This window comes from Cryobacterium sp. TMB1-7 (genome assembly GCF_004402435.1).
In the GTDB taxonomy this organism is placed as follows: Bacteria; Actinomycetota; Actinomycetes; order Actinomycetales; family Microbacteriaceae; genus Cryobacterium; species Cryobacterium zongtaii.
On sequence record NZ_SOFZ01000012.1, the window covers coordinates 1 to 46,119 of the forward strand.

37 protein-coding genes and 2 pseudogenes are annotated in these 46,119 nt (G+C 69.3%); 16 read left to right on the forward strand and 23 right to left on the reverse strand.

What is annotated here, in order from left to right; genetic code table 11:
• The 3 genes from E3O60_RS04320 to nusA form a co-directional block, all read right to left on the reverse strand.
• Positions 1–868, reverse strand: an 868-nt coding sequence (locus tag E3O60_RS04320; RefSeq protein WP_174845048.1) for a translation initiation factor IF-2 N-terminal domain-containing protein, incomplete at its 3' end; no start/stop codon positions are given.
• Positions 869–944: 76 nt separating this feature from the next.
• Positions 945–1,202, reverse strand: a complete 258-nt coding sequence (locus E3O60_RS04325) for a YlxR family protein (protein WP_088455501.1) — start codon at positions 1,200–1,202, stop codon at positions 945–947.
• A gap of 8 nt (positions 1,203–1,210) precedes the next feature.
• Entirely contained in the window at positions 1,211–2,221 is a 1,011-nt protein-coding gene (gene nusA, locus E3O60_RS04330) for a transcription termination factor NusA (RefSeq protein WP_088455500.1), read from the reverse strand.
• 164 nt (positions 2,222–2,385) lie between these two features.
• On the opposite strand from nusA, the gene E3O60_RS04335 reads away from it, so the two are divergent.
• A complete protein-coding gene (locus tag E3O60_RS04335) occupies positions 2,386–3,219 on the forward strand; it encodes a DUF1206 domain-containing protein (RefSeq protein ID WP_088455499.1) in 834 nt (277 codons plus the stop codon).
• 80 nt (positions 3,220–3,299) lie between these two features.
• On the opposite strand, the gene E3O60_RS04340 is transcribed toward E3O60_RS04335, so the two are convergent.
• The 3 genes from E3O60_RS04340 to E3O60_RS04350 all read right to left on the reverse strand — a co-directional run bounded on the left by E3O60_RS04340 (position 3,300) and on the right by E3O60_RS04350 (position 7,845).
• A complete protein-coding gene (locus E3O60_RS04340) occupies positions 3,300–5,069 on the reverse strand; it encodes a proline--tRNA ligase (RefSeq protein WP_134497264.1) in 1,770 nt (589 codons plus the stop codon).
• A 166-nt stretch (positions 5,070–5,235) separates the two neighbouring features.
• Positions 5,236–6,396 (reverse strand): flavodoxin-dependent (E)-4-hydroxy-3-methylbut-2-enyl-diphosphate synthase, encoded by a 1,161-nt coding sequence (gene ispG, locus E3O60_RS04345; RefSeq protein WP_088455497.1) that lies wholly within the window; start codon positions 6,394–6,396, stop codon positions 5,236–5,238.
• Between the two features lie 72 nt (positions 6,397–6,468).
• Positions 6,469–7,845 (reverse strand): RIP metalloprotease, encoded by a 1,377-nt coding sequence (locus E3O60_RS04350; protein ID WP_198414985.1) that lies wholly within the window; start codon positions 7,843–7,845, stop codon positions 6,469–6,471.
• A 69-nt stretch (positions 7,846–7,914) separates the two neighbouring features.
• Here E3O60_RS04350 and E3O60_RS04355 point away from each other — a divergent pair, with 69 nt between their 5' ends.
• From E3O60_RS04355 to E3O60_RS04375, 5 genes are all read left to right on the forward strand, one after another.
• A complete protein-coding gene (locus E3O60_RS04355) occupies positions 7,915–9,312 on the forward strand; it encodes a serine/threonine-protein kinase (RefSeq protein WP_241993202.1) in 1,398 nt (465 codons plus the stop codon).
• A complete protein-coding gene (locus tag E3O60_RS04360; protein WP_134497249.1) occupies positions 9,309–9,875 on the forward strand; it encodes a hypothetical protein in 567 nt (188 codons plus the stop codon). The genes E3O60_RS04355 and E3O60_RS04360 overlap by 4 nt, the downstream gene beginning before the upstream one ends.
• A 118-nt stretch (positions 9,876–9,993) precedes the next feature.
• Positions 9,994–11,193, forward strand: a complete 1,200-nt coding sequence (locus tag E3O60_RS04365; RefSeq protein WP_255416775.1) for a serine/threonine-protein kinase — start codon at positions 9,994–9,996, stop codon at positions 11,191–11,193.
• Positions 11,190–11,810, forward strand: a complete 621-nt coding sequence (locus E3O60_RS04370) for a hypothetical protein (RefSeq protein WP_134497251.1) — start codon at positions 11,190–11,192, stop codon at positions 11,808–11,810. The genes E3O60_RS04365 and E3O60_RS04370 overlap by 4 nt, the downstream gene beginning before the upstream one ends.
• A gap of 62 nt (positions 11,811–11,872) precedes the next feature.
• Positions 11,873–12,787: an NAD-dependent epimerase/dehydratase family protein gene (locus E3O60_RS04375; protein ID WP_088455492.1), complete on the forward strand. Its 915-nt coding sequence runs from the start codon at positions 11,873–11,875 to the stop codon at positions 12,785–12,787.
• A 7-nt stretch (positions 12,788–12,794) separates the two neighbouring features.
• On the opposite strand, the gene E3O60_RS04380 is transcribed toward E3O60_RS04375, so the two are convergent.
• Positions 12,795–13,883, reverse strand: a complete 1,089-nt coding sequence (locus E3O60_RS04380; protein ID WP_134497253.1) for a 1-deoxy-D-xylulose-5-phosphate reductoisomerase — start codon at positions 13,881–13,883, stop codon at positions 12,795–12,797.
• A 160-nt stretch (positions 13,884–14,043) separates the two neighbouring features.
• Between E3O60_RS04380 and E3O60_RS04385 the strand changes: the two genes are divergently transcribed.
• From E3O60_RS04385 to E3O60_RS04395, 3 genes are all read left to right on the forward strand, one after another.
• Positions 14,044–14,781, forward strand: a complete 738-nt coding sequence (locus tag E3O60_RS04385; RefSeq protein WP_088457900.1) for a 1-acyl-sn-glycerol-3-phosphate acyltransferase — start codon at positions 14,044–14,046, stop codon at positions 14,779–14,781.
• Positions 14,782–14,935: 154 nt separating this feature from the next.
• Complete coding sequence (locus E3O60_RS04390) at positions 14,936–15,343, forward strand: RidA family protein (RefSeq protein WP_103479712.1); 408 nt, start codon at positions 14,936–14,938, stop codon at positions 15,341–15,343.
• A 21-nt stretch (positions 15,344–15,364) separates the two neighbouring features.
• Positions 15,365–15,988: a Pr6Pr family membrane protein gene (locus E3O60_RS04395; RefSeq protein WP_241993203.1), complete on the forward strand. Its 624-nt coding sequence runs from the start codon at positions 15,365–15,367 to the stop codon at positions 15,986–15,988.
• A gap of 41 nt (positions 15,989–16,029) precedes the next feature.
• Here the strand turns inward: E3O60_RS04395 and E3O60_RS18425 are convergent, their stop codons facing one another.
• Positions 16,030–16,191, reverse strand: a complete 162-nt coding sequence (locus E3O60_RS18425; protein ID WP_166788952.1) for a hypothetical protein — start codon at positions 16,189–16,191, stop codon at positions 16,030–16,032.
• Positions 16,188–17,090, reverse strand: coding sequence for a LysR family transcriptional regulator (locus E3O60_RS04400; protein WP_134497255.1), 903 nt, complete (start codon positions 17,088–17,090; stop codon positions 16,188–16,190). The genes E3O60_RS18425 and E3O60_RS04400 overlap by 4 nt, the downstream gene beginning before the upstream one ends.
• Positions 17,091–17,162: 72 nt before the next feature.
• On the opposite strand from E3O60_RS04400, the pseudogene E3O60_RS04405 reads away from it, so the two are divergent.
• Positions 17,163–18,008: pseudogene (locus E3O60_RS04405) on the forward strand (DMT family transporter); the annotation flags it as partial.
• A 120-nt stretch (positions 18,009–18,128) separates the two neighbouring features.
• Here E3O60_RS04405 and E3O60_RS18830 read toward each other — a convergent pair.
• Positions 18,129–18,497, reverse strand: coding sequence for a VOC family protein (locus E3O60_RS18830; protein WP_088455485.1), 369 nt, complete (start codon positions 18,495–18,497; stop codon positions 18,129–18,131).
• A 68-nt stretch (positions 18,498–18,565) separates the two neighbouring features.
• Here E3O60_RS18830 and E3O60_RS04415 point away from each other — a divergent pair, with 68 nt between their 5' ends.
• Positions 18,566–19,021, forward strand: a complete 456-nt coding sequence (locus tag E3O60_RS04415) for a MarR family winged helix-turn-helix transcriptional regulator (RefSeq protein ID WP_134497256.1) — start codon at positions 18,566–18,568, stop codon at positions 19,019–19,021.
• 151 nt (positions 19,022–19,172) lie between these two features.
• Positions 19,173–20,516, forward strand: a complete 1,344-nt coding sequence (locus E3O60_RS04420; RefSeq protein ID WP_103479708.1) for an aminotransferase class III-fold pyridoxal phosphate-dependent enzyme — start codon at positions 19,173–19,175, stop codon at positions 20,514–20,516.
• Between the two features lie 88 nt (positions 20,517–20,604).
• Here the strand turns inward: E3O60_RS04420 and E3O60_RS04425 are convergent, their stop codons facing one another.
• Positions 20,605–21,093, reverse strand: coding sequence for an OsmC family protein (locus tag E3O60_RS04425; protein ID WP_088455482.1), 489 nt, complete (start codon positions 21,091–21,093; stop codon positions 20,605–20,607).
• A gap of 89 nt (positions 21,094–21,182) precedes the next feature.
• On the opposite strand from E3O60_RS04425, the gene gabT reads away from it, so the two are divergent.
• Together gabT and E3O60_RS04435 are read left to right on the forward strand one after the other, a co-directional pair.
• A complete protein-coding gene (gabT, locus tag E3O60_RS04430; RefSeq protein WP_088455481.1) occupies positions 21,183–22,565 on the forward strand; it encodes a 4-aminobutyrate--2-oxoglutarate transaminase in 1,383 nt (460 codons plus the stop codon).
• Positions 22,566–22,567: 2 nt separating this feature from the next.
• Entirely contained in the window at positions 22,568–23,608 is a 1,041-nt protein-coding gene (locus E3O60_RS04435) for an asparaginase (RefSeq protein ID WP_088455480.1), read from the forward strand.
• Here E3O60_RS04435 and E3O60_RS04440 read toward each other — a convergent pair.
• Positions 23,605–24,234, reverse strand: coding sequence for a cob(I)yrinic acid a,c-diamide adenosyltransferase (locus E3O60_RS04440; protein WP_103459611.1), 630 nt, complete (start codon positions 24,232–24,234; stop codon positions 23,605–23,607). The two genes, E3O60_RS04435 and E3O60_RS04440, sit on opposite strands and share 4 nt — an antisense overlap.
• 129 nt (positions 24,235–24,363) lie before the next feature.
• Between E3O60_RS04440 and E3O60_RS04445 the strand changes: the two genes are divergently transcribed.
• Entirely contained in the window at positions 24,364–26,067 is a 1,704-nt protein-coding gene (locus tag E3O60_RS04445) for a BCCT family transporter (protein ID WP_134408237.1), read from the forward strand.
• Here E3O60_RS04445 and E3O60_RS04450 read toward each other — a convergent pair.
• Genes E3O60_RS04450 through E3O60_RS04465 form a run of 4 tightly spaced genes read right to left on the reverse strand, consistent with a single transcriptional unit; the run spans position 26,064 to position 30,208 of the window.
• On the reverse strand, positions 26,064–26,873 hold the full coding sequence (locus E3O60_RS04450) for an ABC transporter permease (RefSeq protein ID WP_241980021.1): 810 nt from the start codon (positions 26,871–26,873) through the stop codon (positions 26,064–26,066). The genes E3O60_RS04445 and E3O60_RS04450 overlap by 4 nt on opposite strands.
• Positions 26,870–27,787: an ABC transporter permease gene (locus E3O60_RS04455; RefSeq protein ID WP_088455477.1), complete on the reverse strand. Its 918-nt coding sequence runs from the start codon at positions 27,785–27,787 to the stop codon at positions 26,870–26,872. Before E3O60_RS04455 ends, E3O60_RS04450 begins: the two co-directional genes overlap by 4 nt.
• Positions 27,788–28,990 (reverse strand): ABC transporter ATP-binding protein, encoded by a 1,203-nt coding sequence (locus tag E3O60_RS04460; protein ID WP_088455476.1) that lies wholly within the window; start codon positions 28,988–28,990, stop codon positions 27,788–27,790.
• A gap of 3 nt (positions 28,991–28,993) precedes the next feature.
• Complete coding sequence (locus tag E3O60_RS04465) at positions 28,994–30,208, reverse strand: spermidine/putrescine ABC transporter substrate-binding protein (RefSeq protein WP_103479706.1); 1,215 nt, start codon at positions 30,206–30,208, stop codon at positions 28,994–28,996.
• A 257-nt stretch (positions 30,209–30,465) separates the two neighbouring features.
• Here E3O60_RS04465 and ald point away from each other — a divergent pair, with 257 nt between their 5' ends.
• Entirely contained in the window at positions 30,466–31,581 is a 1,116-nt protein-coding gene (ald, locus tag E3O60_RS04470) for an alanine dehydrogenase (RefSeq protein WP_103459615.1), read from the forward strand.
• A 17-nt stretch (positions 31,582–31,598) separates the two neighbouring features.
• Here the strand turns inward: ald and E3O60_RS04475 are convergent, their stop codons facing one another.
• From E3O60_RS04475 to E3O60_RS18430, 7 genes and pseudogenes are all read right to left on the reverse strand, one after another.
• Positions 31,599–34,559: an FtsK/SpoIIIE domain-containing protein gene (locus tag E3O60_RS04475; protein WP_134497258.1), complete on the reverse strand. Its 2,961-nt coding sequence runs from the start codon at positions 34,557–34,559 to the stop codon at positions 31,599–31,601.
• A 97-nt stretch (positions 34,560–34,656) separates the two neighbouring features.
• On the reverse strand, positions 34,657–35,262 hold the full coding sequence (locus E3O60_RS04480) for an FHA domain-containing protein (RefSeq protein WP_088455472.1): 606 nt from the start codon (positions 35,260–35,262) through the stop codon (positions 34,657–34,659).
• Complete coding sequence (locus E3O60_RS04485; protein WP_134497260.1) at positions 35,259–37,589, reverse strand: transglutaminase domain-containing protein; 2,331 nt, start codon at positions 37,587–37,589, stop codon at positions 35,259–35,261. Before E3O60_RS04485 ends, E3O60_RS04480 begins: the two co-directional genes overlap by 4 nt.
• Positions 37,586–38,758, reverse strand: a complete 1,173-nt coding sequence (locus E3O60_RS04490) for a DUF58 domain-containing protein (protein ID WP_103459619.1) — start codon at positions 38,756–38,758, stop codon at positions 37,586–37,588. Before E3O60_RS04490 ends, E3O60_RS04485 begins: the two co-directional genes overlap by 4 nt.
• A complete protein-coding gene (locus E3O60_RS04495) occupies positions 38,748–39,728 on the reverse strand; it encodes a MoxR family ATPase (protein ID WP_134497268.1) in 981 nt (326 codons plus the stop codon). The genes E3O60_RS04490 and E3O60_RS04495 overlap by 11 nt, the downstream gene beginning before the upstream one ends.
• 59 nt (positions 39,729–39,787) lie before the next feature.
• Positions 39,788–45,703 carry an Ig-like domain-containing protein gene (locus E3O60_RS04500; protein WP_134497262.1) on the reverse strand — a complete coding sequence of 1,972 codons (5,916 nt, stop codon included), beginning with the start codon at positions 45,701–45,703 and terminating at the stop codon, positions 39,788–39,790.
• Positions 45,700–46,119, reverse strand: a pseudogene (locus E3O60_RS18430) (hypothetical protein); the annotation flags it as partial. The pseudogene E3O60_RS18430 and the gene E3O60_RS04500, both read right to left, overlap by 4 nt.

The window sequence follows — 46,119 nt, forward strand, 5'->3', positions numbered from 1 at the left end:
CGAAGCCGGGGGCACCGGCAGGTGCGCCGGGGCGGGTGAAGCCGGGGCGTGCGCCACCGGCGCCGCCCGGAGCGCCACCGGGACGCTGGAAGCCACCCGGACGCTGGCCGAAGCCGGTCGGGCGGGGTGCCTGGCCGGGTCCGCCCGGACGCGGGGCGCCGGGACGGGGTGCGGCGGGGCGGGGGATGTTGCTGGGCGAGGACGTGGACGGCGGACGCTGTCCCATGCCCTGCGCGCTCGCGAACGGGTTGTTGCCCGGACGCGGGGTGGGAGTCTTGCCCATGCCCTGGTTGCTGGCGAACGGGTTGTTGCCCGGACGGGCTCCCGGACGCGGGACGCTGCCGCCGGGCTTGGCGGTCGGAGCCGCGTCGCTGTCAGCCTTGGCGGCCGGTGTGGCTGCCTCGGTGGTCGTCTTCTCGGTCGCGGCGGTGCCGGACTCGGCGGCGGCCTTCTCGGTCGCTGCAGCCTTTTCGGCAGCGGCGGCCTTCTCGGTCGCTGCGGCCTGACGCTCCGCTACGGTGAGCGGCGCGGCGGGCATCGGCGGTGCATCCACTGCAGGAGCCTCGATGACGGGTGCGGGCACCGGTGCGGCGGGACGTGCCGGGGACGGACGTGCGCCACCGGGCTTGGCCGTGGTGGTCGACGCGGGCTTCGCGGCGGCGGCAGGGGCCGCCGGGGTGGCAGCGGCGCCGCCGGTGGCGACTCCGTCGGCCTCGAGTGCTGCACGCAGACGGCGGGCAACGGGGGGTTCAACGCTGGAAGACGGTCCCTTGACGAACTCGCCCATCTCTTTCAATTTCGCAAGGGCTACCTTGCTGTCGACACCGAGTTCAGTTGCGATCTCGTGTACGCGTGGTTTCGCAGCCACAATTCTCCTGTTCCGGGCCTGCACCCGGAAAGGGGCAGACCGTTAGTAACGGACGGTTCTCATTTCGAGCCGCTCATTAGTTATCCATTAGCCAAGTCAGCCTGTTCTCTAGTTGTTTTGCGTCCAGGGGGCTGGTCACTCGAAGAGCACGCCCGAAAGCGCGCCGCCTCACGGCCTCCTGGAAGCACGCGATAGTGGGATGAATCCACGCGCCTCGCCCAGGGAGGGTGGCGGTTTCATCAACCACCAGGTCCGAATTCTGGGCGACGATCCTCAGAAGTGAGGAGCGTGAGGCGCGGGAACGGCATCCAATGCACGTTCTAACGGGATCCATCGTACCCCCTATTCGTCGTCCTCCAGAATGCTGTCCGGCTGGATGTCGATTTTTGCGCCGGTCAGTTTGGCGGCGAGGCGGGCGTTCTGACCCTCCTTGCCGATCGCGAGCGACAGCTGGTAGTCGGGCACGAGGGCCCGAACTGCTTTGATCGACTCGTCGATGACGTAAGCGCTGGTGACCTTGGCGGGCGACAGCGCGCTGGCCACGAAGGTGGCCAGGTCCGGCGAGTAGTCGACGATGTCGATCTTCTCGTTGTTGAGCTCCGACGTCACCGCGCGCACGCGCTGGCCGAGCTCGCCGATGCAGGCACCCTTGGCGTTGACACCGGGCTCGGTGGCGCGCACGGCGATCTTGGTACGGTGGCCGGCTTCGCGGGCCAGCGACACGATCTCCACGACACCGCTGGCGATCTCGGGGACCTCCAGCGCGAACAGCCGACGCACGAGCGACGGGTGGGTGCGCGAGACGGTGATCTGCGGGCCCTTCATGCCGCGGCCGACGGCCGTGACATACACCCGGATGCGCGAACCGTGCACGTAGCTTTCGCCGGGCACCTGCTCCTCGGGGGGAAGGATCGCCTCGATGGTGCCGAGGTCGACGTGGATCATGCGGGGGTTGGGGCCCTGCTGGATCACGCCGGCGACGATCTCGCCTTCGCGGCCCTTGAATTCGCCGAGCACCGCGTCATCCGCGATGTCGCGCAGACGCTGATTGATGACCTGCTTGGCCGCGAATGCGGCAATGCGACCGAAGTCGTCGGGGTTGTCAACGGCCTCGCCGATGATGTTGCCCTCTTCGTCGTGCTCAGGAATGTAAATGTCGACGTGACCGGACTTGCGGTCGAGTACGACGCGAGCTCCGGGTTCTTCTTCTGCAGCCTGCTTCAGCGGCTCACCCTGGTGGGTGTGCTTGAGGTAGGCCGTCAGAATTGCTTGCTCGATGATCTGCACGAGTTCCTCGAAGGGAATCTCTTTCTCGCGCTCCATCAGCCGCAACACGCTGAGGTCGATGTCCATGGCCGGCCTCCTCTATTCAGATCTTGCCGCCGCGAAACCGCGCAGCGGGCTTCTCCCTACGGTACCGGAATCCCAGCGCGCCCGTCACCCGCCCGGGTGGTACCCGCAAGGACTCACCGAGGCGCTCTGGTGCGCGCAGCAGCCTGCGCGGTTACGCTATCCCGATGATTACTCGATCCAATGCAGAGTCCGCCGCCAATTCGGCCGGTCATGCCGCGCAGAGCGCCGGTAACAACCCGCACCTGAAGACCCTGGCCAAGGCCGGCTATGCGGTCAACGGCCTGCTGCATGGCCTGATCGGCGCCATCGCGATCGGGCTGGCTGTCGGTGCCGGCGGTGAGAGCGCCGATCAGTCCGGCGCCCTGGGCCAGCTCGCCCAGTCCCCCGGCGGCGTCTTCGTCATCTGGATCATCGTCGTCGGCCTGACGGCGCTGGGCCTCTGGCAGGTTCTGCAGGCTTTCCTGGTGCCGGGCACCGATCCGAAGAAGGTCTGGGCGCACCGGCTCAAGGAGATCGGCAAGGGTGTGGCGTACCTGTTCGTGGCCGGCACGGCCCTGACCGTGGCACTGACGGGGTCGGCGGACTCATCGGGGAGCACGGCGTCGGCCAGCGCATCCGTGCTCGCCCTGCCCGGCGGGCCGGTGCTGCTCATGATCGCCGGGCTCGCGATTCTGGTGATCGGCGGATACTTCGTCTACAAGGGTGTTGCGAAGAAGTTCACCGAGGACCTCGCCGTGCCCGCCGGCACCCTGGGCACTGTGACGGTGGGCCTCGGCGTGGCCGGGTACATCGCCAAGGGCATCGCCGTGGGTGTTGTGGGCATCCTGGTGATCGTGGCAGGCTTCACGGTCGACCCGAGCCAGTCGACCGGCCTGGACGGGGCGCTGCGCTCGCTCGCCGCCCTGCCGTTCGGGGTGGCCATCCTGGTGCTGGTCGGCCTGGGCCTGATCGCATACGGCATCTACTGCTTCTTCAGGGCCCGCTTCGCCCGACTCTAACCACACCGGCGCGCGAAAGCGGTCATCCGGTTGCTTCAGCGTCGCTGAGGCAACCGGATGACCGCTTTCGCGATTGCGGGTTAGGCGAAGTGGGCGGCCAGCTCCGTAACGGCCACCTGGGTGCGCTCGCCCGAGCGGCGGTCCCACAGCTCCACGATGCCGTCGGCCGCGCCGCGGCCCACGATCACGATGGTCGGGATGCCGATCAGCTCGGCATCGCCGAACTTGACCCCGGGCGACACCTTGCGGCGGTCGTCGTAGAGCACGTCGTGACCGGATGCTTCGACCATGGCGGTCACGGCCTCGCTGGTCTCGAAGACGATCTCGTCGCGGCCGGTGGCGATCACGTGCACGTCGAACGGTGCCACCGCCTCGGGCCAGATCAGGCCCTTCGCGTCGTTGTTGAGTTCGGCGATCACGGCGAGGGCGCGGGTGACGCCGATGCCGTATGAACCCATCGTGACGGTGACGAGCTTGCCGTTCTCGTCGAGCACCTTGAGCCCCAGCGACTCGGCGTACTTGCGGCCGAGCTGGAACACGTGGCCGATCTCCATGCCGCGGGCCAACTCCACCGGGCCGGAGCCGTCGGGGGCCGGGTCGCCGGCGCGCACGTCCGCGGCCTCGACGGTGCCGTCCGCGATGAAGTCACGGCCGGCGACGAGGCCGAATACGTGGCGGCCGGCCTCGTTGGCGCCGGTGATCCACTCGGTGCCGTCGACGATGCGCGGGTCGACGAGGTAGCGGATGCCGGTGGCCGATTCAGCGCCCAGCATCGCGCCGGCGGCAGTCCACGGGCCGATGTAGCCCTTGACCAGGCCGGGGCGGCCGGGGATCTTGTCGAGCTTGGCGAAGTCGCCGTCGTTGGCGGCCTCGACCTCGGCGGGGGCGAAGGCCACCTCCACGCGCTTGAGGTCGACCTCACGGTCGCCGGGCAGGCCGATGACCACGATCTCGCGGCTGCCATCGGGCTGCACGAGGGCGAGCACAACGTTCTTGAGGGTGTCCGCGGCGGTCCAGTCGCGGCCATCCGGGCGCGGCTGGTTGGCGTTGGCCGAATCGACGAGGGTCTGGATGGTGGGGGTGTCCGGGGTGTCGTGCACCTGCGCGGCGGGGAAGCCGGCGAAGTCGATCGGCTCGGGTGCCAGGGTGCGGAACGCCTCGACGTTGGCCGCGTAACCGCCGGCCGAGCGCACGAAGGTGTCTTCACCCACCGGGGTGGGGTGCAGGAACTCTTCGCTCTTGGAACCGCCCATCGCGCCGGCATCCGCCTGCACCACGACGTATTCGAGGCCGAGGCGGGTGAAGATGCGCTCGTAGGCGTCGCGCTGAGCCTGGTAGCTGGTCTCGAGGCCGGCGTCGGTGTGGTCGAAGGAGTAGGCGTCCTTCATGGTGAACTCGCGGCCGCGCAGCAGGCCACCGCGGGAGCGGGCCTCATCGCGGTACTTGTCCTGGATCTGGAAGATCGACAGGGGCAGGTCCTTGTAGCTGTTGTAGAGGTCCTTCACCATCAGGGTGAAGACCTCTTCGTGGGTGGGGGCCAGCAGCAGGTCGCTGCCCTTGCGGTCCTGCAGGCGGAACAGGCCGTCGCCGTACTCGTCCCAGCGGCCGGTGATCTCGTAGGGTTCGCGCGGCAACAGGGCCGGGAAGTGCACCTCGAAGGCCCCGGCGGCGGCCATCTCCTCGCGGATGATGGTCTCGATCTTCGCCTTGACCTTCAGGCCCAGCGGCAGCCAGGCGAAAATGCCCGGCGCCTGACGACGGATGTAGCCGGCCCGCACAAGCAGGCGGTGGCTGGTGACCTCGGCATCAGAGGGGTCTTCGCGAAGGGTTCGGAGGAAGTAGTTCGACATACGAATAGGCACGCACCTACTTTACGGCGCGAGCAGGCCACCCGTCGGCGCGGGCCGGCCTCGAAAACGGGCAACTGTTGCCCGAGCGGACAACTGCACCCGGTACGCCGGACGCAATTGTCCGCTTCGGCAACAGTTGCGGCGCGCGCGGTGGGGTCGGGTGCGGCTAGCGGGAGCCGACGGTCACCACGGGGGCGCCGAGGGAGTCTTCGCTGGGCGGCATCTCGGCGGCCATCCGGTTGGCCTCCTCGATCAGGGTCTGCACGATCTCGGACTCCGGCACGGTCTTGATGACCTCGCCGCGCACGAAGATCTGGCCCTTGCCGTTTCCGGATGCCACGCCGAGGTCGGCGTCGCGCGCCTCACCGGGGCCGTTCACGACGCAGCCCATCACGGCCACACGCAGCGGCACCGTCATACCCTCGAGGCCGTCGGTGACGTCGTTGGCGAGCTTGTAGACATCCACCTGAGCCCGACCACAGCTGGGGCAGGAGACGATCTCGAGCTTGCGTTCGCGCAGGTTCAGCGACTGCAGGATCTGCAGGCCCACCTTGATCTCCTCGGCCGGCGGGGCGCTGAGGGACACCCGGATGGTGTCGCCGATGCCCTCGCCGAGCAGGATGCCGAATGCCGTGGCGCTCTTGATGGTGCCCTGGAAGGACGGGCCGGCCTCGGTGACGCCGAGGTGCAGCGGCCAGTCGCCGCGCTCGGCGAGCAGGCGGTAGGCCTTGACCATGACCACAGGGTCGTTGTGCTTGACTGAGATCTTGAAGTCGTGGAAGTCGTGCTCCTCGAACAGGCTGGCCTCCCACACGGCGCTCTCCACGAGAGCCTCCGCGGTGGCCTTGCCGTACTTCTGCAGGATGCTGGGCTCGAGCGAGCCGGCGTTGACGCCGATGCGGATGGAGACGTCCGCGGCCTTGGCGGCGGCGGCGATCTTGGCGACCTGGTCGTCGAACTTGCGGATGTTGCCGGGGTTCACCCGCACGGCCGCGCAGCCGGCGTCGATGGCCGCGTACACGTAGCTCGGCTGGAAGTGAATGTCGGCGATCACCGGGATCTGGCTCTTCTTGGCGATGATCGGCAGCGCCTCGGCGTCGTCGCGGCTCGGCACGGCGACGCGCACGATGTCACAGCCGGAGGCGGTGAGCTCGGCGATCTGCTGCAGGGTCGCGTTGATGTTCGTCGTCGGAGTCGTGGTCATCGACTGCACGCTGACTTGCGCATCGCCGCCGACGAGGACCTTGCCGACCTTGATCTGGCGGGACTTACGTCGGGGAGCGAGAGTTACGGGGACTTTGGGCGTACCCAGGTTTATAGCGGCCACGAATGTAGCTTACGCGTGCGCGATCCCGTGAAGCTGAACCCTTCCCGAACGCCCCGATGGTGTGGCGTGGGCTCAGCCGAACAGGTTGATCGGCTTGACGATGTCGGCGTAGATGAGCAGCAGGCTCATGCCGCCGAGCACGACCACGACGGCGAAGGTCAGCGGCATCAGCTTGGCCGTGTCGACGGGGCCCGGGTCGCGGCGTTTGAACAGCTTGGCGAACCACCGGCGGATGCCTTCCCACAGGGCTCCGGCGACGTGGCCGCCGTCCAGCGGCATCAGCGGAACCAGGTTGAAGACGAACAGGGCGATGTTGAGCGAGGCGAGCAGGCCGATCAGGCTCGCGGCCTTGCTGTTGAACGGGATGGTGTCAATGCTGGCGATCTCGCCGGCGACCCGGCCGACGCCCACCACGCTGATCGGGCCGTTCGGGTCCCGCTCCCCCGGCCCGAACGCGGCGTTGGCCACGTCGATCAGACGCTGGGGCAGGTTCAGGATCATGTGGAACACACCGGAGATGTTCTCGCCGACCGCGGGCAGCACCGCCGTGATGGGCTGCTGCACGAGTTCACCGGCCGGGCCGATGCCGACGAAGCCGACATCAATGGTCTGCGGGTCGCCGTTGGCGTCGGTGACGATCTGATTGGCGTCATCCGTCACGTAGCGTTCGGTGAGTTTCGGGGTGATGACCAGGGTCTGCTCGGCACCGTCGCGGTCGACGATCACCTGCAGGGGCGTGCCCGATGACGCGCGGATGATCTCGGTGGACTGGTCCCAGCTGGTGATCGCGGTGCCGTCGATGCTCACCAGGCGGTCGCCGGGCTTGAGGCCGGCGGCGGCGCCGGGTGCGACCTCGTCGCCCTCCGCGCAGGTCTGCCGGTCGCTGGTGGCGGGCAGCACGCACGCGCTGACACTGCCGACGGTGGTGCTGGACTGGGTGGTGCCGAAGCCCATGAGCAGCACGGCGAAGAGCACCACCGCGATGAGCAGGTTCATGGTGGGCCCGCCGAGCATGATGATGATGCGCTTGAAAACCGGCAGTTTGTAGAACGCGCGGTGGTCTTCGCCCTCACCGATGGTCTCCGCGCTGGCCTGACGGGCGTCGTCGACCATGGTGCTCAAGGCGCCGGGCTTCTTGGCGGGTTCACCCTCCTGCACCAGCTGGTTGAAGAAACCGGTGCTGTTGGGTCGGGCGGCACCGTCCTTCGAGGGCGGGAACATGCCGATCATCGAGATATAACCGCCGAGGGGAAGCGCCTTGACGCCGTACTCGGTCTCGCCCTTACGCTTGGACCACAGAGTGGGCCCGAAGCCGATCATGTACTGGGTGACCTTGACCCCGAACAGCTTGGCCGGCACCAGGTGGCCGATCTCGTGCAGGCCGATGGACAGCGCAAGGCCCACGACGACCACGGCTACGCCCAAGATATATAACAGCACGGTTTCCACATCGGTAGATTAGCCTTCTCTTGCTGCAAGTCGGCTGGCCGTTGACCGGCAGCAGGCTATCCGCAAGATTTGCCACCCACCCGCCAGCATCCCGATTCACCGCCCCGGAGGCTCCCCCTGTCTGCACCGACCGAACCGCTTCGTGATCCGTCGCGGTCAGACAGCCTGATCGGGCTGGTCCTCGCCGACAGGTTTCGTCTGGTCAGGCTGATCGGCACCGGCGGCATGGCCACCGTTTACGAAGCCGCCGACCTAGCGCTGGGGCGCACTGTCGCGCTCAAGCTGTTCAGAATGGACACCGCCGACGATTCGGGCCCGCAGCGGCAGAGCGGCGAGGTCATGGTGCTCGCCAGCCTCAACCACTTCGCACTGGTGACCCTGTTCGATGCCGGCACCGAACACGTCGACGGCGTGACCCGGTCGTTCATCGTGATGGAATACGTCGATGGTTCCGACCTGCGCAGCCGCATCAGCCAGGGCGCTGTGGCCCCCGCCGAGGTGGCCCGGATGGGCGCCGACCTGGCCGAGGCGCTGCACTACGTGCACGCGAAGGGCATCATCCACCGCGACATCAAGCCCGCCAACGTGCTGCTGGCCCCGTCGGATTTTCCCGGCCGAGTTTCGCACGCCAAGCTGGCCGACTTCGGCATCGCCCGGCTTTTCGACGCCACTCACCTCACCCGAACCGGCTCGGTGCTCGGCACCGCCGGCTACCTCAGTCCGGAGCAGGCGCTGGGCCAGCCGATCGGGCCGCCCAGCGACGTGTACTCGCTCGGCCTGGTTCTGCTCGAAAGCCTCACCGCCACCCGCAGCTACCCGGGCACAGCGATCGAATCGGCCATGGCCAGGCTGCAGCGCCAGCCGGAGCTCCCCGCGGAGCTCGGCGCCGAGTGGTGCGCCGTGCTCGCCGGCATGACCGCCCGCGAGCCGGCCGACCGTCTCACCTCGGCGGATGCCGCGGTGCGCCTGCGCGAACTCGTTCCGGCCGGGTCGACTGAGTCCTCCCTCGCGGCAATCCCGGCATCGGCAGACGACTCAACCGAGCTGATGGCGGCCGGCGCTGCACCCATGAATGCGGCGCCCCTGCAGACCGCACCGCTGACCGCCACCGAGAGGCTGCCCGCGGCCACCGGCGACGAACCCACCCGGGTGCTCCCCTCCGCAGGCATGGCGGAGCACACCGCGAAGACCGAGCGTTTGAACGCGGCCGCACCGCTGGACCGCACGGCGGTGTTCCAACCGGCCGGGGCCAGCGTGCCGGCCGCCGGCCAACGGCCGACCCGTCGTCAGCCCAAGGTCGGCCGGCGACCGTTGATCATCGGGGTGCTCGTCGCGCTGGCCGCGGTGATCGCGCTGGTGTTCCTGGTGCAACCGGGCGATCCGGCACCGGAGGCACCCACGTATCCCGCGGTCGACGGCGACCTCGGCACCCACCTCCAGCAGCTGCAAGAGAGCGTGAACCCATGACCGCCACCCGGACCATCCGCACCCGGCTCGTCCTGACCGTCGCCGGCCTGGGCCTCGCCGGCAGCCTGCTCACCGGCTGCGCAGGCACCACCGCCGCGCTGGATCCCGCCGCGGCGGCCGACCTGCAGGACGGAGTCCTCAAGGTGACCTCGGCCGCTGCCGCCGGAGACTTCCTCACTGCGCAGACCGAGCTCGGCACCGTGCAGACCGCCCTGACCGCCGCGTCGGCCGAAGATGCCGTCACCGCGGCCCGGGCCGCCGAGATCCAGACTGCCATCGACCTCGTCGGGGCCGACCTTGCGGCCTCGATCGCTGCGAGCACCCCAGTGGAGGTGCCGGTGGAGACGCCGACGCCAGAGCCTGTCAGCACGCCTGACGAGGGCAACGACGACGACAAGAAGGACAGAGACAAGGACAAAAAGAACGACGAGGAGGACAGCGACGACAGCGAGGACATCGACACGCCTACGCCTTCTGTAACGCCGGCTCCGGCCACACCCGAAAAGCCCGGCACCGACAAAACCGGAACCGGAGCCTGCGAGAAGAAGGACGACTGCGAGTAGGGGCTGGACGGCCTTGACTGTCGGCGGGCATTGACAAAGAATTGCTGCCAACAGACATCAGGAGGCCCGCCTGACTACTTCAACCGAGCCGATTCGCGAACCGACGCGAACCGATACTGTGCTCGGACTCACGCTCGCGAATCGATACCGCCTCGACACATTGATCGGGTCGGGTGGGATGGCCGTGGTCTACCAGGCCTCTGATCTGGCCCTGGGCCGCTCCGTCGCCGTGAAGCTGATGCGATTCGATGCCGCCGGCGTTGCCGGATCCGCGCGGCACCGCGACGAGGTGGCGGTGCTGGCCCACCTCAATCATTTCGCCCTCGTCACGCTGTATGACGCTGGAGTCGAAGTGATCGACGGCGCCCCGCGGTCGTTCATCGTGACCGAATTCGTCGACGGCACGGATTTGCGTAGTCACCTGCTGGCGGGCCCGATGGATCCCGGCGAGGTGGCGAGGCTGGGTGCCGACCTCTGTGAGGCCCTGCACTGCATGGGCGCACTGGGCATCACCCACCGTGACATCAAGCCCGCGAACGTGCTGCTGGCACCGTCGGATTTTCCGGGCAGGGTCGTTCGCGCCAAGCTCGCCGACTTCGGAATCGCCCGGCTGTTCGACGCCGCCCACCGCACCGAGACGGGCGCTGTGGTGGGCACGGCCGGCTACCTCAGCCCGGAACAGGCCGGCGGCCTGCCGGTCGGCCCGGCCGCCGACGTCTACTCGTTGGGGTTGGTGCTGCTCGAGTGCCTCACCGGAAATCACAGCTACCCGGGCACCGCTGTCGAGTCGGCCATGGCCCGGCTGCAACGGCAACCGGAGATTCCCGACTGGGTCGACGCAGAGTGGCGAGCGGTGCTCACCGGGATGACGGCGCGTGAGGCCGAGGATCGGCTGCGACCCGCCGAGGCAGCCGGCCTGCTGCGCGTCCTGGTTCCCTCGGTCGACGCTCCTTCGGTCGAGGTTTCCTCGGTCAGCCCCGAGCCGGCAGCTGTGGGGGTCCGAGAAGAGGACAGCGCCACCCGACCGCTCGACCTGCCAACGACGCTGCAGCGTGAAGTGGCACCTTTCGTTCCGACCTCGACGCTTCATCCGCGAGCGGCGCCGGCCACGGCCCCCTCGCGTCGGCCACGCCGGTCGCGCACGTCCCGCCGGTGGTCGCTCGTCATCAGCGGAGTGCTGGTGGCTGTGCTCACCGCGGGGGCCGTGTTGTTCGTCGTTCCCGGCGCGGACCCGCCCCCGGAGCCGCCGGCGTATCCGGCGGTCGACGGTCAGCTCGGGGACCACCTCGAGCAACTGCAAGAGAGCGTCGACCCGTGACCCACCGCCGAAGTACGCTGGGCAGCCGCATCCGCGCCGGTATGGCGGCCGGTCTCGTGGTCGCGGGCACCCTGGTGGGGTGCACGAGCAGCACGCCCGGTGTGCCGGCCGACACGACAGCGCAGCTACAGGCCGCCGTGCTCTCGGTGACGGCAGCCGCCGCGACCGGCGACTATGCGGGCGCGCAGTCCGCCGTGGCCGGGCTGAAGGCCGCGCTGGCCGCTGCAGTCGAAGACGGCAGGCTCACCGAGGCTCAGGCCGCGAGGATCAACGCCGCCATCGCCCTCGTCGACGCTGACCTGATCGCGGCGCTGACGGCCGCGACCCCCGCGACACCGACCGTTCCCAGCACCCCGGCTCCTGCCACCAAAACGCCGGAGCCCAGCACCGAGCCGGAGGTCCCGGCCACCCAGCCGCCCGTGCCGACCCCGGAGCCAACGGGCAGTCCCAGCCCGGCGCCGACAGAACCCGTGCCGACGGCCGAGCCGACATCGCCACCGGAAACGCCCGACCCGGAGCCGACCCCCGAACCAGAGCCCACAACCGAGCCCGTTGTGCCCGACAACTCCGGTGGGACACCGGGCGAGCCCGGCACGGGCGATCAGGGCGCCGGCTGAGGCAGAACCGGGCATCCGACCGGTAGCCTGTCCCCGTCGGCCCACTCTCCTCGGAGGTTCCCATGCCCCAGCACCTCATCGTCGGAGCCGGCTGGATCGGCGGAGAACTGGCCCGCCAGCTCGTGGCCCGCGGCGACGACGTCACCGTCGCCACCCGCTCCGGCACCGCAGTTCCCGGCGCCATCGCCCGGGTGCTCGACGCGTCGGACCCCGTCGCGTTCTGCCTCGCGGCCGAGCGGATGCAGACCATCTTTCTGTGCACCAATCCTCCGTACCCGGATTGGGCGCGCCGGTGGCCGCCGGTGTTCGCAGCGGCGATCGCCGCAGCATCCGTCTCGGACGCCAACCTGGTGGTGATGGGCAACCTCTACCCCTACGGGTCGCCGGCCGGGCCGATGACCGAGCATTCCCCCGAGACCACGACCGAATCGAAGGGTCTGATTCGCCGTGACGGCTGGCACCGGGTGCGGGATGCGCACGAGCGGGGTGAGATCCGGGCCGTGGAGGTGCGCGCGAGCGATTACTTCGGCGCCGGCGTGAGCGGGACCGCGCATTTGGGCCAGGCGTTCTTCCGCGCGGTCCTGGCCTCTAAGACGGCCAGAGTCGTCGGCCGGCCCGATCTGGTGCACAGCTGGAGCTACGTACCGGACATCGCCGCAACGATGATCGCCGCAGCCGACTACACCGGCACGTGGGGTCGTCTCTGGCACGTGCCGAGCGGCGCCCACAGCCGCACCGACATCGCCGGGCAGCTGAATGCGCGCTACGGCAGCCACGGCACCGTGGCCGGCTACCCCACCTGGATACTGCGCTCACTCGGCATTCCCAGCCCGTTGATGCGCGAGGTGTACAAGTCCAGCTACCAGTTCCAGGTACCGTACGTGATCGACTCCGCCGAGACAGAGCGGGTGCTCGGCGTGGCGGCCACGCCGTGGGATGCGGCGCTGGTCGCCGTGGCCGACAGCTACCGCCGGTAGCAGCCGGTCAGCGGGCGATCGTGTCGATGATGGTGTCGGCCTGCGCCCGCGCCCAGCGTTCGGCGTCGGCGAGGGACTCGAGGGTGAGGTCGCCCTGCGCCTCGTGGGCCTCCACCACCCGCTGCACGGTGTCGACGATGTCGAGGTAGCCGACCCGGCCGGCGTGGAAGGCCAGCACCGCCTGCTCGTTGGAGGCGTTGAACACCGCCGGGTAGGTGGCGCCGGCGCGGCCGACCTGCTTGGCCAGCTCCACAGCGGGGAACGCCTCGTCGTCCAGAGGCTCGAAGGTCCAGGTGTGCGGGGTGGTCCAGTCGATCGGCACACCGACCGCGGCCACCCGGTTCGGCCAGTCCAGGCCCAACGAGATCGGCAAGCGCATGTTCGGCGGCGATGCCTGCGCGATGGTGGAGCCGTCGATGAACTCGACCATCGAGTGGATGAGTGACTGCGGGTGTACGACAACGTCGATGCTCTCGTACGGCACGTCGAAGAGCAGGTGCGCCTCGATGATCTCGAGCCCCTTGTTCACCAGGGTGGCCGAGTTGGTGGTGATGACCAGTCCCATGTCCCAGGTGGGGTGCGCGAGGGCCTCGCGCGGGGTCACGTCGGTCATTTCGGCGCGCGACCGGCCACGGAACGGGCCACCGGAGGCGGTGAGCACCAACCGGCGCACCTCGTCGGCGGTACCGGAACGCAGCGCCTGCGCGATGGCGGAGTGTTCGGAGTCGACCGGCACGATCTGGCCGGGGGCGGCGAGCGCCTTGACCAGGTCGCCGCCGACGATGAGGGATTCCTTGTTGGCCAGCGCCAGCGTGCGGCCGGCCTTGAGCGCGGCGAGGGTCGGGCCCAGCCCGACCGACCCGGTGATGCCGTTGAGCACGACGTCGGCGTCGACATCCCGCACCAGCTGCTCGGCCTCGGCGGCGCCGACGGCGGTGTCGTCGACGTTGAACGCGGCGGCCTGCTCGGCCAACAACGTTCGGTTGCTGCCGGCCGACAGGCCGACCACCTCGAACCGGGTGGGGTTGGCTTTGATGACGTCGAGCGCCTGGGTTCCGATTGAGCCCGTGGACCCGAGAATGATGATTCGCTGCACGCCCCCATGCTAGGCGCACCGCGGATATATGCCCGGTGCGACTTACCTCGCGCTGTAGGGTCGTTGAGTGACCGGAGCCAAGCACGACCCAGCATCCGAACCCGCAACCGTCCCGGAAGCCCCTGCCGAACAGGTGCCCACCACCGACGAAATCGTCGAGATGCCGGTCAAGGCCAAGCGGCCCGGGTTCGTCTACTTCCTCGGATACGGCATCATGGCGCCGATCGCGCGCCTGGTCTTCCGGCCGCGCATCACGGGTAAGGAGAACATCCCCCGCGAGGGCCGGGTGATCCTGGCCAGCAACCACCTGTCGTTCATCGACAGCATCGTCATCCCGCTCACCGCACCGCGGCGCGTGCAGTTCTTGGCCAAGTCCACCTACTTCACCGGCACCGGCTTCAAGGGTTGGGTCTCCCGCCAGTTCTTCACCTCGATCGGTGCGGTCGGCGTGGAACGTGGCGCCGGCCAAGCCGCCCAGGACGCGCTCGACGCCGGCAAGGACATCCTCGACTCCGACAGCGCCTTCGCCATCTACCCCGAGGGCACCCGGTCGTTGGACGGTCGTCTCTACCGCGGCCGCACCGGGGTGGGCTGGCTGGCGCTCACCACGGGGGCCGTCGTGGTGCCGGTGGGCCTGATCGGCACGCAGGAGATCATGCCGGTGGGTTCGAAGATGCCGCGCATCCGCCGCATCAGCGTGAAGTTCGGCGAGCCGATCGACGTGAGCGGGCACGGCACCGCCGACTCGGGACGCGCCCGTCGCAAGGCCACCGACGAGATCATGGCCGCGATCCACGAGCTGACCGGGCAGGAACTGGCACACAGCTACAACGAATCACCGCCGACGACCGTGGTGCAGCGCGTCAAGCGCGCCATCTGGTGGCGCGAACTACGCTAGCCGCACCGGGCGTCCCCATGGTGTGACGCACGAATACCAGGACGAAGTGCGCAAAAAAGGCAGATATCCGGTATTTCGTCCTATTAGACTTCCGGATTCCTAACTTCGTGGCGCGCGGGCCCGTGCCCGGATGCGTCTTCGATACGTTGAGGGCATGTCTCACACGGTTTCCCTCATCCGCTCAGCCGACCTGTCCGATGTTGCAGAGTACGCCTACGCCGCCACGGCTCCCGCTGAGGCGCGCCTGATCTTCTTGGCCGGTGCGTGCCCGTTGAACCGCGATGGCAGCACGGCCGGAGCGGGAGATTACGCAGCGCAGGCCGGCAAAGCGATGGAGAACCTGGTTGTCGCGCTGAAGGCGGCGGGAGCCGAGCTCGATAACGTCGTGAGCACCCGGGTTCTTGTGGCATCGTCCAACCGGAACGACCTCGTCGCCGCGTGGGAGGTCGTCCGTGCGGCATTCGGCCGGCACGACGCGCCGAGCACGCTCATGGGAGTGACCGTGCTCGGGTACCCGGATCAGCTCGTCGAGATCGAAGCCGTCGCGGCCGTGAGCGACTGACGAATGTGCGCGAGAGCTGTTGTGGTCGGATTCGGCCGTGCAGCCAGCGGCCTGGTGATCGCGACGGTTCTCGCTTACTTCTACGCCGTCCGCATTGCCCTCGGCGACGGCAACCCATTCGACTACTTCGGCTACTTCACCAATCAGACGAGTCTGCTCGCCAGCCTCATCCTGATCGCTACCGGGGTGCTGGTCGTCCTCGGCCGAAGCGTTCCTCCGGCACTCACCCTCGTGCGAGGAATCATTACGGCGTACTTGCTTGTGGTCGCCGTGATCTACAACATCCTCGTCCCGGGAACAGGGTCGGCACCGCCGTGGGTGAGCGCCCTCCTCCACCTCGTCTTCCCTCTCCTCGTCGCACTCGACTGGCTGCTCGTCGGCGACCGTCCACGCTTGCCCTGGCGACGGCTCTGGATGCTGCTCCCCTACCCGGTCCTGTGGCTGACCACGGTCCTGATTCGCGGCGTGACCGACGGTTGGGTTCCCTACGGGTTCCTGCTTCCCGAACGCGGGATCGCCTCGCTCATCGTGCACATCGTCGGGCTGCTCGCGGCGATCATCGCCGCGGGCGCACTCGTCTGGGCTGCCAGCCGATCACCCGGCCTCTACGTCCGAGCCGCGGAACTATCGCCGCACCGCGCGTAGAGCGCACCTTTTCGCCAACGCTCACGATCGCCGGGCTCGGATCATCCGCCGGTGTCCATCTCCATGGCCATCTCGTCACCCGACGCGGCGCACGCATCCGACAGCTCTTGCACGGCACTGATCCACTCCGCGGACCCGATTCCGGTCGTTCCCATGGCACCGAGATCAACCATCGGCGCAACGTCCTTCAGCGCGGCGGTCACCGAATAAGAGTTCCGGCAATGATCCGGATCTGTGACAGGACTGCCTTCGCGTTGGACCGCTCCAGAGTCTCCGGTCGAGCCAGGCAGTCGATGTGCCGCCCCAGGCCGGGGTGAGCGAGCGGACGAAGGACCACCCCCGGATGCTCACGCAAGTCGGTCGTATACCGGGGCATCAGGGCAACGCACCCGCTCACTTCGACAACCGAAGCAGCAACGGAGAACTCGTTGATCCGGTGCAGGATGCGCGCCTCGCTCCCGCCGATTCCCGCTATCACGGAGAGAGCCTGCTTGAGCGGGAAGCCTTCGTGCACGGCGACCCACGCCTCGTCGAGAAGATCCGCCGGTTCGATCGCAGCCTTCACCGCGAGTGGGTGATCGCGTCGGACAGCGATATCCAGGGGCTCGAACAGAATCGGTTCCACCCGCACCGACCCCGGCCACGACGGGCTGCCGACCAGCCGGTGTGCGAGGACCAGATCATGATCGGCGGTGAGAAGGGGGAAGTCTTCCTGAGCCACGTCGAAATCGCTCAGCCGGACATCAGGCAGCTCCGGACTCGCGCACGCGGCTACCAGCGGACCGAAAATCGCCAGGCCCGCGCTGTGGAACGCCACCACTGAAACGGTGCCCAACGGATCGTCTTGGAACAGCTCCACCGCCTGTCGGGCGCGCTCGAGCGCCACTTCCACGTCGATCGCCGCCAGGGCCAGCGCGCGCCCGGCGTCGGTAAGCGCGGTCCGCCGCCCGTCCCTGAACGTCAGCGGGGCGGCAGAGTGGCGTTGCAAGGCGCTGATCTGTTGTGATACCGACGACGGCGTGACGTACAGCGCCGCGGCGACGGCGGCGATGCTGCCCCTGTCTCCCAGCTCTCTTAGTGCGCGAAGCTGACCCAGTTCCATAAGTTCAAACTAAAGCATTCGACATCAAACTCCTCTCTTGTCTTACGCGAGGGGGAACCGGACGATGGTGGAATGCCTGCTCTCCTCCGCCGATTCCACGTCGACCTGCTCCTGCTCCTGGTCGCCGCCTCGTGGGGATCGACCTACCTCGTGGCCAAGGAACTCGTGCAGCAAGAGTCCGTGGTGGCGCTGCTGGCGCTCCGGATGCTGCTCGCCGCAGCCCTCATGGCGGCGATCGTGGCCGCTCGGCGGAACCGGATCACCGCGGCAGAGCTCTGCGCAGGCGTGTTCCTCGGGGCGATCTTGGCCGCCGTGTTCGCGTTCGAAACCTTCGGGATAGCCCACACGTCGGCCACGAACGCCGGGCTCATCATCAGCCTCACGATTGTGTTCACCCCGATTCTGGATTCCGCGGTTTCCGGCCGCCAACTGCCCGGCAGGTTCTTCCTTGCCGCCACGATCGCGATCGGTGGAGTCGCCTTGCTCGCCAGCAACGGCGTGTTCCACACGCCGAGCCTCGGCGACCTGCTCATCCTCGTCGCCGCGATCATTCGCGCCATCCACGTCACCTCGATGTTCACACTCACCGGCAACAAGCCGATGAATTCGCTTCACCTCACGACGGTCCAACTGGCCACCTGCGCGACACTGTTCTCGGCGGCATCCCTGTTCTACGGCGACTCGATCCCGCACTTCCTGGCCAACCTCGACACCGCGCGCGCAGTCCTGTTCCTCTACCTCGTTCTCGCCTGCACAGTCTTCGCGTTCCTGGTACAAACCTGGGCGGTCCGGCGCACCTCGCCCTCCAGAGTGAGCCTCCTCCTCGGAACCGAGCCGATCTGGGCGGCAATCGTCGGAGTTGCGATCGCTCGTGACACCGTGACCCTCCCTGGATACTTCGGTATCGCACTCATTCTGGCGGGTACAGCATGGGGCCGTTCCCTCGAGCAATGGCATCGCCTCGACGAACGCGCAGGGGACGAAGCGTCTCTCAGCGTCGTGGAAAGGTCGCCCAGCCGGGCGGCGGTGTTCGGTGCCTCAGGTTCGGTCGTGGAGGGTGACCTGGTAGCCGTCGGGGTCGGAGAAGGTGAACGTTCGACCGAATGGGCCGTCGATCGGGGCCGAGACGATCGTGTGGCCGTCGGCGACGAGAGCGTCGTGGATGGCCTGGACGTCGGTCGCGTGGAGCCAGATCGCGGCGCCGATGCCGGGCTGGGCAACTGACGCGAGGTCGGTGCCGGGAACGAGGTCTCGCAGCGCAAACGCAATCGGGGTCGTTTCAAAAACAACGGCGTGAGGCGGACCCGCCAGCGAGCGGACCAAGCCGAGGTACTGCTCGTAGAACGCCTGCGAAGCGGCGAGATCGCGAGCTTGGAGGGAGATGAAGTCAGGGCCGGTGACAGGCATGGGGATGCTTCTTTCTGTTGCATTTGTGTCAGTTAGCTGACACGGACACTGTATGTCAAAATACTGACATGAGTCAAGACGGAATCGACCTGGAGACGTCACTGGGCTACCTGCTGAAAGAGGCGTCGAGCGCCCTCCGCGCCGCCATGGAAGCAGTACTGCGCCCGCTCGGGATGACCGTGACGCACTACTCCTGCCTCGAATTACTCTCGCAGCGCCCTGGCCTGTCCAACTCCGAGCTCGCGCGAGGAGCGTTCGTGACACGGCAATCGATGAATGTGCTGCTGCAGGCTCTGGAACGAGACGGCTACGTGTCCCGCCCGGCGCAGGCTCGAGTTGGGAAAGTTCTTCCCGCACAGCTCACGCCACGCGGTCGACGAAGCCTCGAGAAGGCGACCGCTATGGTTCGATCCGTCGAGGTCAGGATGCTGGGCGGCCTGACGCCGGAAGAGCAGTCCGATGCGCACAACATCCTGCAGAGCATGATCCGTTCTTTGCGCAACGACGACGAGCATGGAACGTAACCTCACGGTTCGGGCGGATCGGTGTACTCATCGTCAGCAATAGACATCGAAGTGCCCGCTGCCAAGGGGCCGTTGCAGACTCCGTGCACGAATGCCCAGCTGCCGCGGCGGCACGGGGCACCCACCCAGCCGACGTCCGTAAACTGGGGGCATGTCTTCTTCCTTCTCGGTCAGCCAGGAGCGCAAGCTCGTCACCGCCCTCCCGGGCCCACGGTCAATCGCGCTGCAGGAACGACGCGTTCGCGCCGTGTCTGCCGGTGCCGGCACTCTTGCCAACATCTACATGGACCACGGCGCGGGAGCGATCCTGGTGGACGTGGACGGCAACCAGATCATCGACCTGGGTTGCGGCATCGGTGTGACCACCATCGGTCACGCGAACCCGGAGGTCGCCGCAGCCGCCGCCGCACAGGCCGGCAAACTCACCCACACCCTCTTCACCGTCACCCCGTACGAGAACTACGTGCGCGTCGCCGAGAAGCTCGCCGAGATCACCCCCGGTGACTTCGAGAAGCACTCGATCCTGGTCAACACCGGAGCCGAAGCCGTGGAGAACGCGGTGAAGATCGCCCGCAAATACACCGGCCGCCGCGCCATCGTGAGCCTGGACCACGCGTTCCACGGCCGCACCAACCTCACCATGGCGATGACCTACCGTCCGTGGCCGGAGCGCGTGGGCATGGGCCCGTTCCCCGGTGAGATTTACAGCGTGCCCACCAGCTACCCCTACCAGGACGGCCTGTCCGGCGAAGAAGCGGCCGAGAAGACCATCGACTACATCCAGACCCACATCGGTGCGTCGGAAATCGCGGCGTTCTTCGTCGAGCCGATCCAGGGCGACGGCGGCATCGTCATCCCCGCTCCCGGCTACTTCAAGCGTCTGAGCGAGTTCTGCACCGAGAACGGCATCGTCTTCGTCTCCGACGAGATCCAGGCCGGCATCGCCCGCACCGGCGCCTGGTACGCCATCGAGCACCACGGCGTCGTCCCCGACCTGGTCACCACGGCCAAGGGCATCGCCGGCGGATTCCCGCTCGCCGCCGTCACCGGCCGCGCCGAGATCATGGATGCCGTGCAACCCGGCGGCATCGGCGGAACCTTCGGCGGCAACCCGGTTTCGACCGCGGCGGCCCTGGCGGTGTTCGACATCATCGAGCGCGACAACCTGCTCGACGAGGCCAAGCGCGTGGAGAAGGCCCTCTGGGCCCGCATCGGCGACTGGGCAGACAAATTCGACATCGTCGGCGATGTACGCGGCAAGGGCGCCATGTTCGGCGTTGAGCTTGTGCACCCCGGCACCAAGAAGCCGTTCCCCGAGGCTCTCGCGTTCGTGCTCAAGCACGCCACCACCAATGGCGTCATCGTGCTGGATGCCGGCAGCTGGGACTCCGTGCTGCGGATCATGCCGTCGGTGGTCATCTCCCAGGCCCTCATCGACGACGCCGCCTCGGTGCTCGAAGAGGCCCTCACCCTGTTCGCGGCCACCCAGAAGTAAGCGCCGCACCTCGCGAAAGCGGTCCAGTGGTCACCTCCGCTTTGCGGAGGCAGCCACAGGGCCGCTTTCGCGGTTTAAGCGGGCGGGCTTAGAGCAGCGAGGCCGGCTCGGCGATGATGATGATTGGTTCGTGACCGACGGGAAAATTGACCGACGCCGCGATGAAGCAGGCCTTGGACGCCTCGGAGTGCAGGGACTGAGCCAGCTCCGCCTGGTCCGGGTCGGCGATGGTGACCCGGGGACGCAGGGTGGCGGCGGTGAAGTGGCCACCGCCATCCGCCGTCTGCGCCATGGTGCCGATGGCGTCGTCGGAATAGCCGACCACGACCACCCCGTGTCTGGCGGCCACGTGCAGATACGAGAGCAGGTGGCACTGGCTGAGCGCTCCCAGCAGCAGCTCCTCGGGGTTCCACCGGTCGGCATCGCCGTGGAAGGTGCGGTCGGCCGAGCCGGCGATCGGTTCCTTGCCCGACGAGGTGAGAAGGTGGTCGCGGCCGTACGCCCGATAGCTGCTGGTGCCGGTGCCGCGGTTGCCCGTCCAGTGGATCTGCACGGCATAGTGATGTACACCGATCATGGCGTCTCCTTCGGGTTTCACGCTTACTGGTAATTCTCGCAGGGAATGGCCCGGCTGCTCGCTGGTGCGGGCGGTAAACTGGCGCGATCATGACTGACACGCTGACTGATTCCGCTGCCGCATCCACCCCCTCGTCCCCGGTCTACACGGTGACCCAGGAACGCAAGATCGTGACGGCCATCCCCGGCCCGCGATCCACGGAGATGCACCAGCGACGCCTCGCCGCGGTTTCCACCGGCGTCAGCTCCGCTCTGCCGGTCTACATCAAGAAGGCCAGCGGCGCGATCATCGTCGACCTCGACGACAACCAGTTCATCGATCTGGGCGCCGGCATCGGCGTGACCACGGTCGGCCACTCGGAAACCAGCGTCGTCGCCGCCGCGACCGGCCAGCTGAACGACTTCGTGCACACCCTGTTCACCATCACGCCGTACGAAGAGTACGTGCGCGTCGCCGAGCTGCTCGCCGCGCACACCCCCGGCAGCTTCGCCAAGAAGACCGTGTTGATCAACTCGGGCGCCGAAGCTGTGGAAAACGGCGTGAAGATCGCCCGCAAGTACACCGGCCGTCGCGCCGTGGCCGTGCTCGACCACGCGTACCACGGCCGCACCGTGCTCACCATGGCGATGAACTACAAGGCCGCCCCGTACGCCACCGGCTACGGCCCGCTGGCCGGCGACGTCTACCACGCCCCCAGTTCGTACCCGTATCACGACGGCCTCAGCGGCGCCGAAGCCGCCGCCCGCACCATCGCGTACCTGGAGAAGGTCATCGGCGCCAGCGACCTGGCCTGCCTGGTCGTGGAACCCATCCAGGGTGAGGGTGGCTTCATGGTTCCCGCCGAGGGTTACCTGCCGCTGCTGCAGGAATGGTGCACCGCGAACGGCGTCGTGATGATCGCCGACGAGATCCAGAGCGGCATGGCTCGCACCGGCGCTTACTTCGCCAGTGAGCACTTCGGCTGGGAGCCCGACCTGGTGCTGATCGCCAAGGGCATCGCCGGCGGCATGCCCCTGGCCGCCGTGACCGGCCGCGCCGAGATCCTCGACGCGTCGCAGCCCGGCGGGCTCGGCGGCACCTTCGGCGGCAACCCCGTCGCCTGCGCCGCCGCGATCGCGGTATTCGAGGCGATCGAGAACAACAACCTCCTCGCCGAGGGCCAGCGCATCGAGAAGACCCTCCGCGCCGGCCTGACCGCCTTGGCGGACAAGCACGACATCATCGGCGACATCCGCGGCCGCGGCGCCATGATCGCCATCGAGCTCGTGCAGCCCGGCACCCAGACCACGACCAAGGCACCCAACGCCGCCGCGGTCACCGCGATCGCCGCCTACGCGGCGCAGCACGGCGTGCTGCTGCTCACGGCCGGCACCTACGGCAACGTACTGCGGTTCCTGCCCAGCCTGGCCGTGACGGATGCCCTGCTGACCGACGCCCTGTCGGTCATCGACGACGCGATGGCGACGCTGTAATCGTGACCACGCCGACCTCTCCTGCCGCCTTCGGTGCCGCAGCGCCCTCCACCTCAGGCACCATCGAAGTGATCGACGCCGTCGAACTGGCCGTCGTGGAACGCTCCGGCTTCATCGAGTCCCGCCACGCGGGCGCCGCCGTCGTGCTCGGCACTGACGGCGCCGTTCTGCGCGCCCTCGGCGATGTGAACGCCCCGGTGTTCCCGCGCTCGTCGATGAAGCCGTTCCAGGCCATCGCGGTGATGGCCAGCGGCGTGGTGCTGCGCGGTGAGGATGCCGCGATCGCGACGTCCAGCCACTCCGGCACCCAGAAGCACACCGACCTCGTGCGGGGCCTGTTGGCCCGCGCCGGGCTCTCGGAGGCCGACCTCGGTTGCACGCCCACCTGGCCGGGCGACTCGGGTACCCGCGACTCGCTGGTGCGCCAGGGCGCCGGCCCCGCCCCGATCTACTCGGACTGCTCGGGCAAGCACGCGGCGATGCTCGTTGCCTGTGTGCAGAATCACTGGCCGGTCACCGGGTACCTGGACACCGAACATCCGCTGCAGAAGCGCATTCTCGACGTCGTCGAGCGGTTCACCGGCGAGCGTCCGGCCGCGACCGGCGTCGACGGCTGCGGCGCCCCGGTGCACGCGCTGTCATTGACGGCCCTGGCCCGCGGCATCGCCCGTATCGCCACGTCGAAGTCCAGCTCACCGTTCGCCATCTACCGCGAGGCCGGGTTCCTGGCCGAGGCGGTACGGGAAAACGGCTGGGTGATCGCCGGACCCGGATTGCCGGACTCGATCGCGATCGAGCGCCTAGGTCTGTTCGTCAAGGGCGGGGCAGAGGGCATCATGGTGGCCTCGGCCGAGAACGGCACCACGGTGGCGTTGAAGATCCTCGACGGCAACCTGCGCGCGGCCACCGTCGTCGCGCTGAGCCTGTTGGCGGATGCCGGCGCGGTGCCTCGAGCCGACATCGATGCGATCATCCCCGAACTGAAGGTCGCCGTGCACGGTGGTGGCCAGCCGATCGGCCAGATCCGCGCCAGCTACGTCTAGGGACGCTCAGTCTCGTCGGCTTCCTGCGCCATCGCCAGCGAAGACGCCCCCGGCACCCACTGCACGTCACCGTGCTCGGCGTTCGCACCCCTGGCCAGCACGAACATCAGGGTCGATAGCCGGTTCAGATAGCGCGCGCACAGCGGGTTGACCGTCGTGGGGTGCGCTTCCACGGCGGCCCAAACCGTGCGTTCGGCGCGGCGCACGACGGCCCGCGCCTGATAGAGCAGCGACGCGGCGACGGTGCCGCCGGGAAGCACGAAGCCGCTGAGATCGGTGGCCTGCTGCTCGAAATGGTCGACGGCGCGTTCGAGGCGGGTGAGGTGCGATTCGCTGATTCGTGCGCTCACGGCACGTGGGTCGTCCAGCGGTACGGCGAGGTCGGCGACCAGATCGAACAGGTCGTTCTGCACGCTGGCGAGGGTGGACGTCACCTCGATCGGGAGGTTACCCACGGCCATCACCACGCTCACGGCAGCGTTGGCCTCATCGCAGTCTTCGTAGGCGGCGACGCGCACGTCGGTCTTGGCGACGTCGCCGTGCCGCCCGAAGGTGGTGCGCCCCGAATCCCCCCTCCCGGTGTACAGCGCCGGTCCGGCAGTTTCGAGATCGTCGAGATCAGCCATAGCGGCAACTATAGTAATGTCCCCCGCATCCGCGTAGCGTTGAGGGACGTCGCGAGCAGTTTTTTTGCGCTTCTCAAACCTGTTCGCACCGAGCATCGATCGACGAGTGTTCGATCAGCGAGGACGGACATGTCCAAGGACCCTTCAGACGACAGCATCGAGGCCGCGCTCGGCGACGCGGTCAGTGAACCCGCCCGCACCGGCTGGGCCACCGTCGACAAAACCGTCTTCGGCGTCTCCGCAGGCATCATCGTGGTGGTCTGCCTGCTTGGGGTGCTGTTCACGCAGACCGTGGGCGACGCCGCCGCATCCGCTCTGGGCTGGGTCACCGGCAACCTGGGCTGGCTGTTCATTCTCGGGGCGTCGGGCTTCGTCATCTTCGCGCTGGTGCTGGCCTTCGGCCGGTACGGCAGCATCCCGCTCTCACGGGAAGGGCAGGGCACCGAGTTCTCGACGCTCTCCTGGGTGTCGATGATGTTCAGCGCCGGCATGGGAATCGGCCTGATGTTCTACGGCGTCTTTGAACCGGTCACCCATTTGGCGTCGCCGCCGCCCTTCGTCGACGCGGCAGCGAACAGCCCGGATGCCGCCAACGCGGCCATGGCGTACACATTTTTCCACTGGGGACTGCACCCCTGGGCCATTTACTCGGTGGTGGGCCTGGCCCTGGCGTACTCGACCTACCGGATGGGCCGCGGCAACCTGATGAGCGCACCGTTCCAGGCCATTTTCGGCAAGGACCGGATCGAGACCAAGGGCTGGGGCAAGCCGATCGACATCCTGGCGATCATCTGCACCAAGTTCGGGTCGGCGACCTCGCTCGGTCTCGGCGCCCTGCAGATCGCCGCTGGGATCTCGTTGCTGAGCACCGGCACGTTCTCCGACGACCCGGGCACCGCCTTGCCGATCATCATCATCTGCGTGCTGACCGTGGGTGTGGTGTTCTCCGCCGCGAGCGGCCTTGCGAAGGGGATCAAATGGCTCAGCAACACGAACATGGTGCTCTCCGCCGTGCTCCTGCTGTTCGTCTTCGTGGTCGGACCGACCGTGTTCATCCTGAATCTGCTGCCGTCGGCCATCGGTGCGTACCTGGCCGACCTTGTTCCCATGAGCTTCCACTCGGCGGTGTTCGGCGGCAGCGACTGGCTGGCCAGTTGGACGATCTTCTACTGGGCCTGGTGGATCTCCTGGACCCCGTTCGTGGGCACGTTCATCGCCAGGATCTCCCGCGGCCGCACCATTCGCGAGTTCGTTCTTGGGGTGCTCCTGGTGCCGACGGCGGTCAGTATCCTCTGGTTCGTGGTCTTCGGCGGGGCCGGGCTGCACTTGCAACTGAACGGTGTCGACATCGCCGGCACCGGCAGCGAGGCGGCGGGGTTCTTCGCGGCACTGCAGCAGTACCCGTTCTTCATCGGCTCGGCCCTGGTGGTGATGGTGCTCACCGCGGTGTTCTTCGTCAGCGGGGCGGATGCCGGTGCCCTCGTGCTCGGGACGCTCTCGAGTCGCGGCCGCAAGGAGCCCTGGAAGCCCCTGGTGATCTTCTGGGCGGTGCTCACCGGCGCCGTCGCCGCGGTGCTGTTGTTCGTGGGCGGGCTGGGCGCTCTGCAGACCTTCACGATCCTGGCGGCAAGCCCGTTCGTGGTTATCATCGTGGGCCTGTGCGTATCGCTGTATGTCGACCTGCGCCGCGACCCGTTGCGCCAGCGCACCCTCGGGCCGGTGCGCACCTCGTCGGAGGTGCTCGGCTCGGTGCCGTTCACTCGGCCGGCCACCGACGGCGACGGCCCGCCACCGGATGCCTCGCCGCCACCACCCGGCAACAGGTCCGGCTAATCGAGGCGGGCCTGTCGCTTGGCCCGGGCTGCGGCGGACACCTGCGCGGTCACGACAATCACCAGCGCCAGGATGAACACCGCAGACGCGATCACGTTGGCCTCCGCCGGGATGCCCCGCGACGCCGAAATGTAGATGTACTTCGGGAAGGTGGTCACGGCCCCGGAGTTGAAATTGGTGATGATGAAGTCGTCGAAGCTCAGCGCGAACGACAGCAGCGCGGCGGCGAGGATTCCCGGCAGCAGCAGCGGGAAGGTGATCCGGGCGAACACCTGGCCTGGCGAGCCGTACAGGTCCCGGCCGGCCTCCTCGAGCGCCGGGTCCAGGCCGGCGACGCGGGCCTTCACCGTCACGACCACGAAGCTGATGCAGAACATCGTGTGCGCCAGGATGATCGTGAGCATGTCCTTGGGCACGCCGAGCGAGAGAAACTGCGCGGCCAGCCCGGCACCGAGCACCACCTCGGGGGTCGCCATCGGCAGGAACAGCAACAGGCTGGTACTGGAGCGAAACCTGAATCTGTAGCGCACCAGGGCGATCGCAATCATGGTGCCGAGGATCGTGGCGATCAGCGTGGCTGCCAGACCGATGATCAGGCTGTTGCCGAAGGCCTGGCACACGGCGCCGTTCTGCACCGCGCAGACGTTCAGCCATTTGTCGAGGGTGAAGCCGCGCCAGGTGATGTTGGACTTCAGCGAGTCGTTGAACGAAAAGATGAAGGTGTACACGATCGGCACCATCAGGAAGATCAGCGCGAGCGCCGTGTACAGCGGCAGCAGCCACTTGCCGAGCGAGAGACGACTCACAAGAGCTCCTCGGTTCCGCTTCTCTTCACGTAGACGCCCACGATCACGAGGATCACGGTCATCAGGATGATCGACAGCGATGCCGCCGCGGGATAGTTCAGCAGCACCAGGAAGTTGGCCTCGATCACGTTGCCGATCATCTGGGTGTCCGCCCCGCCGAGGAAGTCGCGACTGGCATTGATGTAGTCGCCGGCTGCGGGGATGAAGGTGAGCAGGGTACCCGCCACGATGCCGGGCATCGACAGCGGGATGGTGACGGTGCGGAAGGTGTGGAACCCGCTGGCGTACAGGTCGTTGCCGGCCTCGAGGTAGCGCAGGTCCAGCCGCTCCAGGGTGGTGTAGAGCGGCAGGGTCATGAACGGGATGAAGTTGTAGGTCAGGCCGAAGATCACCGAGAACGCGGTGCCGGTGAGATGGGCGTCGGGGGCCAGCAGCGAGACGGCCTTCAGCGAGGTGACGAGGAACGATTCGTCGGAGAGCAGCTGCTTCCAGGCCAGCGTGCGCAGCAGGAAGCTGATGAAGAACGGTGCGATCACGAGCACCAGCATCAGGCTCTGCAGCAGCGGCCAGCGCCGGGCGGTGACGCCGATGAAGTACGCCAGCGGGTAGCTGAACAGCAGCGCCAGGACCGTGGCGATGAGCGCATAGCCGAACGAGCGCAGGATGTGCGGCCAGTACTGGCCGATCACCTCGACGTAGTTCTCCCAGCGGAACGCGTAACTGTACATGCCGATGTCACCGAACTCGCTCGGCGCCTGCAGCGAGGTGAGGATCAGCGACACCAGCGGAGCCAGGAAGAACAACACCAGATAGAGGATGCCCGGCAGCAGCAGGAGCAGCGCCACCGGACTGCGGCGGCGCTGCGGCGCATCCGTTGGCGCGGCGGCGGTGCTGGCGAACGCGGCGAAGGCCATCTAGGCCTCCTCGAGCTCCGTGACGAGAGCGGCGCGACGCTGTGCGGCGATGCTCTTGGTGCTGGTGTCGGCGACGAACCTGGGGTCCGGTGCGACGGGGTCGTCGTCGAGGCCGAAGCCGTGCTCGACGTTCCAGGTCACCCATACCTCGTCCCCTTCGCCCTCGACCGGCCCGAAGGAACGGTTCTGTTCGAAGACGATCAGGACACCGACGCCGGGCACGCTCACGAGATATTGGGTGCTCACACCGGTGAAGGACACATCCGTCACCCGGCCCGGACCCATCACATTGTGGCCGGAGTCGTGGACCGGTTTGTCCCGGTGCAGGGTGAGTTTCTCCGGGCGCACCCCGATGGTGACGTCGCCGGCGTGGCGGTGCGAGCGGGTCTTGGGCACCACGATGCTGCGACCGGCGATGTCCACGGCGATGGACGTGCTGGTCTCCCCCACCACGGGCCCGGTGAAGAGGTTGGACTGGCCGAGGAAGTTCGCCACGAACGCGGTCCGGGGGAGCTCGTAGAGCTGCTCCGGCGCGCCCAGCTGCTCGATCCGGCCCTTGTTCATCACCGCGATGGTGTCGGCCATGGTCATGGCCTCCTCCTGGTCGTGGGTGACATGCAGGAACGTGAGACCGACCTCCTCCTGGATGGTCTTGAGCTCAAGTTGCATCTGCCGGCGCAGCTTGAGGTCCAACGCACCGAGCGGCTCGTCGAGCAACAGCAGCGCGGGCCGATTCACGATCGCCCGGGCCAGCGCCACCCGCTGTTGCTGGCCGCCGGAGAGTTGCACGGGCTTGCGCGCGGCCAGGTGGTCCAGTTCGACCAGCCGGAGCGCCTCATGCGCCTTGCCGAGGGCATCCGTGATCTGGCGCCGTCGCAGCCCGAAGGCCACGTTTTCGAGCACCGTCATGTGCGGGAAGAGCGCGTAACTCTGGAAGACGGTGTTCACCGGCCGCTGGTAGGCCTTTTGGGCGGTGACGTCAGTTCCGCCGATCAGGATGCGGCCGCCGGTGGGGTCTTCCAGTCCGGCCACCAGGCGCAGGGTGGTGGTCTTGCCGCAGCCCGACGGGCCGAGCAGGGCGAAGAACGAGCCGGCGGGAATGACGAGGTCCAGGTGTTCGATGGCGGTGAAGCCGGGGAAGCGTTTCTGGATGCCGACCAGCTCGAGGTCGGCACCCCGGTCGGCGAACGCGCCGCTTGGCACGGTTCAGGCTCCCAGCAGGATGCTCTGGAACTGCGCGCCGTAGGTTTGTTCCTCGGCGCCGGTGAGGGTGCGGAACACCTTGGCCTTGGCGAGGGTGGCGTCATCGGGGAAGATCAGCGGGTTCTCGGCGAGCTCGGGGTCGATCTCCATGGCCGCCTCCCTGGCGCCCGCGACGGGGGTGATGTAGTTCACGTACGCGGCGACCTCGGCGGCGACGGCCGGGTCGTAGTAGTAGTTGATCAGGGCTTCGGCGTTGGCCTTGTGCGCTGAACCGATCGGCACCACGAAGTTGTCGTTCCAGATGGTGCCGCCCTTCTCCGGTACCACGAAGCCCCACTTGTCGCCGTTCTCGGCATTGAGTTGCACGATGTCGCCCGACCAGACGATGGCCGCGAGGCTGTCGCCGTTGACGAGATCTTCCTTGTAGGAGTTGCCCTTGATGTTGCGCACCTGGCCGTCACTGACCTGCTTCTTGAGCACGTCGATCGCGGCGGTGAACTCGTCGTCGCCCCAGTCGCCGGCGATGTCGACGCCCGCATCGAGCATGATCAGGCCCATGGTGTCGCGCATCTCGGAAAGCACGCCGACACGGCCCTTGAGCTCGGGAGTGTTCCACAACTCCTCGACCGAGCCGATGCCGCCGGGGAGCTTCTCCTTGTTCCAGCAGATGCCCGCGAAGCCGCCCTGCCACGGCACCGACAGCGCCCGGCCGGGGTCGAAGTCCACGTTCTTGAGGGTGGGCAGCAGGTTGGTCAGGTTGGGGATGTTCGCGTGGTCGAGTTCCTGCAGGTAGCCGAACCTGGCGAGCCGGCCGACCATCCAGTCGGTCAGGCAGACGGTGTCGGCGCCGATGTCCTTGCCGAGGGCGAGTTGGTCTTTGACCTTGCCGTAGTAGGTGTTGTTGTCGTCCACGGCCTCGGTGTAGTTCACCGTGATGCCGGTCTCGGCGGTGAAGGCAGCCAGGGTCGGGTAGTCCCCGGCGTCGTCCACGTCGATGTACAGCGCCCAGTTGTCCCAGCGCAGCGTCTTCTCGCTCTCGGACGCGTCGGCCGCCGCTGTCGGTTGCGCCGCACTGCCGGTCGAACACGCGGCGAGCGCCAGTGCCGCCGCTCCTGCCCCCGCGCCGGTGAGGAGCGCGCGCCGGCCCAGCTGGGCCTGCCTGGCCTGGCGGACGAGCTGCTGGATCATCGGGTCTGCGGGTATCGGCCTGGGCGACATGGACGGTCTCCTTGCATTCTTCAGCGGCGTCGAAAGGCGTCGGGAACGCCCCGGCCCGCTGCGTGACGAGTGGACCGATAGTGGCACAGTCGACACCGAACGCGCCATAAAATGATCAAAACGTTAACATTCCTGCAATTTTCAACCGATTTCGTCGCTGTCGCTCGGTCGTTGCGTTCGGGATCGACGATCCAGCCACAGTAGGCTGCTCCCAGGCTGGCCCCCACCAGACTGTCCCCACCAGGCTCAGGAGCGTCATGCGAGTTGCAGTCCCCCGCGAGATCAAAAACAACGAGTTCAGGGTCGCGATCACCCCGGCCGGCGTCCACGACCTGGTGCTCCACGGGCACGAGGTGCTCGTCGAGACCGGTGCGGGCGTCGGCTCATCGATCACGGACGCGCAGTACCGCTCCGCCGGAGCCACGATCATGCCTGACGCCGCATCCACCTGGGCCGGGGCCGAGTTACTGCTCAAGGTGAAGGAGCCCGTGCCCAGCGAGTACGGCTACTTCAGGCCCGATCTCGTACTCTTCACCTACCTGCACCTGGCCGCGGAGGCCGGCCTCACCCAGGCGCTCCTGACGGCCGGGGTCACCGGCATCGCCTACGAGACCGTGCAGCTGCCCAGCCGGGCACTGCCCCTGTTGGCGCCCATGAGCGAGGTCGCCGGCCGGCTGGCTCCGATCGTCGGCGCGAACGCCATGCTCAAGCCCAACGGCGGGCCCGGCCTGCTCGTGCCGGGTGTGCCGGGCACTCACCCGGCCAGGGTCACGATTCTCGGCGGCGGGGTCGCCGGAACCGCCGCCATGCAGGTGGCAATCGGCCTGGGCGCCGAGGTCACGGTTTTGGACACCAACCTCTTCCGTCTCCGCGAACTGGATGCCCTGTACTACGGGCGGGTGAAGACCATCGCGTCGAACGCGTTCGAGATCGACACGGCGCTCGTGCAGTCCGACCTGGTGATCGGGTCCGTGCTGATCCCGGGCGCCAAGGCGCCCAAACTGGTCAGCAACGAGCTGGTGTCGCGGATGAAGCCGGGCAGCGTTCTCGTGGACATCGCCGTCGACCAGGGCGGCTGCTTCACCGACACCCACGCCACCACACACACCGAGCCCACCTTCACCGTGCACGGGTCGCTGTTCTACTGCGTGGCCAACATGCCGGGGGCGGTGCCGAGCACGTCAACCTACGCCCTCACCAACGCCACCCTGCCCTACGTGCGGGCGATCGCGAACCTCGGCTGGCTCGAGGCTCTTCGCTTCGACGCCGCGCTGGCGCTGGGATTGAACACCCACGCCGGTGTTCTGACGAACGCGCCGGTCGCCGCCGCCAACACGTTGCCGTTCCGGCCTCTCGCCGAGGTGCTCGCCTAGGCGGCTGCCTGCCCGACCTACGGCACCGTGACCCTGTGCACGGTGCCGTCAGGGCGCAGCAGCCAGCCCCGCGAACCGGCCGGAGCCAGCGGCGGCGGCAGGTCGCGCCGGCGGGTCAGCAGGCGGTAGTCGGCCAGGCTGGCGCCGTCGAAGACCAGCGGAGCCACGCCGCGCAACCCGGTCAGCAGCGACCAGTGCGCCTGCCAGGTGTCTGCGTCGCCCACCAGCACGGTGCCGGCGGCGACGTCGGAGACCACCAGGCGATCCTCCCGGGCTCCGACCGACGGGTGAGCGCCGAGCCGCACGACGTGCGGGAAGGCCGGCGAAGCGGCAGCCCGGATGGCTGCGGCGGTTCGTGCGGCGGACCCCGCGACAACGAGCAGCACACGGGTGGACGCGCTGGTGTCGTCCAGCGCGGACGGGACGACGGCCGGCTCGTAACCGTGCCCGGCGGGCTCGGCGAGCATCAGCTGGATTCGCGCACCCCGCCAGCGCCCGCCCCCTGGCGGCACGGTTTCGTCGTAGCTCGCTGCCGGTTCTCCCACAGCCTGGTGCTCGTACACGCTGGGCAGCCGCAGCACCAGGCGGCTCTGGCACAGGGCGGGCAGGGCCTGCAGCGCCCCGGTGAGCCGTTGCCCGGTGACCACCAGGTGCAGCCCGCCCTGGCCGCCGTCACGAAGGAGTCCGGTGAGCAGGTCGACGGCTGCCGCACGGTGTTCTTCGCCCCACCGGGCGAGCACGGCGTCGATGTCATCGAAGAGCAGCAGCCGGCTTTCCGGCCCGGCGTCGTGTCGCCGGCCACCCGCCGGTGCAAGGCCGGCCGGGCCGTCCAGTGCGGCCCTCGCCCGCACCAGGGCGTCCCAAGTGCCCTCGACATCGGCCGGGATGAGGTCGATCCGATGCGGGGCCTGGGCGGCGATCGCGGCCAGCAGTGTCGACTTACCCGTTCCCGCACCTCCCACCACCAGCAGGTGCCCGTCGGCCCGTGGGTCGTACCCGGCCACGGCGTAGCGCTGCTGCTCCGGCTCATCGATCAGTCCCAGCACGAACGGCGGCGGCGGACCCTCGGCGGCGAGCGCGGCGACCTGGGCCGGCGTGACCAGCCGAGGGAGCGGGTCCAGCCAGGGCCGCCGCGGCGGGTCTGCGGAAGCTGGTGCGCCGTTCAGGACCGCCTGGATGTCGGCGTGGGTCGTCGTGGCCACCTGGCAGGTTTGCGCGGGCGCCGACCCGCTGCGCACCACGCATCGGCCAGGCCGGCCGGCGTCGATCCGGGCGGCGGCATCCGACCCGATCACGGCCAGGCTGTCGGCGGCGTTGTTCACCCGTAGCGAGAGCCGCAGACTGCAATTGGACAGCAGGGCGTCACGCGCCACGCCGGCGGGTCGCTGCGTGCACAGCACCAGGTGCACGCCCAATGACCGGCCCCGGGCGGCGATGTCCACGAACTGTGCGTGCAGCGTGGGAAAGGCGTCCAGCATGGTGGCGAATTCGTCGATCACGATGATCAGGCGCGACAGACGCCCGGCGCTGCGCGGGTCGGTGATGTCACGGCCGCCGGCGTCACGGAGCACCCGTTCCCGGTGCCGCAGCTCAGCGGCGAGGCTGCCCAGGGCCCTGAGCGCCTCGCGGTCGTCGAGATCGGTGATCAGCCCCACGCAGTGCGGCAGCTCCCGCACGAAGTCGAATGCCGCCCCGCCCTTGAAGTCGACGAGCAGGAAGGTGACCTGGCTCGGCGGATACCGGGCGGCCAGCGCTGCCACCCAGGTCACCAGGAGTTCGCTCTTGCCGCTGCCCGTCGTGCCGCCCACGAGGGCGTGCGGCCCATCGGCCACGAGGTCCACACTCAGGGGTCCCCGCTCCCCCACCCCGATGACGCAGGCGAGGCCGGCCGGCGTATCGAGGGGGTGGTCGGCTCCCCCATCGGGGTCAGTAGCCCACTGAGAACACAACGGTGCGAAGGCGACGGTCTCCGGCAGCGCGTCCCCCGAGTCGACCACGCCGGCCGCCTCGGCCGCACGGCGGAGCATCGCACCGAATCCGGCGGTCTGCTGTTCAGCCACCAGGTGCGGCACGAAGTGCAGCGCGGCCGGAATCCCTCCCAGCCGCACGAGTTCAGCGTCGCTCGCCCCGTCCACCCGCACGATGGTCGCGCACCCTGGCGGGAGAGCGGCGCCGGTTTCGGCGAGCGCGATCCGGAAATCGGTGTCGGATCCCCCGGACGGACCGGACTGACCGGGCCGGGCCGGGCCGGCTGGCGTGCCCCCGGTGATCGTGAGCCACCGGGCCGGGGACACCGCCGACCGGTGCGGGAGGCCGGCCGCCCAGGCCCAGTCGTCGCCGGCCGGAATCCGGATGCCCAGGGCGCGGGGGCTGAGCTGGCCGACCAGTTGCACCACCAGGCTGCGGGCCAGCGACCTGACGACCAGGCCGGGTCCGACCAGCCCGATGCTGCCGGCCGGGTCCACGGTGATGGGGGCGCCGGTCAGGACCGCCGCCCTGGCCCGCAACTCGCGCTGCTCGGCGCTGGCACCGCCCTCCAGGCGCAGGCCGCTGGGGACCGGTCCGGCCCCGAGCACCAGAGCGGCCGTCGCCGGATCGGCCCAGCGGGTCGGGTCGTGGGCGTCGCCGAGCATCCGGTGCGCCGCGGGTGCGGCACGCCAGGCATCGCGCCGCAGCCGGGCGAGGCTCTGGTCGACGGTATCCTCCGCCTCGGCCATCCGGGTCGCGTAGCCGGCGGCGTCCCTGCGGCGTTGCCGAGATCCGGACCGGCGCCCGTCGACGAGCCCCGCGACGGCGATGATGGGGCTGAGGACCGCGAAGACGAGCACCAGCGCCGATCCGGTGATCGCCCAGATCAGTCCGGCGGCAATCAGGGGTGCCACGCAGGCGATGAGCGGAAAGCCGGGGCGTCCGGGTGGCACGGGCGGGGTCGGCAGCCGGATCGGGTCGATGGTAGGCGGCTCGGGGGCGACGGTCATGTCTCCAGCACACCCGAACGGCCGGCCGGGACGACCGATGCGGCGGTCCCGGTGCAGAACGCGGGAACCGACCGGGGTGTGGAGGAGCGGCGAGGCCTTAGAGCACCATGAAGAACTGGTCGCCGATCTCGACCCTGGCACCCCGGCCCACCAGATACCGCCGGCCCGGCTCGCAGCGCAGCGCCGGCGCCGGCGCCCGCCGCACGACGGTGCCGTTGCCGGAGAACCTGTCGTTGACCCAGAACTCGCCGTCGTGCTGGCCGAATTCGAGGTGGCTCTTGGACACCGACATGCCCAGGTCGGTGATTTGGATCAGGTGGTCGAACTGTTCCGACGGCTGGGGCAGCGGGCGGCGGCCGATGAGACCACTGCCGCGCACCGAAACGGTTTCGCCGGTGCTGAACTGCAGGGTGTACCGTGCGGGCTGCGACTTCTCGGCCGGTGCCGCCGCGTGAGCGCCGGCGGGGCGAACGGTCGGGGGCCCGCCATCGGCCGGCTGGTCATCGGCAGGGCCGTTACCCGCCGGCCACCACGGCACCGAGATCACCGTGGTGCGGGGTGCGAGCGGCTGGATAATGGTGGTGTCGCTGGGGCGCGGGTCGGCGCGCTTGCGGGTGATGGGGGTCGCCGAGGTCGAGCTGCCGCAGCCGCCGCAGAACATTGCGCCTTCTGGCAGGTGCGCCCCGCAAATTTGGCAGTTCACTGACCCGGTCCCTTCGTGCTCTCGCGAGCTCCCCACAGCCTGCGCCTGCGCCGGCCATCCCGCCCGGCAGTTCTCTTAGCGTAGCGACCGAATGACCGCACCGAGATGACCGCGCGCAGGCGGTCCCGACGGTTGAGTCCGGCCCGCAGGCCATTCTGCAGCTCCCGCACCGACACCCAGATGCCGTCAGGGTCGATCTCCGCCGCCCCGTCGGGAGCGAAGACGGCCCGGTCCACCTCCCGGGCCAGCCAGAGAGCGCGCACTCCGCCGACGGATCGGGCCAGCTCGGTGCGGGTCGCCAGGGGCGGCACGAACAGGCCGTGATCGGTCACGCTGTCGGCGAATTCCCGCCAGCCACCCACGATGCGGTCGATCGGCCGGTGGGCCAGACGGCGCTGTCGGCGACGCCGCCACTTGGCGACAACGATGCCGAGCAACGGTGCGGCGAGAAGGCCGAACCCGAGCAGGGACCAGGCCGCTATGCTCACGATCAGCCTGACCACAGCCCAGAACGGGTCGGCAGCGGCGGGCGGGTCGGTGGTCTGGCTTTCCGGCTGGCTGGGCTCGGGTTGTTCGGCGGTCTCCGGCACCGGCGGGGGCAGCACGGTCTGCGGGCGGGAGATCGGAGCGGGGTCGTCGGGTTGGCGGGCCGGGATCTCCCGGACGGGCGGGTTGGGATCCAGCGCCACCCAGCCGTCGGCCTGGGTCTGCACCTCGATCCACGCCGAGGCGTCGGCGCCGGTCACCGGGGCGGTAGCACCCTCCGCGGCGGGTACAAAGCCCACCACCACCCGCGCCGGAAAGCCGATCTGCCGGGCCATCAGAGCCGCCGTGACCGCGTATTGTTCGGCATCGCCGAGCATCGGCTGGTCCTGCAGCAGCTCGTCGATGCGGTCAACACCGTGCCCGGACCGGCTGACGGGTTCCCCGGCGGTGCCGTGGCTGACGTATCCGGTCGTGGCCAGGAAGTAGAGCACGGCCTGCAGGCTCTGGCCCGGCGTGTCGCCCGGCCGCAGGACACCGGCCAGGGTTTCTTCGAGGCCGTCGGGCAGCACCGCGGCGGGCGGTAGGACCGCGGAGCCGGGCCGGGCATCTGCCAGGTCACCGACGAGAGTGGGCACGACGGCGGTGCTGGTGTAGCTGTCGCCCTCCTCCAGGCCGGTGACCACGGCGGCGGTCCCACCGAGGTCGTTGTACACGAACGACTCCTGGCGGGCGGCCGCGGTGGCGCCGGTGAACTCGATCTGTTCCAGCGCTCCGACGCCGGGCACCCAGACGCCGTCGTACTCCCGGATCGACACCGACAGGGAGACCTCGTCGCCGCGCACGGCACTCTGGTCGAGACGGTAGGGCAGCCTGGTGAAGGTGCCGGAGTCCGGCCCCGCCGCATCCGCGGTGCCCACCGAATACACCACCCCGTCGTAGTCGTCGAGGGTTGCCAGCCGGATGCGCCCGCCGGCCGGGAGCCCCTCGACCTCGAAGAGCACGGTGTCGGCGAGGTCCGGCTGCTGGTAGTTGCGGAACGCGGACAGCGGACTCGGGTAGGCGCGGGCGTCGAAAGGCGCCACCACTCGGGTGCGCAGCACGTCCCTGGCCGCGGTGGGCGGCAGGGCGACGGCGGCGACGGTGCCGGCCAGGACCGCCACCGTCAGCCCGAGAGCCGCGACGACCACGGACCGGGCCGCGCCCATCCGCCGGTCGGCCGCCGGCAGCCGCGCCGCGGTCGCCGACACCAGCAGGCGACCCCGGCGGCGTTCCAGGTTCAGCCAGAGCAGCCAGAGCACCAGCACGGCGAACAGCGCGAGGCCCAGCAGTGTGGGCGCCGTGGCCTGGCTGGGGCCGAGTGCGATGCCGGCCACGAACAGCAGCACCGGCGCCAGCAGGGCCGGTTCCGCGGCCCGGCTGCGGAGGGCCACCGAGAGCCCGATGACGCTGCTGAGCAGCACCAGGATCAGCGCGGGAACCAGCAGAGCCTGGTACGACCCGACCGGCAGCACGATGGTCACGAGTTGCTTCCAGCCGAGCGCCGTGGCCGGCACCAGCTCGGCGAGGCCGGCCAAGCTCGGCAGCACCCCGTAGAGGGCCCGGCCGGGCACGGCCAGCGGAACCCCGACGAGGAGATAACCGCCGATGGTCGTGAGGCCGACCAGCCAGGCCGGCCAGCGGAACGCGGTGCCGACGAGGGCGATGCCGCAGCCGAGCACCGCGGCGACGGCGACGAGCAGCACGAAGGCGCCGGTCTGGTAAATCGGCCACAGGGCGGCGGCGGCCACACCGGTGGCAGCCAACAGGGCCACGGTGTTGCCGATGATGAAGCGCCCGCTCATGCGGCGGCCCCCCGGGCCAGGCTGTGCTGCAGGTCGTCGAGGAAGCCGATGGTGAGCAGGCTCAGTCCGCCGGCCCGGCGGAGGCCCGGGCGGGCCCCTGGCTCGCAGACGACGGCGACCACCTCGACTCCGAGCGGGAATCCCGCCGCGGAGGCGCGCAGTGCGGCCAACGGCGTCGCAGATCCGCAGAGCAGGAACGCCACCGACAGCCCGTCGACGGCGGCGGCGGCCCGCCTGGACAGTGCGCGGACGCCGTCGGCGTCTGGCGCCAGGTCGACGCCGCTCAGGTCGTCGAGCAGCCGGGTGGGGGTGAGCGTGCTGAGCTGGCGCGAGCTGGCCAGCACCGACACCGTGCGTGCATCACGGATCGCCCGGATGCCCAGCGAGCCGGCCGCGCTGACGGCGAGCTCGAATTCCTCGTCGTCGGCGAAGTCGCCCGTGGCCAGGCTCAGGGCCACGAGCAGGTGGCTGCGGCGGGTCTGCTCGTATTGGCGCACCATGAGCCGGCCGGTCTTGGCAGTGCTCTTCCAGTGGATGCTACGCCGCTCGTCGCCGCTCTGATACTCGCGCAGCGCGTGGAACGCCACGTCGCTGGCGGTGAGGTCGCGGGTGGGTTGACCCTCGAGGTCGCGCACGAAGCCCTGGCTCATGCTGGGGATGGCGATGGTGCGCGGGTGCACGTAGAGGTCGATCCGCTGGGCGAGCACCGTCTCCAGCCGCACCAACCCCACCGGATCGGCCCGCACTGTGTGCACGGGCCCGATCGGGATGATGCCCCGGCGCTCGGCGGGAACCACGAACACCTCGTTGATGCCGGCTCGGGCGGCCAGGGACGGCATCGGGAATTCGGCCAGCCCGGCGCCCACCGGTACCTGAACCGTCACGGCGGCCAGACGCCGGCCGGTCGGGTTGTGCACGTCGACCTGTCCGGGCACCCGCTCCCCCGCGACGACCCTCTCAACGGGCAGGGTCAACGTGATGTGGTGGCCGCTCTGGCCGAGCAGGTGCGCGAGCGCGCCGACCACCAGGACGGCGGCCGCCCAGCCGATCGCGGTGAGTTCGGCCCAGCCCAGGCCGTAGCCGGCGCCGAGAAGTGCCGCCGCGCATCCGGCGACGCCCCAGCCGAGCGGTGTGACGGCCTGGAGCAGCCGGGTTCGTCTAGAGGACATCCGGCCTCTGGTCCTCCCCGCTGCGCGGCGGCGGCGTCTCGACCAGGATCCGGCCGATCACGCTCGACGCGCTGACCCCGTCGAATTCGGCCTCCGCGTCCAGCAGCAGCCGGTGCGCGAGCACGGGTTCGGCGAGCGCCTTCACATCGTCGGGGGTCACGTAGTGGCGGCCCTGGGAGGCCGCGTAGGTCTTGGCGGTGCGGATGAGCGCGAGGGCACCCCGCACGCTGGCGCCCAGGCGTACCTCCGGGCTGGTGCGGGTGGCGTCGACGAGTCGGGCGACGTAGTCGTTGATGGTCGCGTCGACGAACACCGTGCGGGCCAGCGCCGCCACTTCGACGACGGACTCGGCCGAGAGCACCGGCGCCAGGCGGCCGTCGTGGGCGCGCCGGCCGACGCCTTCCAGAATGCGCACGGTGGCCGCGTGGTCGGGGTAGCCGATCGAGGTCTTCATCAGGAACCTGTCCAGCTGGGCCTCCGGAAGCCTGTAGGTGCCGGCCTGCTCGATGGGGTTCTGGGTCGCGATCACCATGAACGGGCCCGCCACCCTGTGGGTGACACCGTCAACGGTGACCTGGCCCTCCTCCATCACCTCGAGCAGTGCGGCCTGGGTCTTGGGGCTGGCCCGGTTGATCTCGTCGGCCAGCACGATGTTGGCGAACACCGGTCCGCGGTGGAATTCGAAGGTGGCCGTTCGCTGGTCGAAGATGCTCACGCCGGTGATGTCGCCCGGCAGCAGGTCGGGAGTGAACTGCACCCGGTTGCTGGAGCCGCGCACGCTCTGCGCGATGGCACGGGCCAGTGAGGTCTTCCCGGTGCCGGGAACGTCCTCCAGGAGCAGGTGGCCCTCACTGAACAGGGCGGTGAACGCCAGCCTGATGACGTGCTGCTTGCCCAGCACGACCTCCTCGACGCCGCGCACCAGCCTGTCGAACAGGGTCGCGAACTGACCGGCTTCCTCGATGCTCATCAGGTCGGCGTCGCGGCGGGCGCCCGGCTGGCCTGGGCTCACACGATCGGGGGTCAGGGTCATGGGGTGATCGCTTTCTTCGGGATCGGGCGGGAGTAGTCGAAGGTGTGGCCGTCCACCGTCACGGTGAGCAGCACTGTGCCGGATTCGGGCAGCGGGCCGGGCAGGGTGCAGGTGGTGGCGCTGTCGGCCGGAGTCGACGCCGTTCCGGCGACCGCGCACGCGAAGGTCGCCGCGAGGGTGCCGTTCTGCGGCGCGCCGGTCCAGGAGAACCGGCCGGACGGGCCGTCGTAGGCCAGTCCGGTCACGGTGAAGGTGACGGATGCCTCCGGCGCGGTGGTGGTGCCCGACCACGGCCCGCAGGAGCCCCACACCGTGCAGGCCTGCAGCTGGAAGGCCACCGCGGAGCCGAACGGCAGGCCGAGCAGGTCGCGCGGCCAGGTGCTGCCGCCGAAGCGCTGTACCGAGCCGGAGCCATCCGCGGCCCGGATGTTGTAGTGGTCGACACCGGCTGACGGGGTCACCCCGGTGAGGTGGTAGTCCCAGGCGTCACCCTGCTGCTCCATCGCACCCTGCACCTGGCTGATCGCGCCGGGAGCGGGCCGCACCAGGACCGTGGCAACGGCGGTCGCCGCGCAGCCGGCCCGGTTGTACCCCCAGACCACGAATGAGTAACTGCCATCGTCGGCGAGCAGGCCGTCGAACACGGCGCTGCGCCCGCCGGCCGGCACACTTTTCTGGTCGAGCACCACCCCTCCGGCGCGGGGTGCCGTGACGGTGCCGGGCGCGGGGCTCGACACCGAGCAGGCCTGCGCGCCGGTGGGCTGCCCGCCGCCGCTGATCCGCTGCACGAAGTAACCCGCGACGGCGTCGCCGCGATCGGCGAAACCGTCCCAGGTCACGGTGACGGCGCCGCTGACATCGGTCGCCGTCGCGGTGATCCCGCCGGCGACCGCCGCGCCGTACGGCGTTCCGGTGGCGGCGGTGGTGTTCCAGCTCGACAGGGCGGGGTAGGCGTCGTTGCGGGCACTGACGGTGTAGCCAATGCTGGTCCCGTTGGCCAGGCCGTCTACGCGCAGGGTGCAGCGGGCGGCCGCGCAGCGGGCTCCGGTGGCGCTCACCTCGGGTTGGGCGACCCCGGCGACACTGACCTGGTAGCCGCGGATGGCGGTGCCGCCGCCCGTCGCCGCCACGACGTCCCAGCCGAGCAGCAGGGCACCGTCTTCGGGCACGGCGGTGAGCCCGGTGGGTGCGGCCGGGATCACGTCGGACCAGACCGTGGCGGCGAGGGTGGCTGCCGTCGCTGTGCCGACGCCGTTCTGCGCGGCGACGCTGACGCGCACGGCGTTCGCCTGCCCGTTGCCGGGTGTGGCGAGGGTGCAGGAAGTGGCCGCGCACACTGTGCTGCCGAGGGGGCGGCCGGAGGCGGCGTCGAGGGTGGTCACCTGGTAGCCGGTGATGGGCGAGTTGTTGGCGGCGCCGGGGTTGAAGACCACGGTGACGCGTCCGTCGGAGAAGCCCGTGGCCCGCAGCCCGGTGACGGCGTCGGGAACGTCCTGCACCGATACCCGAACGGTGCCCCAGGTGTACCGGTCGGGGTCGTTGGTGGCGTCAGCGACCTGGTACTGCAGGGTGCTGTCGGTGGGCTGCGCGTCGGCGGACACCCGCACGGTGAGTCTGCTGTTGTCGGCGCTGGGTGTGATCGTCACCCCGGCGGGCAGCGCGGCCGCATCCAGCCCGCGTACCGCGAGCACGCGCAGTGGGACCGCGGGGAACGGGTTGGTGGCGCCGTCGTTGGCGAGCACATCGATGACGGTGCTGCGCCCGCGGGGCGCGATGGCCGCATCCGTCGCCGGCAGCGCGAGGGGTCTGGTGGAGGCCACGACCTTCAGTTCGACGCGCCCGGCCTTTCCGGTGCTGAGGTCGTCGCGCACCCCGATCGTGACCGCGCTGGTGCTGCCCTTCGGGGTGCCGTCCAGAGCGGTCACGGTGAGCAGGCTGCCGTTCAGCGTCTGCTCGAAGCCGGTCGGCACCGGGTCGAGCACAGTGTAGGCGAGTTCGTCGCGGTCCTCCGGGTAGGGGTAGGAGGTGAGCTTGGCCAGGTCGATGACTTTCTTCTGGCCGGGTTCGAAGTCGATTCCCGCCCCGTCGAATGCGGGCGGCTGGTTCTCCCGCGGTGTCACGGTGATCGGCAGCACTATCGTGGCAGTGCGTCCGGCGGGGTCGGTCGCACTGGCGCCGTCGGTCACCTCGAAGGAGATGGAGGCGGGCCCGAAATACTGGTCCGCGCTGGTGAACGCGAGCGTATGGGCACCCGTTGCGAGTTCGGCGCCGTTGGCGTGCGTGGCACGCACGGTGTTGCGGTCGGTCAGTTGCACGGGCTTGTCGCCGACGGCGACGACGTAGTCGTTGATGTCGATGTCGATGGTGGCCTCGCTGGCCACGACGAGTTTGGCGGCCCCGGCCCGCAGCTGCGGGAGGGCGTCGTCGGTTCCCGGTACCCAGACGAACGCGTAGGCGATGATCTCGGGGTCTTGGGGGTGGCTGACGCTGAACGGGATGATCTGGCTGGTCTTGGCGACGGACACGCGGATCCGGGCGGTGTCGGTGACCGTCGCCGCGCCGTCGTAGCCGGGCAGGACGGCCAGCAACAGGTCCCTGGCCGACCCTTCCGCGAAGAACACCCTGGCGAGCACGTCGACGTCGACGGTGTCGCGGCCCAGCACATCGGAGAGCCTCAACCGGGTGTCGGCGGCCTCGGGGAGGGCCCGGGGGGCGTCCGGGGTCACGACGACGGTGAGGAACGCGGAGCCGGTGCCGCCGCGCTCGTTCTGGATCTGATAGACGAAGCCGTACCGGCCGTTGACGTTCGGGGCGCGCACCACGACGAGGTCACCGTCGACGACGGCGGTGCCGGCGGCCCCGCTCGCGGCACCATCCGTCGCCTCGACCGCGGTGATGCTCAGTGCGCCGCCGTCGGGGTCGGAGTCGTTGCCGAGCACCCGCACCGACACCCGGGATCCGGGCCGCACGGTCACCTCATCCGGCACGGCGACCGGGTTGCGGGCCCCGTCCGGGCGCGGGCTGATGCCCACCCGCACGGTGCCGGTGGCACGGGCGCCGAGGGCGTCGATGACGGCGTAGCTGAAGGTGTCTGTACCCGCTGAGTAGTCGCCGGCCCGGTAGCTGAGCGAGTCGGCGTCGATGGCGGTGACGGTGCCCTTCTCGGGGTTGGTCTCCTGGCCGAGCAGCTGCACGGAGTCACCGTCGGGGTCGATCCCGGTGCGCGGGATCTGGATGCGCACGGTGTCACCCGCCAGCACCCGGGCGGTGACGGTGGGCGGCAGCGGCGGGTTGTTGGTGGCGGCGTCGGTCTCCCGCACCGAGATGCGCACCTCGGCGTTGGCGAACTGCCCGTCAGGGGCGCTCACCCTGTACACGGCGGTGAAGTTGCCGGTGCTGGCCGGGGCGAGGTAGCGCAACACCCGGCCGGAGGCGAAGAGCAGCCCGGCGCCGGCGGGCAGCGGGGTCGAGAGCACGGGGTCGAGAGTAAGCGGGTCGCCGTCGGGGTGTTCGTCGTTGACGAGCACGGGGATGTCGATGGTGTCGCCGACCCGGACCGACACCGAGTCTGCCGCCGCGACGGGCGGCTGTCTGGTGGTCGCCGCGGGGATCTCGATCACCGTGACGGTGCCGGTGGCCGAGGCAAGGCCGTTGCTCACCGTGTAGTCGAAGCTGGTCGTGCCCGACTCGAGCGGGCGGGTCAGGGTGACCCTCAGAAGGTGCTGGTCGAGGATCTCGACGGTCAGTCCGCTGCCGGCAGGCACGTTGGAGCTTCCGGTGACCAGCAGCACTCCCCCGGCCGGATCGATGTCGGTTGCGAGCACGTCGATGACGGTGGGCTGCTGCGGGCGCAGGAAGGCGGTATGCGGCACCGTGATGGGCCGGCCGGGGCTGTCAGGGGCGGGGTCGACGTCGACCCGGATCAGCCCGGTCACGGTGGTCGCGCCGTCGGTCACCGCGTAGTCCAGGTAGTGCACGCCGACGGTGTCGGTGGCGAACCTGAAGGTTCCGCCGGCGAAGTCCGCCGTGATGCTGACACCGGGCTTGTCTGGCACAGCGCCCAGGCGGAGCGGACCATTGCCGCCGCGGGCGTGCTCCAGCGGAGCGACGGTGACCTCGCTGCCCGCCGTGGTGCGCACGGCGAACGCGTCGGCGACGATGGGCACGGTCCCGGCCGCACGCACCGTCACGTCCAGGGTCCCCGCGCCGGTGAGGCTGCCGTCCGAGACGGCGAGGCCGACCTGGGCGGCGTCGCCGCCGTCGCCGGCATCCGTGAACAGCACGGCGCCGGCCGGCGTCGAGGTCGCGGTGTCCGGGACCGCGGCGGTGGCCGCGGTGAGGTAGAACGGGTCACCGTCCGGGTCGATCCAGTCGCCGAGCACCTGGGTCTCGACGCTGCCGCCGGCCGCGACGGTGGCCCGGGTCTGGCGGGCCTGTGCGGGGGCGGAGTTTTCGTCCGGGCTGCGGACCGTGACCGTGACGGTGGCGTCGGCGGTGCCGCCGCGTCCGTCACTGACCGTGTAGTCGAAGCTGAGGCTGCCGGACGCCTCAGGGGTGAGGGTGAGCTGCAGCTGCTGGTTGCCGGCGACCAGGTCGATGCGGCCCTGCTCGGCCGGCGGCGGTTCCACACCGTCGATGACCAGCACGTCGTCGTTGGGGTCGTAGTCGTTCAGGAGCACCGGCAGGGTGACCGTGCGGCCGGGGCGGGCGCCGAACGCGTCGTCGATCGCGACCGGCGGCAGCTGGGTGTCCTCGTAGTCCGGCGGGGTGTCGTCGGTGGCGCTGGTCACCTCCTGCTGGTCGGAGACTGGGTCGATGAGGTCGTCCCAGTTGTCGATGAGTTCGTTGTCCCGCTGCACGTTCCAGGTGGCGCCGTTGCGGGCGTCGTTGAGCAGCAGCCGGGTGCCGTTCTGCCGGTATTCCAGGCGCGCGTCGCCGGCGAGTCCGGCGAGGGTTGCCGTGGTTCCAGCCGGCGAGCCGATGCCGCAGGCCTGCCAGGCGGTGCCGTCCGTCCACGCCGCGTAGGCACATCGACCGTCCTGGGCGGGCGCGGCCGGGCTGCCGGCGACAGACTGGTCGGCCAGGAGTTCGGTGGCAGCCCCACGGTCGAGTGGCACGCTGAGCAGACCGCTGCGGTGCGCGATCAGAACCCTGTCGCCGGCCGTCGCCGGCTCCTGCAGTCGGGGCAGGTCAGTGAGGCTGCCGCTGAGGTCGACGGCGCGTTGGGGTAGGTGCAGGATGCCGGTAGTCGTGTTCAGCAGCGCCCAGCTGCCGTTCACCTGGCTGAGCTGGTAGACGTCTGAGGGGTCCCCGGCCGATACCGTCCTCGTCTCGGCGACGGCATCCGGGTGGTCGGGGTCGATCCGCACGAGGGTCTGCGTGGCCGGGGTGAACGCGAACAGGACGCCGACCGCGTCGAGGCTGAACAGGGTCCCGGTGCCCAGCGCGAGGGCGGGATCTGTGGTGCTGTCGAAAGTCGCCAGGTCGGCGCTGTTCGCCCGCCAGAGGTCGCCGTCGGCCGAGATCGCGGCTAGGTCGCCCGCCAGACGCACCTCGGGGGCATCCGGCGGCAGCGCCACACTGTCGGTGACCGTCGCGGTGGCCGGGTCGAGGATGTCCAGGGTGCCGTTGCCGGCGTCGACCACGAGCACTGTCCCACCGTGCTGCACCACGGAGGTGCGGTCGGATTCGACGGGAACCACGGTGTTCAGTTCGGCGATCTCGGTGTTGACTCTGCCCACCAGCTGCCGGGTTTCGCTGGCCACCCACACGGCTGCGTCACCCAGGTCGACTTTCTGCGCGGTGTAGCCGCCGGAGACCACCGCGACGGTGACCACCAGGGCGGTGACCAGGGTTCCGCCGGTGATCGAGGCGGCGAGGGAGCGGTGCGTGGCCAGCCAGCGGCGGATCATTGCGCTCCCGTGGCCGGGTCGACGCACTTCTCGGTGCTGGCGGCGCCGGTGCGTCCGTCGCGGTTCACGCTCACGGTGACGCAGACCGGCGTCCGGGCACCGCTCGGCGCGGTGTCGGTCTGGACCGTGAACTGGGTGCCGCGCTGGATGCTGCTCTCGCCGCTCCGCAGGCTGACCACGTAGCTGTCACTGTCGCGCAGGCCCGGGTCGGCCCAGCTGAACACAATGGTGCCATCGCCCGCGCGGCCGGTGACATCGCTGACCCGCGGCAGCGCGGAGTCCCCCGGGCTCGCGGGAGCGCCGGAGAGCACCGGGCCGAGCAGCAGGGCGCCGGCGACGACGCCGAGCCCGACCACCAGCAGGCCGCCGGCGACGACGGCCGCGAGAGTGCGCCGCCGCTGGGCGGGGCGCGGACG

Excerpts from the sequence above, each read along its gene's own strand:
- E3O60_RS04325 (WP_088455501.1), bottom strand. The coding sequence starts at position 1,202 with ATGGATCCCGTTAGAACGTGCATTGGATGCCGTTCCCGCGCCTCACGC.
- nusA (WP_088455500.1), bottom strand. The coding sequence starts at position 2,221 with ATGGACATCGACCTCAGCGTGTTGCGGCTGATGGAGCGCGAGAAAGAG.
- E3O60_RS04335 (WP_088455499.1), top strand. The coding sequence starts at position 2,386 with ATGATTACTCGATCCAATGCAGAGTCCGCCGCCAATTCGGCCGGTCAT.
- E3O60_RS04340 (WP_134497264.1), bottom strand. The coding sequence starts at position 5,069 with ATGTCGAACTACTTCCTCCGAACCCTTCGCGAAGACCCCTCTGATGCC.
- E3O60_RS04360 (WP_134497249.1), top strand. The coding sequence starts at position 9,309 with ATGACCGCCACCCGGACCATCCGCACCCGGCTCGTCCTGACCGTCGCC.
- E3O60_RS04375 (WP_088455492.1), top strand. The coding sequence starts at position 11,873 with ATGCCCCAGCACCTCATCGTCGGAGCCGGCTGGATCGGCGGAGAACTG.
- E3O60_RS04385 (WP_088457900.1), top strand. The coding sequence starts at position 14,044 with ATGCCGGTCAAGGCCAAGCGGCCCGGGTTCGTCTACTTCCTCGGATAC.
- E3O60_RS04390 (WP_103479712.1), top strand. The coding sequence starts at position 14,936 with ATGTCTCACACGGTTTCCCTCATCCGCTCAGCCGACCTGTCCGATGTT.
- E3O60_RS04400 (WP_134497255.1), bottom strand. The coding sequence starts at position 17,090 with ATGGAACTGGGTCAGCTTCGCGCACTAAGAGAGCTGGGAGACAGGGGC.
- E3O60_RS18830 (WP_088455485.1), bottom strand. The coding sequence starts at position 18,497 with ATGCCTGTCACCGGCCCTGACTTCATCTCCCTCCAAGCTCGCGATCTC.
- E3O60_RS04415 (WP_134497256.1), top strand. The coding sequence starts at position 18,566 with ATGAGTCAAGACGGAATCGACCTGGAGACGTCACTGGGCTACCTGCTG.
- E3O60_RS04420 (WP_103479708.1), top strand. The coding sequence starts at position 19,173 with ATGTCTTCTTCCTTCTCGGTCAGCCAGGAGCGCAAGCTCGTCACCGCC.
- E3O60_RS04425 (WP_088455482.1), bottom strand. The coding sequence starts at position 21,093 with ATGATCGGTGTACATCACTATGCCGTGCAGATCCACTGGACGGGCAAC.
- gabT (WP_088455481.1), top strand. The coding sequence starts at position 21,183 with ATGACTGACACGCTGACTGATTCCGCTGCCGCATCCACCCCCTCGTCC.
- E3O60_RS04440 (WP_103459611.1), bottom strand. The coding sequence starts at position 24,234 with ATGGCTGATCTCGACGATCTCGAAACTGCCGGACCGGCGCTGTACACC.
- E3O60_RS04445 (WP_134408237.1), top strand. The coding sequence starts at position 24,364 with ATGTCCAAGGACCCTTCAGACGACAGCATCGAGGCCGCGCTCGGCGAC.
- E3O60_RS04455 (WP_088455477.1), bottom strand. The coding sequence starts at position 27,787 with ATGGCCTTCGCCGCGTTCGCCAGCACCGCCGCCGCGCCAACGGATGCG.
- E3O60_RS04465 (WP_103479706.1), bottom strand. The coding sequence starts at position 30,208 with ATGTCGCCCAGGCCGATACCCGCAGACCCGATGATCCAGCAGCTCGTC.
- ald (WP_103459615.1), top strand. The coding sequence starts at position 30,466 with ATGCGAGTTGCAGTCCCCCGCGAGATCAAAAACAACGAGTTCAGGGTC.
- E3O60_RS04475 (WP_134497258.1), bottom strand. The coding sequence starts at position 34,559 with ATGACCGTCGCCCCCGAGCCGCCTACCATCGACCCGATCCGGCTGCCG.
- E3O60_RS04485 (WP_134497260.1), bottom strand. The coding sequence starts at position 37,589 with ATGAGCGGGCGCTTCATCATCGGCAACACCGTGGCCCTGTTGGCTGCC.
- E3O60_RS04490 (WP_103459619.1), bottom strand. The coding sequence starts at position 38,758 with ATGTCCTCTAGACGAACCCGGCTGCTCCAGGCCGTCACACCGCTCGGC.
- E3O60_RS04495 (WP_134497268.1), bottom strand. The coding sequence starts at position 39,728 with ATGAGCATCGAGGAAGCCGGTCAGTTCGCGACCCTGTTCGACAGGCTG.
- E3O60_RS04500 (WP_134497262.1), bottom strand. The coding sequence starts at position 45,703 with ATGATCCGCCGCTGGCTGGCCACGCACCGCTCCCTCGCCGCCTCGATC.